Source organism: Pseudomonas sp. AG1028 (assembly GCF_007993955.1).
GTDB lineage: Bacteria > Pseudomonadota > Gammaproteobacteria > Pseudomonadales > Pseudomonadaceae > Aquipseudomonas > Aquipseudomonas straminea.
Window position 1 is genome coordinate 56,107 of sequence record NZ_VIVP01000007.1, and the last position, 57,671, is coordinate 113,777.

Below are 57,671 nucleotides of genomic sequence, written 5' to 3' on the forward strand. Positions count from 1 at the left end.
GGGTGACCAATTCGATGCCGTCCATGCGTGGCATGTCGATGTCAGTTATGAGCAAATCGAAGTGCTCGGCGCGCAGCGCGTTCCAGCCGTCCATGCCATCCACTGCCACCGCCACGTCGTAGCCGCGCGACAGCAAAAGCTTGCGCTCCAGCTCGCGCACGGTCAGCGAGTCGTCGACCACCAGCACGCGCTTGCGCTTGCTGCCGGACAGTTGCCGGGCGTTGCGGTCGACCCGTTCCAGGCGCCCGCTGCCGAGCAGCTTGGCCACCGAATGCAGCATGTCCTCGACATCGAGAATCAACACCGGGGTGCCGTCGTCCAGCAGGGCGCCGGCGGATACGTCCTGCACCTTGCCCAGGCGCGCGTCCAGCGGCATCACCACCAGGGTACGTTCGCCGATGAAGCGCTCGACCACCAGACCGAACAGGCTGTCGCGGTCGCGGATCAGCACCACGGGGATGCCGTTGTCGCTGGGCTTGCCTTCCGGGCGCTGGAGAATCTGGCTGGCGGCGATCAGGCCGACGTGCTGGCCCTCGCTCCAGAAGTGCTGACGACCTTCGAGCTGAACGATGTCCTCGGCCTGCAGACGGGTCATGCGTTCAATATGGGCGAGCGGCAGCGCGTAGGCTTCGCCGCCCACCTCGACCACCAGGCTGCGGACCACCGACAAGGTCAGCGGCACTTCCAGGTGGAAGGTCGAGCCCTCGCCATGGCGCTGCTGCATGCGCACGCCGCCACGCAGCTGCCGCACCATATGCTGCACGGCGTCCAGGCCAACACCACGGCCGGACACCTCGGTAACCTGATCGCGCATGCTGAAGCCAGGCAGGAACAGGAAAGCCAGCAGTTCGTCTTCGGTCAGCTGCTCGCCAGTCTGCTCGGTGGCGAAACCGCGGCTGATCACCGCCTGGCGCAGCTTCTCGAGATCAACGCCGCCGCCGTCGTCGCGCAGCTCGAGCAACAGCATGCCGGCATGGTGTCGGGCGCGGATCAGGATCTGCCCTTCGGCCGGTTTGCCCTGAGCCAGGCGCCGCTCGGGCGTTTCGATACCGTGGTCCAGAGCATTGCGTAGCAGATGGGTGAGCGGCGCTTCGAGGCGTTCAAGCACGTCGCGGTCGACCTGGGTGCTCTCGCCTTCGACCACCAGGCGCACCTGCTTGCCAAGCGAGCGGGATAGGTCACGCAGCATGCGTTCCTGCCCGGCCAGCACATCGGCGAATGGACGCATGCGCGAGGCCAGCGCAGCGTCGTAGAGCGACTGGGCGCGCTGTCCACCCTGCCAGCCGAAGTCGTCCAGGTCGGTCATGTGCTGAACCAGCAGCTGCTGGCACTCGCCAAGCGCCTGGCGGGTTTCCTGCAGCATGGCCTCGGCCTGGGCATCCACAGCGCCCTTGGGCAACGCTTCGCGTGCCACATCCAGTGCGCGGCGGGCTGTGGCCTGCAGACGTTTCAGGCGCTGCAGGCTGTCGCCCAGGGGTTTGATGCGCTGGAATTCCACCAGGGATTTGCTGGAGATATCCAGCAGGTGATCGAGTCGTTCGGCACTGACCCGCAGAATCCGAGCGCGGCCCTCGCCTGCAGGCTCGCTGGGTTCCGGTTTGGCAGGCGGCAGTGCAACGGGCGGCTCGACAACAGGTGCTTTAACTGGCGACTCGGATGGCGCAATGGCGGCAGCAGGCTCCGCAACAGGACTTGGTGCCTGCACCGGCGCCGCAGACGGAGCCGGGAGCCCGCGCGCCAATGCGCCCAGGCGCGCCACCAGGGCGTCGATACCAGGATCGACCGCACCGGGCTGAAGCGGCGTGCCAAGCCCAAGCAGAATATCGGCGCCCTGCAACAAGGCATCGATATGCTCAGGGCTGAGCAGCAGGCGGCCTTCCTGGGCTTCGACCAGGCAATCCTCCATGACGTGGGCGACCTTGACCCCGGCATCCAGGCCGACGATACGTGCCGCCCCCTTGAGCGAGTGGGCCGCGCGCATGCAGGCCTCGAGGCTGCTGGCATGCCGTGGGTCACGCTCGAGCACCATCAGGCCGCTGTTGAGCACCTGGGTCTGGGCCTCGGCTTCAAGCTTGAACAGCTCCAGCAGTGATGCGTCGCGCATCTGATCGGGCGTCATCCGAAACTCCTGGCGATGGTCTGCTGCACGAGCTGTTCGTCGAGCAGGGTCACGCTACGGCCTTTCCATTGCAACACGCCCGCCGCGAACCGGCGGCCCACCGGTACGCTGCCAGCGCCGGACTCGACGATCTGGCCGACGGCGATCGCCTCGATGCCCTCGACCTCGTCGACCGGAATCACCACCGGCCCGTCCGCCAGGTTGAAGATCAGCATACGCGGCACCACGCGGCGCTCGCTTACCGCCTCACCGGGCTCGAGCCCGAGCATTTCGCCCAGGGAAAAGCACGCCACCAAGGCGCCTCGTACGTTGGTCACGCCGATCAGCCCCAGCGAACGCTGGTGCGGCAGGGAATGGATCGGCGTGCTGGCGGCGACTTCGCTGAGCGCCCGGGTCGGCAAGGCCAACCAGGCATCACCCAGACGGAACAGCAGCAGCGAACGGCGCTCGCTGTCGTCCTGTTCGACCCATTCCTCATCGGGCTGGGCGTCGCTGCGCTGCAGCGCGAAGCGGTCCAGCAGTCGAGTAGCCAGTTCGGCGTGCACTTCGCAATTGCGGCAGTGGATATGTTTGACCAGGCGTTCGCAGGACTTGTCGCCCTGCACGCCGATGCGGTTCCAGCAGTCGTCGACGGCATCGCTCAGCGGCAGCAAGTTATCGCTCATCACGGCTCACTCCACGGCCCGCTCGCTGTTGCAGGCGCTTGGCACCGGCCAAGTCGCCACCGGCGGCGAGCAGCGCCGACAGGTGCGCCAGGGCCTCGGCATGGGTCGGCGCCAGGTAAAGGGTTTTGCGGTAATAGGCCTGGGCTTCGCTGCGGCGCCCGGCCACATCGCTGAGCAACCCTAGCCAGTAAAACACCTGGGCGTCTGGCCCGTGGGCGGCGAGGTAGCGCTCACAGGCGGCGCGCGCTTCGTCACTGCGCCCGGCATTGGCGAGGGCGGCAATTTCCTCCAGTGCGCTATCGGCAACGACCGCAGCAGGTGCAGGCGCCGTGACCGGCGTGCGAAGTACCGCAGCAGGCACCCGGGCAGCCGAGCGCGGTAAAGGCGCTGTTCTGGGCGCAGGCTTCGCCGGAACTTGAAGGCTTGGCGCTGGCGACTGCACTGGCCGGGCGGCCTGACGACGAAATACAAACGCCAGCGGAATACTCAAGGCCTGCATGCCGATCTGGCTGAACAGGCTGGCCTCGGCGGGGCCGATGAACATTGCACCATCATCGCGCATTAGTCGCTGCAACACAGCGGCTACCGCATATTGGGTCGGTCGGTCAAAGTAGATCAGCAGGTTGCGGCAGAACACGAAATCATAGGGCGCTTCGCCGGCCAGCAAGCCGGGCGCCAGGAGATTGCCAGCCAACAGGCGCACCTTGCGTCGTACCTCGGTGCGCAGCTCGAAGCCCTCTGGGGTTTCGCTGAAATGACGATCACGAAAGCTCAGGTCGTCGCCACGAAAGGAATTGCGGCCATACCGGGCCCGCTCGGCTCTCTGCAGGTTGACCTCGCTGATGTCCATGGCATCGATGCGAAAGCCGTCGCCTGGCACACCGGCATCAAGCAGTGCCATGGCGATCGAATAGGGCTCCTCGCCGGTTGAGCATGGCAGGCTGAGGATGCGCAGCGGCCGGGCACCAGCCAGTTGCACGCAGCGCTCACGGGCCAGGCTGACCAGCGCGACGAAGGATTCCGGGTAACGGAAGAACCAGGTTTCCGGCACCACCACCGCCTCGACCAGCGCCTGCTGCTCACTGGCCGACCCCTGCACTTTCAACCAGTAGGTATCCTCGTCGCCACAGCTCAGTGCCGCGATACGCTGACGAACCGCACGCTCGATCACCACCTGACCGACTGATTCGGCATCCAGGCCGATAAGGCCGTGCAGGAGCCGTTCAAAACGCGCGCTCATCGACCGCCCTCCGCAAGCGGCGCGTACAGTAACTCGCGGACCGGCTCGTCGAGCAGGTCCGCGACCCGAACCCACTGCACCAGGCCCTGCTCGGACTTGAGGACCGGGCCCAGATACCGGGCGTTCGGCAGGTCGACGCCGCTGTCCACAAAGGACTCGGCAGGGCTGCGCAGGGTGTCACTGGCCTGCTCCAGAATCAGGCCCAGCCAGCGGGTCTGATAATGCACGACGACCAAGCGGGTGCTGGTGCGCACCACTGCAGGCTGCCCTAGCGCCTGGGCAGCCAGGTCGATCACCGGCACGGGTGTGCCGCGAAACACAAACAATCCAGCCACCCACGTTGGTGCGGCGGGAATCTGCTTAAAGCGGCGCAACGGCAACACTTCGACCACCTCGTGAACGTCCAGGGCGTAGCGGTCGCTGCCCATGCTGAACAGCAGGAACAGTTGTCCCGGACTACGCCGCCCCGGCGAAGACCTGCCTGCCTCGGTCATTGATTCAGACCTTGAAGCGGCTGACGCCGGTGCGCAGACCGTTCGCCACGAGATTGAGGTCGTCGATGGAGGCGCTGGCTTGGCGCAGCGACTCGACGGTCTGCGACGAGGCCTCGCTGAGCTGCACCAGCGCCTGGTTGATCTGCTCGGCACCGGTGGACTGCGCCTGCATGCCTTCGTTGACCATCAGCACGCGCGGCGCCAGCGCCTGCACCTGATGAATGATCTGCGCCAACTGCTCACCAACTTGCCCCACCTCGGCGATACCGCGGCGTACCTCCTCGGAGAAGCGGTCCATGCCCATCACACCGGCGGATACTGCCGACTGGATCTCACGCACCATTTGCTCGATGTCGTAGGTGGCCACCGCCGTCTGATCAGCCAGGCGGCGCACTTCGGTAGCGACCACCGCGAACCCCCGCCCGTACTCCCCGGCCTTCTCCGCCTCGATGGCCGCATTGAGCGACAGCAGGTTGGTCTGGTCCGCCACTTTGACGATGGTGGTGACCACATGATTGATGTTGCCAGCCTTCTCGTTGAGGATCGCTAGCTTGGCGTTGACCAGCTCGGCGGCGCTCATGACCTGGTGCATGGTGTCTTCCATGCGCGCCAAGCCGAGCTGGCCGGCACCGGCCAGGGTCGAGGTTTGTTCGGCGGCGCCGGAAACCTCGGTCATGGTGCGCACCAGGTCCCGGGACGTAGCAGCGATTTCCCTAGAGGTGGCACCGATTTCCGTAGTGGTGGCAGCCGTTTCGGTGGCCGTAGCCTGCTGCTGTTTGGAGGTAGCGGCGATCTCGGTCACCGAGGTGGTGACCTGCACGGCCGAGCGCTGCGCCTGGGCGACCAGCGCTTTGATTTCTTCTGCCATACCGTTGAAACCGGTTTCGATAGCGCCGAACTCGTCGCGACGGCCCAGATTCAGCCGCGCGGTCAGATCGCCACTGGCCAATGTCTGCAGGGTGTTGACCACCTGTTGCACCGGGCGGGTAATCGCCTGCATCAGGAAGTAGCCGCACACGAATGCGACGATGATCGCCAACAGCACGGAAATTGCCATGCTCAGCTCGGCGCGGTTGACTGCCGACACGATGTCGCCCGCAGAGGAATAAGCCACATCGCGATTGAGTTCGATCATCGAGGTCAGCTGCGTGCGGCCTTCGTTCCAAGTATTGGTGAGCTGACCGTTGAGCTGTGCCTCGGCGTCGGCCTGACGCCCCAGGTCATAGAGGTCGAGGACTTCAGCCTGCTGCTGAATGAACAGATCTCGGGTCTTTTCGAACGCCTCGAGTGCGCTTCGGTCGGCGTCATCGCGGATGGTGGCGCGGTAGTCAGTGAGGGACGCAGCCAGTTTGTCGTTAGCCCCCTTGATCAGTTGCTTGTCCGCGTCGGTGAGGCTGTGCACTTCACGCAAGCTGACCTGAACGATGGTCTGGTGAAACATGTCCGTCCAGCCGCTGCGCACCTGAGTAATCTGGAACATACCGGGCATGGCGTCGTCCAGCAGGCGAGTAGCGCCTTCCTCGACCTTCAGCAGGCGCTCGAAGGATGACACCGCCATCAGCACCATGATCGCGATGATGACCGCAAAACTTGCCTGGATACGCTGGCGAACAGTCCAGTTCTTCACATTCAACCCCATCTGCCGATATTCGTGATCCGCCGCAGGGCAGCGCCTCCAGCTCATGCTGCCGGACTCTAGGGGCGTTGCGAGTGCAGCGCAAGCGAGACCGGACCTATTCACTGTAGAACAGGCACCCGGACATGAAGAGGGAGAACACGGACAGCTGCCGGGCGGCACGAGGCCACCGGCAGTCATAGTGCGAGGGGATTAATTGAGGTCTTGGCGAACCTGGGCTTCCAGCTCGGCCTTGAGGGCCGGGTCGAGCTTGAGGTGGCGGGCCAGCTCGTCCAGATAGGCGCGCTCCATAAAGTGCTCCTCGTCGACCATCAGCACGCTGGCCACGTACATCTCCGCGGCCATTTCCGGCGTACTGGCGGCGCGCGCCACCTCGGCCGGGTCCAGTGGTTTGTTCAGCTCGGCGTGCAGCCAATGTTGAGTTTCGCTGTCGCTGGCCAGCTTGCTGAACTCGCCCTCGATCAGCTCGCGCTCGCGTTCGTCGACATGACCGTCGGCCTTGGCTGCAGCCACCAGCGCCTTGAGGATGCTCTGGCTGTGCAGCTCCACTTCGGACGCCGGCAGACGATCGATGGTCTGCGGCTCGCCCTTGGGCGCGCCGGCCTGCTTGGCCTGCCAGTTGCCGTAGGCCTTGTAGGCGATCACGCCAAGGGCGGCCAAACCGCCATAGATCGCCACCTTGCCACCGACCTTGCGGACCCGTTTGTTGCCCAGCAGCATAGCCAGCGCAGCGCCGCCACCGGCGCCCTTGAGCATCGACCCCAGATCGCTACCACCGCCAGAGGTTTTACCAGAAGCGCCGCCAAGTAGGCCGCCCAGGGCATCACCCAGGCCGGATGAGGATTTGCCAGCGGTTTTCTGTTGCAGCAATTGCTGCCCGGACTTGAGCAGTTGGTCGAGCAAGCCACGCGTATTCATGGACGTCTCCAGGGATTCGGAACGGATGAATCTACTGCGAAGCCTGGCCGCCGTCGGTTACAGATTGCGTCAGGATATTGCGCGAACGACCGCGGCCCGCAGGTCGATAGACAGACGACCTGCCGGCAACGTTCAGGGCGGCGATAAGGCGCGTGGTGATGCGATCAGCGCGGCGCCAGGTGGGAGATCAGCAACTGCACCGACTCCTGGCCACGAAACTCGTTTACATCGAGTTTGTACGCCAGCTCGACCCAGCGCACGGTCGGGTTAGGCCACACTTCGCGGTCGACGCCAAAGGCAATGCCATCCAGTTGAACGCTGCCGCATTCGCTCTTGAGCACCACCTTGAGGTGGCGCTCGCCGACGATGCGCTGCTGCACCAACTGGAACGCGCCGTGGAACAGCGGCTCGGGGAAATGCTGGCCCCAGGGGCCGGCGTTGCGCAACTCGCGGGCCAGCGGCAGGTTGAATTCGTCGATGCTCAGCACGCCATCGGACAATAGCCGACCGGTCAGGTCGTCCTCGCAGAGCTGGCGGCGGACTTCATCGTCGAAGGCCCTGGCGAAGGTCTCGAAGTGCTCGGCCGGCAACGACAGACCGGCGGCCATGGCGTGGCCGCCGAACTTGCTGATCAGCCCTGGGTGGCGCGAGGCCACGGCGTCCAGTGCGTCGCGGATATGAAAGCCCGGCACCGAGCGGGCCGAACCCTTGAGCATGCCCTCCCCGGCATCGGCGAAAGCGATGGTCGGGCGGTGGTAGCGCTCCTTCAGGCGCGAGGCGAGGATGCCGATCACGCCTTGGTGCCAGTCCGCCTCGAACAGGCACAGGCCGAACGGCAGATTTTCTACCGGCAAATCCTTGAGCTGGGCCAGGGCCTCGCGCTGCATGCCCTGCTCGATGGCCTTGCGGTCCTGATTGAGCTGGTCGAGCTGCACCGCCATGTCACGGGCCAGAGCTTCGTCTTCACAGAGCAGGCATTCGATGCCCAGGCTCATGTCGTCGAGGCGCCCGGCCGCATTCAACCGCGGCCCGAGGATAAAGCCCAGGTCGGTCGACGTGATCCGTGCGTGCTGCTTGCCAGCCACTTCTAGAAGCGCGCGCAGCCCAGGGCGGGCGCGACCAGCACGAATACGCGCCAGGCCCTGATGCACCAGGATGCGGTTATTGGCGTCCAGCGGTACCACGTCAGCCACGCTGCCCAGGGCGACCAGGTCGAGCAGCTCGCCCAGGTTCGGCTCGGGGCGCTCGACGGTGAACCAGCCCAGTTCGCGCAGCCGCGCACGCAGCGCCAGCAGCACGTAGAAGATCACCCCGACGCCAGCCAGGGATTTGCTGGGGAAATTGCAGCCCGGCTGGTTGGGATTGACGATGGCATCGGCCGCCGGCAGCTCGTGGCCCGGCAGGTGATGGTCGGTGACCAGCACCTTCAGCCCGGCCGACTTGGCCGCCGCCACGCCTTCGATACTGGAAATACCGTTGTCGACGGTGATCAGCAGTTCGGGCCCGCGGCTCAGCGCCACGGCGACGATCTCCGGGGTCAGGCCGTAGCCGTACTCGAAGCGGTTCGGCACCAGATAATCGACGTGGGCGGCGCCCAGCATGCGCAGGCCGAGCAGGCCGACGGTACTCGCCGTGGCGCCGTCGGCGTCGAAATCACCGACGATCAGCATGCGCTGGCGTTGCCGCAAGCCCTCGACCAGCAGCTCGACCGCGGCATCGATGCCCTTGAGCTGGCTGAACGGAATCAGCCGCGCCAGGCCCTTTTCCAGCTCCACTGCCGAGCGCACCCCGCGTGCGGCATAAAGGCGGGTCAACAACGGCGGCAGGTTGCCCAGGTCGGGCAGTGAATCGGGAAGCGGGCGGGACTCGATACGCATGGACGGGGTTTTCTACTCGTGCGGTTGAATCGGGGGCCGAAGCCCGGCGGGGCCGGGCCCGGTTTGCATCAGTTGCTCAGTTCACGCTCGCCGGCCAGCCACTCCACCGGGATTTCGTGCTGGCCGCGCTCGTCGGTGACGAACAGTTCGCCGTCGCTGATCATCACGCTCCAGGACAGCGAACGCGGCAGATCCTGGGACAGTTCCGCCAGGGCCTCCTGACCGAGGGCGACGACGTTGATGTTCTTCAGGCTGCGTACCGGGTCCAGGCACTTGGTCTGCCACACGCGCAAATTGCCGTAGGCCACCAGGCTGAATTTCTCGGTACGCCGCGAGCACCAGGTGATGCGCTCGCTATCCGGCTGGCCGACCTCGATCCAGTGCAGCACGCGGCCATCGAGGCTCTTTTCCCACAGCGCCGGCTCGTCGACGTCCGACAGGCCACGGCCAAAAGCGAGGTTTTCCTGATAGAACAGCGCATAGGCGATCAGCCGCGCCGCCAAGCGTTCCTCGGTTTCCGAAGGATGGCGGGCCACGGTGAAGCGCAGGCTTTCATAGATGTTGCGGTCGATATCGGTGAGGTTGAGATCGACCTTGTAGGTCGTGGACGGCAGGGCCATGGCGCACTTCTTGGAATCGGAAAAAGTGCGCCAGTCTATCAGGCCGGCCCGGAGCGTGGGCAGCGCGCCGCCCAAAGGAGGCGACTGCCCTGCTCGCTCGATCAGCTATCCGATTTCCAATCCGGATAACGGCGCTCTGCTGGCGCTGGCGGGAAGTACTGGTACAGCCAGGTTTCGCTCAGCACTTCCTTGTTGTCGACGCGGCGCAGATAGGCGCGCATGTTCACCGGCTCGACGCTGTCGCTGGTGGGGAACCAGTCGAACTGCGCGCGGAAGCCTTCGACTTCCGGGTACAGGGCCAGGATGCTGAAATCCTTGACCTCGCCATGGGAAGCCTCGACCACCACCTCGACCTGGGCCTTGGCGTCCATCTCTGCCAGCGGGCCGCCGGCGAAATCGATGGCGAAACGCCGCGCCCAGACTTTCGGCCAGTGCTCGCCAGGCGCCCAGCCGAGGGTGAAACCGCCCATGCCGGAGCGGGTGCCATGCACCTGGGCCAGCGTCGGTTTGACCGGGGGCAGCGCCGCCCAGTGCAGTTTGTAACCGAAGTTCAGCGAGGTGCCGGGCTCGATGGTCTGCTTGGGGTTCCAGAAGCAGACGATGTTGTCCATGGTTTCGCCGGTGGTGGGAATCTCCAGCAGGTCGATGCTGCCCTCGCCCCACTGGGTGGTCGGTTCGACCCACAAGCTCGGGCGGCGGCTGTACCAGACCACGGTGTCCTGGTAGGACTGGAAGTCGTGGTCGAACTGCACCAGGCCGAAGCCTTTCGGGTTGGTGTCGGCAAAGGCGTTGAACTGCAGTTTTTCCGGGTTATTGAGCGGCCGGCAGACCCACTCGCCGTTACCGCGCCACATGGACAGGCGATCGCTGTCGTGGATTGCGGTGGCGATGAAATCGCACATGCGCCGCTCATGGCCGCCGCAGGAGAACATGCTGGTCATCGGCGTGATGCCCAGCTGCTTGATGGCCTTGCGGGCGTTGATATGGGCGTCGATGTCCATCACCACGCGGTCTTCTAGGCAGTCGATATCGAAGCGGAAAGCGCCGGTGGCACTCGGTGAGTCGAGCAGCGCGTAGAGCACGAAACGGGTGGCGTCCTTGGCTGGCGTCTCGAACCAGAACTCGACGAAGTCGGGGAATTCTTCCGGCTTGTCGCTGAAGGTGTCGATGGCCATGCCACGTGCCGAGAGGCCGTACTGCCCGGTGTTGTCCACCGCACGGAAGTAACTGGCGCCGAGGAACGACACGATGTCGTACTTGGCGATGTTCGGCTGTTTGAACACTTTAAGGCCGGCAAAGCCCAGGTCACCCTTGAGCTGGGATACATCCACGCCGCTCTTGCCGTACTCGAACAGCTCGGGGCGAAAGTGCACCTCGCGGGCCTGACGGGTCTTGGGGTCGACGGCGTGCATGCGCACCGGCTGACGAAAGCCCATGCCAACGTGGAAGAACTGCACATCAAGCTGGCCGCCCAGCTCGTTCCACAGCGAATGGGCCGGGTCGTACTGGATGGCGTTGAACTGCTGGGGCGTCAGCTCGGCGAGGGTCTTGGGCAGCACCTCGGCAGTGCTCTTGTAGGCACTGCCGGCCATTTTCTTGGCTCGCGCCTGCAACTGCTTGAAGTCGAAGGGCTCGGCCTCGCCGTCGGCAGTCTTGGCGAAGCTGTGCAGGCTGAACAGGCTGGCCGGCAAACCGCTGGCGGCGGCCATCATCATCGAGGCTTTGAGAAGGTCACGTCTATGCATGGGCATCCCTGAATCTGTAAGGAGTCTGCATGTAGCGCCAAGCAGGGCGCGCTGAAAAATCCCTACAACAGATAGCCCTGTCGCCACATGGTTCCGCGCCGAATGTGCAACCAGCGCGAAACACCTTGGTCGGCACAAGCGAAACGCTAGCAGGCCATTGAAAAACGTAGGCGAGGCAGCCAGTGCAAGGCAAAAACAGCCGAAAAAGCGGAGTGTACGGTTGTACATGAGCATTTTGAGGCTGTTTTTAACGCAGCAATGGCAACGTAGGCAGTTTTTCAACGGCTTGCTAACGTGCTGCCTTGAGCAGGTTGCGAATGGCCTTGCGATCCCGCTTACCGTCGCGCTTGCCGAGCAGATCAAGAAAGGCGAAGGAGTCGAGGCCATTGAGGGTGGTTTTCGGGTTGACGATCTTGCGCTTGGGATTGGCGCCGTGCTCGAGCAGCAGCTTCACCAGCACCGGTTCGTTATAGAGGATGGCGCCATTGAGCGCCGACAGGCCCATCTGGTCCGGCTCGTCGACCGGGCAACCGGCCTCCAGCGCCTGTTTCATCTGCGCCAGCGCCATGTCCTTGCGCGCTTCGGACTCGCCGTAAGCAGCGGCCATCAGCGTCAGGGTCGGCGCCTGCATGCCGGCATTGCCGAGCACGCAGCCGCGCTCGTCCATCGCCTGCAGGCCGTGATCCTTCTGTACGTCTTCGGCGTGCACAAGGCTGGATGCCAAGAGGCACGCTGCCAGAAATTTAAATCGCATAGCGTTTCTCCAGGGTGCTGTAGCCCATGCCTACACCTTTGTTGACCTTGAGTTGCACGGCAACGCGCTCCTTGAGCGCCTCGACGTGGCTGATCACGCCGATCATCTTGCCGCTGGCGTTGAGATTGTCCAGGGCATCGAGAGCCACCTCCAGGGTTTCGCCATCCAGGGTGCCGAAGCCTTCGTCGAGAAACAGCGAGTCGATGCGCGTCTTGTGGCTGACCAGATCGGACAACGCCAACGCCAGAGCCAGGCTGACCAGGAAGCTCTCGCCGCCGGACAGGGTGCGCGTGTCACGCGCCGCATCGCCCTGCCAGGTGTCAACGACCTCCAGCTCCAGTTCGCCCAGGGATTTGCGCGCCAGTTGATAGCGGCCATGCAGGCGCTGCAGTTGCCCGTTGGCCAGGTGCACCAGATGGCCGAGGGTCAGGCCCTGAGCGAAGCGCCGGTACTTGGCGCCGTCGGCCGAGCCGATAAGGCTGTTGAGCTGCTGCCAGTTGTCGTACTCGATCTGCTGGCGGGCGATGGACTCGAACAGCGCCTGTTGGTTGAGCCGCCGCTGGTCGTCACCCTGCAATTGCCCGCGGATTTCGCCCTGGCGCTGACCGAGCTGCCTCAGGGTCGCCTGCAAGGCCTGCAGCCGATCATCCAGATAGGCGGCGTCGTGTTCGGTCTGTGGCTCGGCTTGCAGCGCGGCCAATTGCGCCTGCGCCGAGGCTTGCAGGGCGCGGGCTTCGGTCTGGGCTTTCTCCAGACGCTGTTTGAGCGCCTGCAGCCGTTCGCGTTGTCCGTCTTCGAGAGAAGCGGCGAGAAACGCCGCCTCATCCGCGAACGGGCTGCCAGCCAGGGCCGCCTGCCACTGCTGCGCTGCCGTCTGTTCGGCCTCGTGCAACGCCAGTTGCTGTTGGGCGACACCGTCCAGAGTGATGCGCAGCTCCAGGCAGCGCCGTTCGGCGCTTTCCCAGTTGGCCTGGGCAGATTCGAGGCGCACCGCAGCCTGCTCCATCAGTGCAGCGGCAAGCGGCTCGCCATCGGCTTGCTGCCAGCGGGCTTGCCACTGCAGGGCCTGCTTGTCGGCCTCGCCGGCTTGGTGCTGCAGCGCCGGCAGTTGCTGGGCCAGCGCTTGGCGCCGCTGCCGAGTTTCCTGCCAGCGGGTGGCCTCGGCCTGGCGAGCGGCCAGCCAGGCGGCGTCATCGTCCGGCAGGTCATGGCCGAAGGCGGTGAGCTGTGTGGCCAGCTCGCTTTCGATTGTGCTCAAGCGCTCGCCCTGAGCGACCAATTGCTCGTCCAGCGCCTGCTGAGCGGCCTGCGCCAGGTCGCGATCGTGCTCGATGGCGGCCTGCTGATGCTGCGCCGCCTGGTGTTTCTGGCTGGCGATGCTGGCGTTCTGGCGCGCGCGCTCCAGTTCGCCCTTGAGGCCATCGAGGGTCTTGAGCGTGGCATTGATTTCCACATGCTCGTTGAGTTGGCGGGTTTGCGCGGCAGCGAGGGCCTGATCGTCCTCGGGCAGCGGGTCGAGGGCTTCGCCCAGACGCTGCCAGGTGGCGGCTAGGGAGTTGAGCTGATGCTGCAGTTCCTGATCCTGCTCCTGGCTCTGGGCGACTTGGGTTTGCAGAGCCGCGACCTGGCTGCTGAGCTGCTGCCCTTGCTCGGTCAGGGCATCGAGGGTTTGCCGCGCCTCATCGCGCTCACGCTGGGTGGCCGACACGTCCAGCGCCTGATAGGCGGCGATGGCCGGGTGTTCGGTGGCGCCGCACAGCGGACAGGGCTCGTCGGCCTGCAACTGTGCGCGGTAGGTTTCCAGGGCGCGGATGCGCTGTTCCTGCTCCAGCAGCTTTTCCTGGTCAGCCAGGCGCTGCTTGACCTCACGGTAGCGCTCGCGCAGGGCCGCACGCTCGGCCTCCTTTTCAGCCAGGCTCTGCTGCTGGCGGGTCAGGTTGCCTGCTGTGCGCTGGCGCTGCTGATTCAACTGGTTGCGCCGCTCAGCCAGCTGCGCCAGTTGCTCCAGGGCGCTACCGCGGGCGTGCACCTGCTGCCAATGCTCACGCCACTGCCCTTCGCTGCGCCCGGCCAAGGCGGCGTGCCAGCGCCCTTCCACCTCGCTGACCACCCGCTCGGCCTCGGCTTTCGCCTGAACGGTAGCCTGCGTCGACTGGGCTAGGCCGTTCAGTTGCCCGACAAATTGCTCCAACTGGGCAGCGCCAGCCTGCTGGCGGGCCTGCAGGCTGGCCAGTGCTTGGCGGGCCTGATCTCGAGCCTGAAAGGCCTGCTGCCAGCCGCTGAGCTGGGCGGCCAGGCGCTCGTGGTCAGCGGTAGCCTGCAGCTGGTCGTCCAGGGCCTGGCATTCAGCCTCGAGACGTTGCACCGCCTGCTGTTTCTCAAGCGCCAGGGCTGCGCTGGCCCGAGTGGCCTGTTCGAGGCTGCTGCGCCACTGCGCCTGGGCCTGGGCAAGTTCCTGTTGATGATTGCGTTGCTGCTCTTCATTGGCTGCCAGTGCGCGGGCAGCATCACGCCGGGCCTGGTAAAGCGGCTGCAGGCGCTGGGCGGGCTCGCTCAGCTGCAGACGCGCCAGCTCGGCGGCGGCATCACGTTCGGCCTGAGCAGCCGCATCCACCTGAGCGGTAGCGGCTGCGGCCTGCTCCTCGGCACGCGCCAGGTCGGTCAGCCACTGCCGCTGGCGGGTGGCTTCGGCGCAGGCCTGCTGAGTTTCGCCCTCCTCGACCGCCAGCTGCGCCGCCTCATCAGCCAGCACCTGGCGTTGCTCGTCAGCCAGCAGCTCAACGCCTTCGGCTCGGGCGCGCAGTTGATCGAGCTGGCTTCTCACCTCACGGGTCTGCTCGAACACGCGCTGGGAAATCTGCCCGTAGATATCGGTGCCGGTCAGCTCCTCGAGCAGCTCGGCGCGCTGGTTGGCGCTGGCTTCTAGAAACGCCGCGAAGCCGCCCTGAGCCAGTAGCATCGACTTGGTGAAGCGGCCGAAATCCAGACCGGTGAGGCGCTCCACCTCCTTGGGCTTTTCGCTGAGCTTGTCGGTGATGATCTCGCCGTCCAGCTTGGCCAACTCGGCCTTGGCGCCCTGCAGCGCGCCATCGGCCTTGTCCCGCGCCCGGCGCTGGCTCCAGAACGCGCGATAACCCTGCCCCTTCACCGAGAATTCGACCTCGGCCAGGCACTCGGCAGTGTGCCGGGTCATCAGCTCGTTCTCGCCACCGACCTTGTCCATACGCGGGGTACGGTGATACAGCGCCAGGCAGATGGCATCGAGCAGCGTGGTCTTGCCCGCGCCGGTCGGCCCGGTGATGGCGAACAGACCATTGCTGGCGAACGGCTCGGCGGTGAAATCGATCTTCCACTCGCCCTTGAGCGAGTTGAGGTTCTTCAGGCGCAGGCTGAGGATTTTCATGGAAAGGCGGTTTGGCTCGAATCAAAGGCAGGCCGCTATTGTGGCACTGTTGCCGGCCGACGTGGCTGAAGCGCGAGGTAACAAAAACGCCCCGTGGCGCCGACAAGGCAGGGGTAACGTGTGAAGCCCGCCTATCAGGAGAGATTCGCCATGGCCCGTCCCGTTCATCTGTTGCTCGGTGGTATCGCACTCGGTCTCGCCAGCTTCACCGCTCATGCCGCCGACGCCCTGCCAGAGGCGCAATGGCCGTTCACCGCCGAGCCGCGCGCCACCCTCGACGAGCCCTGGGCCATGACCTTTCTACCCGACGGCACGCTGCTGGTGACCGAGAAGCGCGGCGTGCTCAAGCACCTCGACCCGAAGACCGGCAAGAGCCACGATATCGCCGGTGTGCCGCAAGTCGCCTACGGCGGCCAGGGCGGCTTTGGCGACGTGATTCTGCATCCGGACTTCGCCAGCAACCGCTATGTGTATATCAGCTACGCCGAAGCCGGTGACGGCGATACCCGCGGCGCCGCGGTGGCGCGCGCCAAGCTGCAGCTCGATGAGGACGGCACAGGCGCGCTGACCGAGCTGAGCGTGATCTGGCGGCAGGTGCCGAAGGTCAGCGGCAGCGGCCATTACGGCCACCGTCTGGCATTCGGCCCGGACGGCAAGCTGTGGATCACCTCCAGCGAGCGACAGAAATTCACCCCGGCCCAGGACATGAAAGCCAACCTCGGCAAGCTGATGCGCCTCAACGATGACGGCAGCCTGCCGGGCGACAATCCCTTCGCCGATCAGGGCGGCGTGGCCGCCCAAGTGTGGTCGCTGGGCCACCGCAACATGCTCGGGCTGGCCTTCGACGCCAACGACAAGCTGTGGGTGCACGAGATGGGCCCGGCCGGTGGTGACGAGCTGAACCTGATCGTGCGCGGCGAAAACTACGGCTACCCGGAGGTTTCCAACGGCGATCACTACGGCGGCAAACCGATTCCCGATCACGACACCCGGCCCGAATTCGAGGCCCCGAAGATCACTTGGAACCCGGTCATTTCCCCGGCTGGTTTCGTGATCTACCAGGGCGAGCGCTTTCCCGGCTGGAACGGCGCCGGGCTGATTGGCGGCCTGTCGTCCCAGGCGCTGGTGCGCGTCGCCTTCGACGGCGACAATGCCCGCGAGGCCGAGCGCTACGACATGGGTGCGCGCATCCGCGAAGTCGAGCAAGGCCCGGATGGCAGCATCTGGCTGCTGGAGGATGGCAGCGGTGGGCGGCTGCTGGAATTGCAGCCCAAATAACCGGTTCCCGAGTATCGCCTCGCTCGACCCGAGCGACGTGCAGGCCATGAAAAACCGCAGCCAGGCTGCGGTTTTTTATGGCCGAAATTCGCCTCAGTAAACGAACGTCAGCAGCACGTTGAACACCAGCGCCGCCACGAAACCGATAGGGGCGGCCTTGAACAGCAACTGCGGGAACAGCGTGGCGCGGCTCTGCTCCGAGGTGCAGGAGCCAAGGATCAGGCTGCCGCCCGAGGAGAATGGCGAGATCGAAGTGGCTTGGGCGCCGACCACGATGGCGATGAACAGCACCATCGGCTCCAGGCCCAGCGACTGCGAGATCGGCAGTACCATGGGGAACAACGCCGGCGTCACCACGCCCAGAGTGCTGGAGAACAGCGACATGAAGGCCGCCACTACGCCGAACACCACCGGCACCAGCATCGGCGGAATGCTGCCGCCGATCCACGAGGCCAGCATGTCGATGGTGCCGGCCTTGATTGCCACCGAGATCAGCATGCCCACGCCACAGATCATGATCAGCGTGCCCCACGGCAACGAGGCCATGGCCTTGCGCTCGTCGCCCAGCTTGAGCAGCAGGGCGATGACCGAGAAGATGCTGGCGATCAGGCCGATGTCCATCTTCGAGTTGATGAAGGTGATGGTGCCATTGGCTGGCAGCAGGATATGGGCAATCGGCGCGGCCAGCACGATGGCCATCATCGCCAGGGTCAGCCACAGGGTAATCTTCTGCTCGCGGTTGAGCGCCGCAGGAGCGCTGGCCTCGAAAACCGATGCTTTCATGGCACGCCCTTCACGGGTCAGGAACACGAACGCGCCGATCACCAGCAGCGGGATCACCAGGGTGCTCAGGAAAATACCCGTGGTGTTGATGAAGGCATCGTTGTCGCTGATACCGGCATTGGTCATCAGGCCACGGAAGATGATGCCACTCTGGCTGGACATGAAGTTGGCGCCGCTCAGCGCGCCGTAGTTCACCGCCATACCGCCGACGATCAGGCTCATGCCGGTGCGCTGGCAAAGCAGCAAGGTAATCGGCGCCATGAATGCCAGCACGGTGTAGTAGCCCGCACCCATCGCGGCGATCACCGTGGCCGTGAAGAACACCGCGAAGGGCAGCAACTGTGGCATCTTGCGGCAGTGATAGATCAGGTGTTCAGCGAGCTTTTCCAGGGTGCCGTTGACCGTGGCGAAGCTGTAGAACAGGCATACCGAGAAGATGATGAAGAAAATCTTCAGCGGCCACATGTTGATGATGTCGGACGGGCTCAGGCCCATGCCGAAACAGCCGATCAGGTAGGCGAAGGCGATGGAGAACAGGCCGATGTTGATCTTGGTCTTGTAACCGAGGGCCACGGAGACAACGATCGCCGTGACAACGAGCAGGCTCATCATGATGAAGGCTTCCTGTGTATGCGGGCGATCAGCGGGTGAAGCCGAACAGGCGGGCGGGGTTGGCAACCAGCACCTGGGCGCGCTTGGCCGGCTCCAGCAGCGCCTCGATCATCGCCAATTGCTCGGCATAGTGTGTCCGATCTTCGAACTGGGTGTTGGGCCAATCGCTGCCCCACAGGAAGCGCTCGAGCCCGCCAGCCGCTTCACGCACCTGCGCCAGCACCCGAGTCGCCTGAGGCAGATCGGACTGGCTGCGGTAGGCCGCCGACAGCTTCAGCCACACCCGTGAATCGCCGAGCAGTTCCAGGAATGCCCGGTGACTGGCGTTCTGCGCATCGATGCCGCCGGTCGGCAGGCCGAAATGATCGATCACAACATCCACGCCAGTGGCCACGATGGTCGGCACGATCTGCGCCAGGTCATCGATGCCGCGCTGGATTTCCACTTGCCAGCCACGACGCGCCAGGCGCTCGAACAGCGAGGTCCAGCCGGGGCCGGTGTAATCCTGCAGCGCCTTGCCGATCAGGTTCAGGCGGATGCCAACCACGCCGGCTGCCGCGAGCGCGTCCAGCTGCGCGTCGTCGATGTCGGCATCGACCACCGCCACACCGCGCAGGCGCTCGGGGAAACGGCTCAGCGCCTCGACCATGAAGCTGTTGTCGGTGCCCAGAAAGCTCGGCTGGATCAGCACGCCATGGGACAAACCATGGTGGTCCAGATGGCCAAGGTACTGCTCCACCAACGCATCGTAAGCGGGGCTGTAGCGACGGTTGGCGACCATCGGCAGATCCTGGCGAAAGATATGCGCGTGGGTGTCGATGCCGGTGATGGCAGGGCCGGAGGTACTCATTGAGGCGTTACCTGATCGATTGTTATGGAGACCGGCATCGGTGCCAGTCGTTGTTATCACGACATGCGGTCATATATATGAATAGTTGACCATATATTTGCTTCAGCCATTCTGTCAATCGATCAGGCGGTGGTAGAGTGGCGCCAGCCTGTTGCAACCGGACACGAAGACGCGATGACTCTCGGATACGACGAACGCCTGCCGCTCTACCAACGGCTGCGCGAAGAGATGCTGGCCAAGATCGCCGCTGGCGAGTGGTCACCCGGCGCACCGATTCCCACCGAAGCGGAGTTGACCAAGCTCTATGGCGTGGCCATCGGCACGGTGCGCAAGGCGGTGGATACGCTGGTCAACGAGGGGTTGCTGCTGCGCAGCCAGGGCCGCGGCACCTTCGTGCGGCGGCCGAACTTCGATGCATCGCTGGCGCGCTTCTTCCGACAGGTGAACGCCAGCGGCGGGCAGGAAATTCCCAGCAGCCGGATCCTTTCCAAGGCCCTGCAAAAGCCTGCCAAGGAAGTCGCCAAGGCCCTCGCGCTGAAAATCACCGAGCAGGTGGTACACATGGAACGCCTGCGTATGGTTGAAGATCGCACACTGTTCCATGAGGAAATCTGGCTGCCCGCCTCGCGTTTCGGCGCGCTGATGGCTATCGACTCAGCCACCTTTGGCGACCTGCTCTACCCCTTCTACGAGAAACAGTGCGGCCAGTGCATTGCCTCGGCCCGGGAAACCCTGACGGTCGGTTGCGCCGACACCGATATGGCCAGCACCCTGGCCATCGGCGAGGGTGACCCCATCGTGGTGATCGAACGTACGGCTCTGGGCTACGACCGCAGCCCCCTGGAATACCGGCTGTCGCGCGCCGCGGCGGCCAACTTCCGCTACCAGATCGATATCTGCTGACCATCCCGCCCTTTACTTCCGACAAAAGACAGTGGCTTTCCAGGCTCACTCTGAGTGGAGGTCCGCCAATCTGAAAGCCCCGTTCTAGGGCGCTCGGATTAGCATTGGGTGTAAATAAACGCAAAGCAGCACTTTTTCATTTACGCCGTACTGACCAAGTGCTATCACGTGCTTACCGATCACTGCCGCCTCGACGTGGCAGCCACTAATAAGAACAACAATTCAGGAATGCGCCCATGAACAGCTTGCGTCGCTTACCGATCAATCGTCGTCTGTGGCTCATCATCGCGATGCCGGTGCTGATGCTGGTCCTGCTTGGCACCTATATGCTCCATCAGATCAATACCGATCTTTATGCGGGTAAGGCCGAGAAGACCCAGCATGTGGTGCAGGCCGCGGTCGGCGTTCTCAAGTACTTCCAGGGCCTGGAAGCGGGCGGCACACTGAGCCGTGAGCAGGCGCAAAAACAGGCGATCGAGGTGATCCGCGGCCTGCGCTACGGCGGCCAGGAGTATTTCTGGATCAACGACCAGACGCCGACCATGGTCATGCACCCCACCAACGCCAAGCTCGAGGGGCAGAACCTGTCAGCCATCAAGGACCCGGATGGCAAGGCGCTATTCAACGACATGGTGGCCATCACCCGAAGCCAGGGCGCCGGGCCGATCAACTACCGCTGGCCGAAGCCGGGCGCCAGCGAGCCAGTGCCGAAGATTTCCTACGTTGAGCTCTTCCAACCCTGGGGGTGGATTATCGGCTCTGGCGTCTACGTCGACGACGTGCAGGCCGAGTTCAAATCCCAGGCGCTCAAGGCGCTGGCCATCGGCGTGCCGGCCACCCTGCTGCTGATCGTCCTGGTGGTGATGATTTCACGCAGCATCGCCGTACCGCTGCAGCAGGCGGTCACCGCCATGGCCAATATCGCCAGCGGCGAAGGCGACCTGACCCACAAGCTCGATGATCAGGGTCGTGACGAGTTGGCCGCGCTGGCCGGCCACTTCAATGCCTTTACCGGCAAGATGCGCCAGGTGATCCGCCAGTTGCTCGATTCCGCGTCCTCGCTCGACCAGGCCGCCCATTCGCTTGGCGACATTTCCACCGCCGCTCAGCAGCACAGCCAACAGCAGGCCCAGCAGATGGAGCTGGTTGCCACCGCGGTCAACGAAGTCACCTACGGCGTGCAGGACGTAGCCAAGAACGCCGAGCACGCCTCCAGCGAAGTGCACACCGCCGAAGAGCAGGCACGCCAGGGCCAGCACAATATCGATGCCAGCCTGAAGCAGATCGACCAGCTATCGGGCACCATCGATAAGGCGGTGGCAGTGATCGAGTCGCTGGCCAGCGAAAGCACGCAGATAGGTGGCGTGCTGGAAGTGATCCGCTCGATTGCCGAGCAGACCAACCTGCTGGCACTCAATGCGGCCATCGAGGCCGCCCGGGCCGGCGAACAGGGCCGCGGCTTCGCCGTGGTCGCCGACGAAGTGCGCCTGCTGGCCCAGCGCACGCAGAAATCCACCGCCGAGATCCAGGGCATGATCGAGCGCCTGCAGACCAACTCGCAGGCCGCCGTGAAAGCCATTGGTGACAGCAGCCACGCTTCGCGCCTGACCGTCGAGCAGGCCAGCCAGGCCGGCGAAAGCCTGGCGCAGATCGCCCAATCACTGCGCAACCTGACCGGCCTCAACGCCTCGATCGCCAGCGCCACGCTGCAGCAGTCCCACGTGGTCGACGACATCAACCAGAACGTCACCCAGACCGCCGCCCTGGCCCACAGCACCGCCGAGTCGGCCGATCAATCCAGCGCCGCCAGCCAGCACCTCAAACAACTGGCCGAGCAACTCGGTAGCCTGCTGGGGCAGTTCCGCGTGTGAATGCGGGCCTCGCCGGCTGGCTCGCCCCGTGAGCCGGCCGATGAAGCAGCAACCCTTGTCCTTGACACCTGCACGCGACAAAACTCGCTCACCATAGGCTATAGAGAAAGGCTATAGCATCAATTCGCCACCATAAAACGCTTGATTTCCGCCGGCAAAACAATAGCCTCACCACTCCTCTGGCCGCCCTCATGGCGCGCATATCGATACGCGCGATCAGCTCGGCCGCTCTCCCTTCATAGGTATGTCGAAGATGTCGCAACCCCTAACGATCGCCCAGCGTCTGGCCATGGGCTTCGGGCTGGTGCTATCGCTGATGATTCTGGTCGCGCTGGTCGGTATCCAGCGTGTACAGGTGATCGACAGCAGCCTCAGCGAAGTCAACGACGGCGCCAGCCTCAAGCAGCGCTACGCGATCAACTTCCGCGGTAGCGTGCATGATCGTGCCATCGCCATCCGTGATCTGGTGCTGGCCCGCGAACCCGCGGCGATGAACGAACAACTGCAGAACATCGAGCGCCTCGATGCCTTCTACCAGCAATCGGCTGCGCCGCTGGACAAGCTGGTCGCTGCCAGCACCGCAAGCGCCGAGGAGCAGCGCCAGCTCAGCCAGATCAAGGCCATCGAGAACTCCGCCCGCCAGCTGACCCAGCAACTGATCAGCCAGCGCCAGAGCGGCGACATCGAAGGCGCTCAGGCGTTGCTCGCCCGTGAGGTGGCCGCCGCGTATACGGAATGGCTCAAGCGCATCAACGCCTTTATCGACCTGCAGGAAAAGGACATCACTGCCAGCCTGGACGGCGTGCGGGCAACAGCGGGCGGCTTCGGCTTGCTGATCGTGACCGTTACCAGCGTGGCGATCCTGCTCAGCGTGGTCGTTTCGCTGCTGATCATCCGTCGCCTGCGCTCGACCCTCGGCGCCGAGCCCCACCAGGTGGCCGAGGTCATCCAGCGCCTGGCCGGCGGCGCACTCGATCAACGCATCGAGACTCGTTATCCGAACAGCGTGATGGGCGCGGTCAAGGACATGAGCGCGCGTATCGGCGATACCATCGCCCAAGTGCGCAACGCCGCCAACGAGCTGAACCTGGCGTCCGATCAGTTGCGCGCCACCTCGGCCAGCAACAACCGCCAGTTGCAGGCGCAATCCGAGGAGGCCGAGCAGATGGCCGCGGCCATCAACCAGATGGCGGCCACCGTCAACGAAGTGGCCGGTTACGCCAGCACCGCCGCCTCGGCGACCCGCAACGCCGACGGCGAAGTGGAAACCGGTAGCCGCCTGGTGACCCAGGGCGGCGAGGCGATTCACGAACTGGCCAAGGTGCTCGACGCGGCCGCCGAACAGGTCGAGCAACTGGCCCGCGACAGCAGCAACATCGAGACCATCATCGCGGTGATCACCTCCATCGCCGACCAGACCAACCTGCTGGCGCTCAACGCCGCCATCGAAGCAGCCCGGGCGGGCGAGCATGGTCGCGGCTTTGCCGTGGTGGCCGATGAAGTCCGCTCGCTGGCCAGCCGCACGCAGACCTCGACCCGGGAAATCAGCGGCATGATCGAGCAGTTGCAAGCCGGCGCCAGCGGCGCCGCGCAGATCATGCAGACCAGCAGCGAGATGGCCCGCAAGACAGTCGCGCAGACCGCCGAAACCGAACAGGCGCTGGGCCGCATTCGCCAGGAAGTCGGCGCAATAAAGGACATGAACGCGCAGATCGCCAGCGCCGCCCAACAGCAGAGCCTGGTGGCCGAAGACGTCAATCAGAACATCAGCCGCATTCACGCCAGCACTGTGGAAACCACCGCCGGCTCCACTCAGGTTTCCGCGGCCAGTGAAGAGTTATCGGCCCTGGCCCGCCGGCTGCTCGAGCGGGTGAGTTTCTTCAAGGCGTGAGAATCTGTTCATGACCGTTATAAGCATGAGGCGGCAGCTACAAAGCAGAAGCAGCCTTTCGCGTAACCCGTAGGAGGGGCCGGGCGGCGATCCGCTTCAGCCCCGAGCTTTTTATCAAGGCAAACAAAGAGCTCGGGGCTGAAGCCCATCCTACAAGTACTCCGTTCACCAGCTGCTACCGCCAATTAGCTGCCAAAATCGACGAACCTGGGCTGCAAGATCATGAACAGGTCTGAATCAGGCCGGCTCGTCGCGCAACTCAGCCAGCACCTGGCTGTAGAGCCCACGCAGGCGCTGCGCCTGCTCGGGCTCCAGGGTTTCGCTGGCCAGGCGCTGGTCGAACACCTGCTCCGGCGTCAGTTCGTCGAGCATGCCCTGCTCGCCCTGCAGGCTGGCGACCGCCGTGCCCCGTGCGCGGCGGATGCGCAGCACCTCCACGGGCAGGCCTTCGCACAGCGCGGCGATGCGTACTTGCAGGTCGCTCAGGTAATCGTCAATTTCGACCTGCACTTCCAGCCACACCGGGCGCTCGCCGCTACCCTCGCGCGCCGCCTCGGCCAGCGCCGCCGCCAGCGTTTTCAGCGAACCGCGCACCGACTGCAGGGCCTGGAAGCGCGGCACCGGCAAGGCGCGCACCTCGCGCAAGCCACTGGCATCCAGGTCGACCAATAGCACTTCCTTCTGCTGGCGGGCTTCGTCGAAGCTCAGCGGGATCGGCGAGCCGCTGTAGCGGATGTGCTCCAGGCCGCCGACCTTCTGCGGCCGGTGGATATGGCCCAGGGCGACGTAATCGACGGTTGGGAAGGACGAGGTGGGGAAAGCCTCCAGCGCGCCGACGTATATCTCGCGCACCGACTCGCTGGCACTGGCGCCCACGGTGGTCAGGTGCCCCGTGGCGATGATCGGTAGCGCTGCACCGAGTTCGCTGCGGCGCGCCAGGGCCAGCTCGTACAGCGCCTGATAATGGGCGTGAATGGCTTGCTGCAGCGACAGTTGCTTGTCCGCCGCGCTCTGCCCCGCTTCGCTGCGCAGCACATCGCGCGGGCGGATGAACGGGATGGCGCATAGCAGCGCCGCCGGCGCGCCATCGGCCCCATCGAGCACCAGCAGTTGTTCGTGCAGGTGGGCGCCAACGCCAGGAATGACCCGAGTGCCGAGTTGCGCCAGCAAGGTGCGGCTCTCGCCGAGCATGGCCACCGAATCATGGTTACCGCCGAGCACCACCAGCTGGCAGCCGGTTTCGCGCAGCGCTACCACGAAATGGTTGTACTGCTCACGGGCGTAGCTGGGCGGCGAGCCGGTATCGAAGATATCCCCGGCGACCAGCACCACCTGCACCTCATGGGCGCACACCTGCTCGATCAGCCAGGCGCAAAAGGCCTGGTGTTCGGCTTGGCGCGTCTTGCCCATGAAGTGCTGGCCCAAGTGCCAGTCGGAGGTGTGCAGAAGGCGCATGCGCGGCGAAATCCAATGGCTGAAAAATGCGGCCACCATGCCTTTTCGGCGCGTTCAAGGCAATGGCCTCACATGAGGTAACACACACGGCAGACGCCAGGGTACGGGGCCTACGGGCTGTTTTTCCGGCAAATCACCGCAAGGCCCGGCTGCACAGGTCGAACCCTGGCGCGAAGGCCCCGGTCGGAAAATCGTTCTCCCTTCCCTTGCCGACCTAGCTGAGAGGTATCCGCCGATGACCACCGCAGCCGTTCGCCCCTTTTCCCTGTGCGCCTCTGCACTGGCCCTGTTCGGCCTGCTGCAATCCACCGCCCAGGCCCAGACCATCGCCCTCGATGTGCCCTACGTGCCGACACCGGAACCGGTGGTGGCACGCATGCTGGAAATGGCCGATGTCGGTCCCGACGACTATGTGGTGGACCTGGGCTCCGGCGACGGACGAATCGCCATCTCGGCGGTCAAGGACCGTGGCGCCAAGGCCGCCTACGGTATCGACCTCAACCCGCAGCGCATCGAGGAAGCCGAGACCAACGCCCAGCAGGCCGGTGTCGCCGACAAGGTGACGTTCGAGCAAGGCGACCTGTTCAAGAAGGACATCGCCGACGCCGACGTGCTGACCATGTACCTGCTGAACACCGTGAACATGCGCCTGCGCCCGGTCATTCTCGACACCCTCGAGCCCGGCACTCGCGTGGTGTCCCACGCCTTCAGCATGGAGGACTGGGAGCCCGATCGCAGCGATATCGTCGAAGGTGCGCGCATCTACCTGTGGATCGTGCCAGCCAAGATCGCCGGCAGTTGGCAGATCGAAACCGAGGGCGAGCGTTTCACCGTCGACCTCGAGCAGCGCTTCCAGGAAATCAGCGGCATCACCCAGCATCAGGAACGCCTGCGCGGACGCCTGAACGGCACCGAGCTGCGCTTCGAAGTCGACGGCAAGCTGTACGTCGGCCAGGTCGAGGGTGATCGCATCGAACCGATTTCCGCCGAAGGCGCGATGACCGGTTGGAGTGCACGACGGAGCTGAGTCATGAGCGCACACGCAGCGGCACGACAATCCGGGCTGTCGGTGATCGACGGCGTCGCCATGCTGGTCGGCGTGGTGATCGGCGTCGGCATCTTCGGCTTTCCGCCCCTGGTGGCCCAGCATGCCGACAACGCCTTCCTGTACATCGGCCTGTGGCTGGCCGGCGGCCTGGTGATGCTGGTCGGCGCGCTGTGTTATGCCGAACTGGGCGCCGGTTACCCGGATCGTGGGGGCGAATACCATTACCTGCACCTGGCCTGGGGCCGGCAGATCAGCCTGCTGTTCGCCTGGGCCAGGGGCACGGTGATCCAGACCGGGGCGATCGCGGTGGTCGCCTTCATCTACGGTGACTACGCCCAGCGCCTGCTGCCGCTCGGTGAATACGGCAGCGCCTGGCACGCCACCCTCGTGGTGCTGGCGCTGACGGCCCTGAATATCCTCGGCACCCACGAATCCAAACGCCTGCAGGTGCTGTTCACCGGCATCACCCTGCTGGCGCTGGTCACGGTGATTCTCGCAGGCCTGCTGCTGGCCGAACCGGTGGCCGACGTGGCGCCAGCCGCTGCCGATGCCGGCGGGAACATGGCCGGTATGCTCGGCATGGGCATGGTATTCGTGCTGCTGACTTACGGCGGCTGGAACGAAGCCGCGTACCTGTCCGGCGAATTGCGCAACCCAGGCCGCAACATGAGCCGCGTGCTGCTGATCGGCACCCTGGTGGTGACCGGCGTCTACCTGCTGGCCAACCTGGTGTTCCTCAACATCTTCAGCCTCGACGGCCTGCGCCAGTCCAGCGCCATCGGCGCCGACCTGATGACCATCGTCGCCGGCCCCTGGGGCGGCGTGCTGCTCAGCGTGCTGATCTGCATCACCGCGATCAGCACCCTGAACGCCACCATCCTTACCGGCTCGCGGGTCTATTACGCCCTGGGCCGCGACGTGCCGCAGCTGTCGATGCTCGGCGCCTGGAACGACCGCGCCGCCACGCCGGTACGAGCGTTGCTGGTGCAATGCCTGATCACCCTGCCGCTGCTGCTGTTCGGCGCCCTGAGCGAAAACGGCGTGCAGAGCATGGTCGCCTACACCGCGCCGGTATTCTGGTTGTTCATGTGCCTGACCGCCCTGTCGCTGTTGCGCCTGCGTCGCCTGAACCCAGATCGCGCCCGACCGTTCAGCGTGCCGCTCTACCCGCTGCTGCCCGTGCTGTTCGCCGCCAGCTGCCTGGGGCTGTTCTGGTCGAGCGCCCTGTATGCCGGGGTTGGCGCTCTGCTCGGCCTGGCGATTCTGGCCGCCGGGCTGCCCTTGCTGCTGCTGCAACGGCCGGCCGAGGCGGTGGCGAGCGATTCGAACTGAACGGATTTCTGTGTTACACAGGCCCTCCCCGCCTTACAGGAGACTGCCTGCCATGCCGCCGAAACCGCCCATCGAACTGCTGATCTGCGACTGCGACGGCGTACTGATCGACAGCGAGATCATCGCCGAGCACCACCTGCACTCGGCGCTGGCCGAGCACTATCCGGCCCATGAGCTGGACGTGGTGCTGGCCGGTACCTTCGGTCTGCAGACCGCCGATATCATCGCCCGGGCCGAGGCGCATTTCGACAAGCCGCTGCCGGATGGTTTCCTGGAGAAGAACCGTGCCATCACCAAGGCGCTGATCCGCGAGAAAGTGCAGCCGATCCCTGGTGTGCACGAAGCGCTGATGCAGATCGACCTGCCGCTCGCCGTGGCCTCCAACAGCCACGCCGATGCCGTGGCCTTCGCCCTGCAGCGCTGCGAGCTAGTCGAGCGCGTCAACGTCGGGGCCTTCAGTGCCGACCAGGTAGAAAGACCAAAACCAGCGCCGGATCTCTACCTGCTGGCCGCCGAACGCGCGGGCGTCGACCCGAGCCGCTGCCTGGTGGTCGAGGACAGCGCCACCGGCGTCACCGCGGCGCTGACCGCCGGCATGCAGGTGATCGGTTTTCTCGGCGCCAGCCACATTCCGCCCGAGCATGGGGAGACCCTGGGCCAACTGGGCGTTCATCACTTGATCGGGCGCATGAGCGAGCTGCCGGCGCTGGTGGAGCGCTTGCGTCACGGCAGCGATTAAAGAACGGTCTCAGGCCTGGGCAGCGGGATTACGTCGCTGCCACTCGTCCACCACATCGCCCATGGTTTGCGGCGTGCCGCTGCGTATCCAGGCCATGAACGGCCGATCGAAGCGAAACGCAGCGCCGCATTGCTGCGTCATGAAGCGCCGCACGTTCTGGGTGTTGCGGTAATCGCGGCTTACCTGTGTGTCGCGGGTGATGGTGCCGCCGTGCCAGTCGAATGCCATGCTGCTTTCCCTGCCGATGGAGTGGGCCGTCACAGTACAAGCCAGCCGATGAGTGCGCCAGTTACGACAACTAGCCAGGGCGGCAGCTTGCCGGCCATCAGCGCCACCAGTGCGAGCAGCACCAGGGCGAAGTCCAGCAGACTGCCGACGGCGCTGGTGCCTACCGGCTGATAGAGCGTGGCCAGCAGCAGGCCGACCACCCCGGCATTCACCCCCGCCAGTGCCGCCTGCAAGTGTGCCCGGGTGCGCAGTCGCGCCCAGAAGGGCAGCACGCCGACCAGCAGCAGAAATGACGGCGCGAAGATCGCCACCAGGCACAGCAGCCCGCCCAGCACACCGGCGATGGCCGTGCCTAGAAAGGCAGCGAAGGTGAACAGCGGCCCCGGCACCGCCTGGGTAGCGCCGTAACCAGCCAGGAACAGGTCGTTGCTCAACCAGCCATCCGGCACCAGCTCGGCCTGCAACAACGGCAGCATCACGTGGCCGCCGCCAAACACCAGGGCGCCGGTTCTGTAGAACACCTCGAACAGGCTCAGTAGCGGGCTGTCGGCAACATGTGCGAGCAGTGGCAAGCCAACCAGCAGCAACGCGAAGAGCGCCAGCCACAGCGCCCCGGCGCGGCGGCTGATGGCAACCGGCAGCGCCTCGGCCTGGGTTTGCGCTTTCGTGTCGAGCACCGCAACGCCCACTAGCCCGGCACCGAGAATCGCCGCCAGTTGCCCGACTGCGCCCGGCACCAGTAGCGCGACGGCAGCGGCCCCCAGCATCAAGACGCGCCGTGGCGTATCCGGGCACAACGAGCGAGCCATGCCCCACACCGCCTGGGCGACGATGGCGGCGGCAACGATCTTCAGGCCATGCAGGGCGCCGGACGCCAGGGCATCGCCCTGCCCCGCCAGGCCCAGGGCAAAGGCCATCAGCAGCAATGCCGACGGCAGCGTGAAGCCAAGCCACGCTGCCAGCGCGCCGCGGTAACCCGCTTGCGACAGGCCGATGGCCATGCCGACCTTGCTGCTGGCAGCCCCCGGCATGAACTGGGCGATGGCGATGAGCTCGGCATAGGCGGCCTCACTCAACCAGCGCCGACAGCTGACGAATTCCTGGCGAAAGTAGCCGAGATGGGCGACTGGCCCACCGAACGAGGTGAGCCCCAAACGCAGGAAGATCAGAAAGATCGACCAGGGCCGACGGTCATCCGGAGGGGTAGCGGGCATGCAGGCTTCTCGACAGGACAGCTGAAAGCAGCGCCGGCACGCAGCCAGCGAGCGCACCAATGTGCCCTGTCGCCATGACTTTTTAAAGACGCTTCGGTATGCAGCTAGCTACCCTTCAGGGATCGGCTCATGGCCTTGGCCATGTCTTGGTCGACCTGATGCTTCCAGTCACGATCCCGATCACTGTCCGGCAGCAAGCGCCGTTCAATGGCGGCCGTGGCGCTGGCCTGGCACTGGCGAAAGCCATCGTCCCAGCCGGTGGCGTACTGCTTGTCGGCCAGGTACACCGGCACGTTCTTGCGAAATGCACCGAGCGCCTTGGCCGCGCTGTCGCCGCTGGTGCAACCATCGGCGTAGCCGGAGGCGAAGGCTGGCGGATATCCCTGGGCCAGCAGGTAGTCGCGGGTACTCTGGCACCCCCCCAGCAGCGGCACCAGCAGCACTGCCATAAGAACCGAAACTCTGCTGACCATGGTGATCACCTCGCTACTCGTTGAGCGCGTCGAGCAGCTTGTCGCGCAACGCGCAGTAGGCCCAGGGGCTGGTGCTGCAGGCGCCGCTGGCCAGGGCCTGACCGAAGCGCGTCAGATCGACCTCGCGCACGTAGCGCTCGGCATCCTCGAAGCGTTCCTGGCCGCCGAAACCGCCACCGCGCATTTCGGCAATCGCCTGCTGCTTGCTCCAGCCCTGATAGACGATGCGGTACATGGCAGCGATCAGTCCGGTGCGGTTCTGCCCGTGCTTGCAGTGGATCAGTACCGGGCCGCGCGCCTGCGCCTCGCGGATACTGCGCAGCGCCTGCAGTACGTCGGCATCGTCGACACGGTCGGCGTGCAATGGCTGCTGGATCAGGCGAATGTTCGGGTCGTTCAGCCACTCGGCATCGCTGCGCTGATAGAAGTTGATCACCGTGGCAATCTTCAGGCGCTGCAGCTCGCCCTGCTGACTCGCCTTGGGCAGCGCACTGCGATACAGGTCGGGCTGCATGCGATAGAGGTTGAAGCTCTTGTCCACAGGCGTCGCCCATTGCAGGTCCGCCGCCGGGCTTTGCATGGCGCTCCAGGCAGGTACGCCAGGCACACACAGGAAGATGGCGAGCAGCAGTGCACGCAGGTTCAGGGTCTTCATCCGTGTAGCTCCCTAGACAGGACCGGTGAGGGCAGCGCCGGCTGCGCCGCCTTGCGATAGAGCAGTACGCGGTAGCCCACCACGGCGATCAGCCAGTCGAGCAGCAACGTCCATAGGTTGTGGGAGAGAAAATGCGCGCCCTGCATCATCCGCCCCAGCGACAGCACGCAGCCCAGGGTCAGGGCAAAGCCCAGCGCCCAACGCGCCAGACGTGGTCGGCGGTCACGCAAGGCGAAGTACAGCGCCAACAGGGAAAAACCGGTGGAGGCATGGCCGCCCGGCCAGCAACGCCCGGGCTTGTCGGTAACCGGGCGCTCACCGATCAGCGGGCTGAACGCCTCGTGGCCGCCGAACTGGGTGAGGCTCCAGGGGCATTGCACGGCGGTCAGGGTCTTGAGCGGCGGCACGATGCTGGTCGACAGCCCCAGCGCCAACACCAGGTAGCCCAGCTCGCGGCGCCAGCTACGCAGGCGCACCGGCAACAGGCTGATGAGAAAGGCGGCGATGCACGCCACGCCCAGGCAGATGACCAGAATCTTGACCTGGTCGTGCAGCACGTTTTCCAACCAGGAACTGCGTCCACCGATAAACCCTGTGACCGGATCATAGAGGATTTCGGCCAGGGCGAAGTCCAGCGGCTTGGGGTCGAGCACCAGCAGCAGAGCCATCAGGCCCAGCGGCAGCACCAGCCACAGGCGAAAGTCGAAGAACCGCGACGGGTGGCGAGCGGATGTCATGGCGTACTCCCGAGCCGGCTTCATGGTTTCACCGCCACAGCGGCCGAATGATCGGGCTGCCAGCTCAGCAGGTCATGGGTGAAGCCGTGGCTGGCGCCCTGGTAGTAGACGATATCGCGCGCCATCAGCGGGTCGGCCTTGGTGGTCGTCTGCTCGCGGCTGATGCCCAGGGCGTCGTCATGGCGGCGCATCGCCCGTTTGGGGCTGAGAATTGCCAAGTTCTGGCCATCGAACAGGCCCAGGTGCTGGTAGTTGCCGATCAGCGCACGACCGGGCGGCGCGTCGTCACGTAGCACGTTGTGGCCGAAGAAGGTCGAGGTGTAATCGAAGCCCAGCAGGCCCAACAGGGTCGGCGCGATGTCGATCTGGCTGGTCAGCTTGCTGACCTCCGCAGGCTCGATGATGCCCGGCGCGTAGATGAACAACGGGATGTGGTAGTTGGCCACAGGCAGGTCTTCCTTACCGGCGCTGCCCGCGGTGTGGTCAGCGACGAACACGAACAGGGTATTGGCGAACCAGGGCTTGCTCTTCGCTTCAGCGAGGAAGCGGCCGATGGCGTAGTCGGTGTACTTCAGCGCACCGTCGCGCCCTTTGCCGGAGGGAATGTCGATGCGTCCTTCCGGGTAGGTGTAAGGGCGGTGGTTGGAGGTGGTCATCAGTTGCAGGAAGAACGGCTTGCCGGCGGCATGCTCGGTATCGGCGACGCGCAGGGTCTGCGCGTAGAGATCTTCGTCGCTCATGCCCCAGGCGTTCTGGAAGACCATCTCATCGCTGGGCACGCTGCTCTGGTCGACGATCCGGTAGCCGTTGCCACCGAAGAAGGCGTTCATGTTGTCGAAGTAGCCGCGCCCGCCGTAGATGAACACGCTGTCGTAGCCCTTGGCGCGGAACTGCTGGCCAAGGCTGGCATAACCGGATTCGCGGCCGATACGCTTGACGATCGAGCGCCCGGGCGTTGGCGGCATTGACAGGGTGATGGCCTCCAGACCGCGGTCGGTGCGGGTGCCGGTGGCGTACAGGTTGCTGAAGAACAGGCTCTGCTTGCTCAGTGCATCGAGATTCGGCGTCAGGCCACGGGGATCGCCGAAGGCGCCCAGGTAGCGCGCACTCAGACTCTCGACGGTGACCAGCACCACGTTATGGCGCTGCTCGGGGCCGGGGTTGTCGATCACCCGGCGGATGTCCTCGGGGTCATCGTTAACGAAGCGGGCGTTGCTTTCGGCCACTTCCTGGCGCAACAGCGAGCCAACCTTCTCATCAGGCAGGGTGGCGTAGAACTTCATGTAGTCCAGCTCGTTGTTGCGAAAAGCCGCGAAGAACTGGAACGGGCCGTTGCTGGCCAGCTCGTTCTGGTAGGCGTTGCCGCCCAGGCCACGGGGCACATTCTGGTTGATCGCCAGGGTCGCCAGCAGCGCCACGGCCAGCAGCAGGCCCCAGGCGCCCAAGGCCTTCTTATGCGGCATCAGCGGCGCATTCAGCGCCCGGCTCACCGGGTTCTTCAAGGCCACAGCCAGGAACACCGCCACCAGGGCGAGCGCGGCGATCAGCGGATACACCGGGTAGGACTCGAGAATGTTGTTGATCACCTCCTCGGAATACACCAGGTAATCCACGGCGATGAAGTTGAAGCGCACGCCGAACTCGTCCCAGAACAGCCATTCGGCGGTGGCGGTGAACAGCATCACGAACAGGCTGATGCCCAGCAGCAGGTGAAGGAACGCGCCGTGGGCGCGACTGCGCCACAGCCGCTGCGGGCAGAGCAGCAGGTACAGCCCAAGGGGCAGCGCGGCATACAACAGGAAGGTCGCGTCATAGACCAATCCCACCGCAAAGATGCGCAGGATCTCCAGGGGGCCGGCGCTGGCGTCGCCCCAGTGGGCGACCAGCAGCGCGCCGCGGGTCAACAGGAAGATGCTTGTCCAGGCCAGCAGGACAATGGTGAGGTAACGTAGTTGGGCGTAGCGAAGCTGTGGCATCGTATGATCCTGGCTGGATGAACGAGCTCAGTTTCGCGATGGCCCCGTGAGGGCTTCGTCATGGCTTTGTGAAAAAAACGTCAATCCCCGTGAAGAGAACGTTGCATGCGCATTCTGGTGATCGAAGACAACCGCGACATCCTGGCCAATATCCTCGACTACCTGCAGCTCAAGGGGTACACGGCCGATTGCGCCCAGGACGGTTTGAGCGGCCTGCACCTGGCCACCCAGGGGCACTACGACCTGATCGTGCTGGACATCATGCTGCCCGGGCTGGACGGCTATCAGCTGTGCCGCCGCCTGCGTGAAGAGGCGCGCAGCAGCATCCCGATCCTCATGCTCACCGCCCGCGATGCCCTAGAGGATCGCCTGCAGGGCCTCAGCGCCGGCGCCGACGACTACCTGATCAAGCCCTTCGCGCTGTCCGAGCTGGTGGCGCGTATCGAAGCCATTCTGCGCCGTTCCCAGGGCAATCGCCGACGTTTACTGGAAGTCGCCGATTTAGCCTACGACCTGGACATGCTCAGCGTGACCCGTGCCGGCCACACCATCAAGCTCAATCCGCTGGGCATGAAGCTGTTGATGATTCTGATGCAGCGCTCCCCCGCCGTGGTGCGCCGCGAAGCGCTGGAAGAAGCCCTATGGGGCGACGACTGCCCCGACAGTGACAGCCTGCGCAGCCATGTGCACCAGTTACGCCAGGCCATCGACAAACCCTTCGCCACCGCCCTGCTGCACACCGTGCATGGCGTGGGCTACCGGCTGGCGGCGATTCCCGATGCAAAGTAAGCAGCCGTTTCGCCGGCGTATCCTTATCGCCTTCGTGACCATGACCATTCTGGTCAGCGGGGTGTTTTCCCTGAGCATCGTGGCGATCGTGCACCTGATCGAGGAGCACCTGGTGTCCGAGGGGCTGTCCCTGGAACTGGATGTGGTGATGCAGCAGGACTTGCAAAGCGGCCAGCAACCCCGTCTGGATTCGCGAACCCGTTTCTTCGCCTCCACCTCTCCGCAGTATTCGATTCCCAAGCGCTACGCCCACAAGCCGGAGGGGTTCAGCGAAAGCTTCGAAGGCGACCAGGCTTACTACGTGTTCACCCGGCTGATCAGGGGTGACCGCTACGTGCTGGTGCAGGATCAGAGCGAGTTCGAACGGCGCGAACGGGTACTGTTCAACGTGGTGCTGGCAGGTTTTCTGCTGTCGGTGCTGTGCGCACTGGTCTTGGGCTGGTTCATTTCGCAGCGGGTCATGCAACCGGTCAGCCGCTTGGCCAACCAGGTACGCCACCGCGATCAGCTATTGCCGCTGGCACCGGCCATGGCGCCGGAATACGCAGACGACGAAGTGGGCCAGCTGGCAGCGGCCTTCGACAGCACCCTGGGCCGCCTGCGCCAGTCGCTGGAGCGCGAGCGGCTGTTCACCAGCGACGTCAGCCACGAGCTGCGCACGCCGCTGATGGTCATCGGCAGCTCCTGCGAATTGCTGCTGCAGGCCGACCTGCAACCCACACAGCGCAAGCAGGTCGAGCGCATCGAGCGCGCCAGCGCGGAGATGCAGGACCTGGTGCAGACCTTCCTGCAACTGGCCCGGGTGAAAGGTAATGAAAGCCTGTTCGCCGGCAGCGCCAGCCTGCAGCAAATTGCCGACGATCAGGTGGACACCTGGGCGCCGCTGATGGCCGAGAAAGGCCTGGATTTCAGCCTCGAGGTACAGGGACATCATGAGGGCATCTACAACCCCACGCTGCTGCGCACGGTAATGGCCAACCTGCTGCGTAATGCCTGGCACTACACCGAAAGCGGCTTCGTGAAACTGACCCTGCAGGCGGACGGTTTCCGCGTCGAGGACAGCGGCGTCGGCATCCCGGAACAGCAGCACGCGCAGATATTCGACCCCTTCGTGCGCGGCGAACAGGCCCGCGGCGAGGGCCTGGGGCTGGGCCTGTCGCTGGTCAAACGTATTTGCGCCCATCAGGGCTGGCAGATCACCGTACGTAGCCTGCCGGTAGCCGGCAGTTGTTTTCAGGTGGTACTGCAGCCGGCCAACTGACATTTTTTTCACTTTTGTTTGACGAGTTCATCAGAACCGCCTGACTAGCATCGAGGCACTTCCCAAGAGGTGCCTCGTCATGTCCAAATCCCGTTCCATCGAACTGGCCTTCTCCGGCAAATACGACCTGCAACACGCCCAGAGCTACCTGCACAAGCACCAGGACGGCCTGGCCCGACGCCTGTCGCACTGGCGTGACGTGCAGGTCGGGCGCAGCGCCCTACGCCTGGCCGGCGAGCCCGATCTGGTGCTGGACCTGCCTTGCGGCGCTGGCCGCTTCTGGCCGCTGCTCGCCGAGCAACCGAACCGGGTGATCCTGGCCGCCGACAACTCGGCCGACATGCTCGCCACGGCGCTGGCCGCCCAACCACCCGAGGTGGTCGGCCGAGTGCAAACCTTCAAGACTTCCGCCTTCGATATCACCCTAGGCGACAACGCGGTGGACTGCGTGTTCTGCATTCGTCTGCTGCATCACTTCCAATCAACGGAACACCGTTTGGCGGCATTACGTGAATTTCACCGCGTGACTCGTGATACGGTGATCGTTTCGCTGTGGGTCGATGGCAACTACAAGGCCTGGCGGCGCAACCGCCTGGAAAAACGCCGCGGCGCGGGCGAGAATCGCTTCGTGGTGCGCCGTGAGCAAATCGAGTCCGAGTTTCGTGAAGCGGGGTTCCAGATTCTGGGGCATCGGGATTTTTTACCCGGCTATGCTATGTGGCGAACCTATATCCTGCGCAAACGTGAGGTACTGTAATGGCGACAGTGATCGGTCAAGAGACCGCAACGGGTGTCAACACAACGTTCGAACGTTGGTGGCAATGCAATGGGCAATGGGTAGAACCTCTGAACCAGCGTCGCTGTGGTGAAAGTGGCGTGCAACTGCTGGAGCCACGCGACCCTCTGCGCCCTGCTCTCTACAGCAAACGCCAGACCGGCCACCTGTATCGCAGCCTGAGCCACCCACTGGGCCGCCCGACCATCATGCGCGAGCTACAGGCTTATCAGGCCTTCGCCAAATTGGGTGTGAGCGTACCAACACTCGTTTATGGCTCGGCCAGAAAGCACCAGGGCCAATGGCAAGCGCTGCTGATCACCCAGGCGCTGACAGGCTTTATCAATCTGGATCAGTGGTATGAACACGAGCACAGCGCCGCGCATTCGGCCTGCATGCTAAATGCCCTGGCCGGTGCTTTGGCGCGCATGCACAAGGGCCGTTGGCAGCATGGCTGCTGCTATGCAAAGCACATCTTCATCAAAATGAACGACCGTGACGGCAGCCCACCCAGCGCCGATATCGCGTTGCTCGACCTGGAAAAAAGCCGCCGCCGCTGGCGCACCGCCGACGCCTCGCGCCATGACATGCGCCAGCTGAAGCGTCATTGCGGGGCGATGCCCGAGAGCGACTGGCAACTGCTGATGCAGGCCTATACGGCGGCGCTGGCCGCTTAAAACCTATTCACGATCTTTCGGCTAGACGCCAGCGCCTTGGCTGCAAAGTGGCGGGAGCAGCCAGCTTTTCCCTCTGGCTGGACTGGTGATTACCGGTAGGAGCGGGCCATGCCCGCGAAAAAATCACGGCCATGGACTAGGCGTCCCCGCCCGTTCCCACAGGCCGTAGGATGGGTCAGGCCGCGTAGGTGAAACCCATCGCAATTTGATGGGTTTCACCCATCCTACAGTCAACCACCGCTTTTGCCTGGTAACAGCCTCTTCGATGCCCCTTTAAACAGGGCGTAAATAGACTCTCAGAGCAAGAACGGAGCTCAGCCGAGGGTTTGCCGGGCGGTTTCTCGCCGGCCCGGCTGCGCCTGATATAGATAGCGGGTAAAGGTATCCTTCGGTCGCTCCAGCCCATTGATCGCCAGCGTCCGCGCGGCCATGCCGCGGTGATTGCTGCCATGGGTCAGCAGGTGCAGCAGCACCTCTTCGACTGATAACTGGCCGAGATCACCATCGGTGAAACGAAAGACGATAACCCGCTGTAGTTCTTCAGCTGTGGCACGTTCTGCGAAGGTGACTAGCCAGGCATCGTTCTGCGCGATGCGTGCCCTGAGCTCGTCAAACGTGGGCGTCTCGCGGGTATTGTCACCGCTGTAGCACTCTGCTTCACCGGACAGGCGACTGATAAACAGGCTGTCGACCACCGTGGTGTGATTGAGGATACGGATAAAGAACTCCGCGTCCTTCTCGGAAAGCTGTTCTAGCTGGCGCTCGCCCAGCGCGAGTAGCTCCTCATTCGCCCATTTCTTGTACTTGAAAGCATCAGCGAACAGCATGTCGCAACTCCAGCGATAGTAAGCAGAACGGACTAGAACCGTCGCCGACGATCTCTTTATCCACAATCGAAACAGTGACCTGCCTGATGACGGCGCCTAATAAGCCGAGGGAGCACTAAATCGTGCCACCCACCACTCATTCACCTTGAATTCAACAGCTCCTAACGAACCCGCTTATCGCTTACAAATTTATAATCAACCTTTTCATCACGCGTTAGGTCATATAGAACTGGCCTTACACTGTACATGCCGCGCACCTGATCATTACGCGGCGTTAAAAATTTAGCATAATACTTATGATTCGGCTCAGCATTAAATTCAACAAGATACTCCCTAATCTCAGCATTCCCATTAAAGTGATGAAAGCTAACACGCTGAACGCCAGCAGGCACTTCCACCTGAAAATTCCCATCAATCGGCAAGCCGGCAAAAGTCTTGGCAAACTGCAGAGAGCCTTTCCCATTGATTGCAGTCGGCGGGTGAGCATCCTTCCAGCCCCAGAAGGAGTCGACAGGTACCCCGAGTTTATTGAGAGTATCTTGCGACACTACTGAAGTGATGATCGAGCTGGGTGCTTTGTCATCAGCGTGTTGCGGATCCATCCTGTAAGTGGGCATGCTGTCAGGATCTCTGACACAACCGCACAATAGAACGGCCGCAATCACCATTATCGCTTGCACACTTCTAAACATGTTTCTGCCCCAATGGTTTCCACAGAGCCTCCGCGCGCGGATAGCATCTGGCTGATCAAATTGAACCGTATCATGCAGCAACAGCTTAACCAACTATTTAACGGGCTCGTTACAATAGGCCTTCAGACTAAGAACCGATGTGGGTGTGTCGCCTATATTCGTCTTGGTGGATACAATCATGTTTGCATTCTGATCTCCCTCCAGCTTATAAGGCTTATCACCGCATACCTTTCTGGCCTTTCTATTGATTTTCATGAGCAATTCTTCACGTGAATTAAATATGCTGCCATGGCTCGAAATTGTATATTCCCCAGGCGCAGTCTCGAATGCACTTGTCCAAGTGCAACCGGAAAGAAACGTGCAGCATACTGAGAAAAGCAAAACCTTCTTCACTTCAATACCTCAATCTACAATACGCACCGAAGAACGATGCTCGCTCAATAAATATATTCGTCGAATAGAACCATCCTGAGAACAAGCGAAACCCTGCGCTTCAGGGTAAAGAGTGGATGACGCTTTTCTACAACCAATTGTTATATAACTTAACGACTGGTGGTTCGTAGACACGTAATCCACGCTTAGAACTAACGAATGAACTGAAACTCGCCATTGGCCTTCTCGACAGCCGAGCGGATTGCATCACTTTTTCCAAGATCACCAGAATAAAGTATCGTCATACCGCTTAGATCCTGCGAGTCCACGGCATTCCTGATCACGGCAACATCCAGCGCCCCATTTTGGCTGCCGATAATCAGAAAGCCTTTATCTCCCGCAGCCCTTGCCGCCGACAGTGCATTTCTGAGCGGCGTGACATTGGCGTCGCCGCCAGCGGCGATGGCCAGGTTATCGGCAAGCAGGCCGTGAGATGGGATTTTTACGCTGGGAAGGCTGACGCTGTTCTGCCCTGCCGGAAGCTGGGTCACGTAGAACGCATTGGCTTCCTGATAGATCTGGCTGTCGGTCTTGTGCTGCGAGGCGCAGCCAGCCAGGGCGATGAACAAAACGGTGCATGCTAGCTTTTTCACTGAAACTCCTTGTGTCGCCCAACTTCCTGGTAGAGCAGCCGGCCGCGCGGCAACTCGGTGAAGCGCAGTATCTTAGTCAGCATGCGAAAGCCAGCCAAGCCCACACTAAGACACCAACCTCACATCATCCAATCCTTCACCACCATATGGGTCTTGACCTTGAACACGCCCGGCAGGTTTTCGATTTCGCCGCGTACTTCGGCCAGCCGTTCCATGGAAGCCGCTTCCAGATAGATCAGCATGTCCGTTTCGCCGCTGATGCCCGAGCAGCGGCGCACTTCCGGGAAGGCGCGCATACGCTCGACGTACTGCTCGCAGCGTCCGCCCTTGTAGAACAGCTCCAGATAGGCCTTGACCACTATCGTCGCTGGCTCGGCAATGCGCGCGTGATAGCCCTGGATGACCCCGGACGCTTCCAGCTGGCGTATCCGCTCGCTCACCGCGGAACGTGACAGGTTGACCTGGCGGGCCACCTCGGTAACGGTCAGGCGCGCGTCGGCGCACAACAGGGCGATGATGCGTTGATCGAACTTGTCCACTGAAGCTCTCTGCAAACAGGATGACGGCCATTGCCGCCGTTTCGTCGGTGATCGGCGACGCTTCGCCAGCAGCCGCGCAAGCGAAGCGGCCTTACCATGGCGATACGGCCGGCAGACGCTCTGCCCGGAGCCGCGTCAGGAGCGAGAGCATACAACATGAGCCGATTGAACAAGGAACTGGGGCTGCTGCAGGGTGTGGGTTTGCTGAGCACCTCACTGCTCGGCACCGGGGTTTTCGTGATTCCCGCGCTGGCCGCCACGGCTGCTGGCGAGATTTCGCTGTGGGCCTGGCTGCTGTTGATGGCGCTGGTGCTGCCGATGGCCTTCACCTTCGCCCAGCTCGGCCGCCATTACCCGCACGCGGGCGGTGCGCCTCATCTGATCGGCCGCGCGTTCGGCGCGCCCATGGAGCGCACCAGCGCCTGGCTGTTTCTCGCCGTGATTCCGGTGGGACTACCGGCGGCGCTGAATATCGCCAGCGGCTTCTGGCACGCCTTGTTCAACCTCAGCGACCTGGCGGTCCTGTCCATCCAGCTCGCCACCCTGGGCATCATTCTGCTGCTCGGCCAGCGCCCGGCCCGTACCTCAGGCGGCGTGCAAATCGTCATCGCCCTGACCATCGTCGCCACCATCGCGCTGATCTGGTTCAAGGGCGACCTGCCCCACGCCAAGCAACCGCTGCTGCCGCCCCTGGCAGGCAACTGGCAGCTGCTGCCGGTGGCCCTGGGCGTGATGTTCTGGTGTTTCGTCGGCATCGAGGCCTTCACCCACCTGGGCGAGGAATTCAAGAACCCGCAGCGCGACTTCCCCCTCGCCTTGCTGCTCGGCGTGCTGCTCGCCGGGCTGGTGTACTGGGCCTGTTCGGTGGCGGTGCTGAGTTTCCATGCCTACGGCGACGCGCGCACCGATGCCGCCTCGCTGCCCCTGATGCTCGACGTGCTGCTCGGCGACCAGGCCCGCTGGCTCAGCGCGAGCATCGGCTACCTGGCCTGTTTCGCCTCGATGAACGTGTATATCCAGGGCTTCTCGCGGCTGATCTGGAGCCTGGCCGACGAGGGCAAGCTGCCGCGGATGCTGGCGGTGCGCAACGCCAATGGCGTACCGGCCAGGGCGCTGCTGCTGGTGGTGCTCAGTTGCGCCCTGAGCGCCACGCTGATCTGGAGCCTGTCGCTGTCGCTCGACCAACTTATCCGCTACGCCAACGGTAACTTCATCGTCATCTACCTGCTCAGCATGGCAGCCGGCTGGCTGTTGCTGCGCGGCCTGTGGCGTTGGCTGGCCGGGCTCAGCACACTGCTGTGCCTGGGCCTGCTGCTGACGTTGGGCTTCGATGCGCTGTACGCCACAGGCCTGCTGGCCGGCTTGCTGATTTTTGATCGCCTGCCACTGCTGCGGCGTACGAACCTCTCAGCTCTGCCACCAGCGCCGTAACTGCCAGCGCCAGCGTGCCGGCGGGAACTCGCCGTGCCAGCCCAGGCGTACGCCGAGGCGCTGGCGCAAACGCCAGAATGCCAGGTGCCTCGAGCCGGCCATGTCCTCGGCCTGGCGCAGGGTCTCACGGGCCCAGGCCGGGTCCTGATTGGCGACAGCCGAGCGGGCAAGCTTGATCAGCGCGCCATAGAAGTCACGGGAGGAGGCGCCCTCCAGGCGTCCCAGCCACTGTTCCAATGCGGCCTGATCGTTGTCCAGGGCCGCATCGACCGCCATCCAGACCATCGAATCGACGTCGTTTGGCTCACGCTCCAGGGCCAGGCACGACACCTCGGCAGCAACGTCATTCAGGCCGCGGATGCGATAGCCCAGCGCCAGGTTGCCCAGGCACCAGGCCTGAGTATCGGGCCGGCGCCAGTCGCTCAGGGTCTCGAACATCAAGCCATAGCGCTTGCTCTCGATCAGCGCATAGCTGGCCGCGCCCCACACGTCGGCGCTTTCGGCCAACGCCTGGCGGCAACGCTTGAGGGTGGACCCCAGCAGGATCCGGTTGGCATGCGGGTGCCGGCCCAGCACCCGGAACATCGCACACTTGGCGGCATGCCTGGAGTCGTTGCGCAGCGCCTTGTTGAAGGCCGCCGACAGGGTCAGGTTGCTGAACATGTCGTGGGTGCGCCAGCCCAGCCAGGTTTCCACCGCCGCGCTGTGCAGCTCGCCGGCCACCACGCCGGCATCCAGCACCCGGCGCAGCACCGGTTCGCGCACAGGGAAGTCGGCGACATCCCGCTCCCAGTTGGCCTCGCCCGCCGGGTCGCTGGCCAGTGCGCTAAGCGCGCGCTGCAGCAGCGCCTTGTCGCCGTTACCCCTGGCAATGGGCAGCACGCGGCGCCAGGCAGTGACCGGATCGCCTGCTTCGAGCAGGGCATCTAGGCGTTCCAGAGCCGCACTCGTACCATGCAGCTCACACAGCAGGTCGAAGGTGTTGAGCGCCGCGAACGGGTAGCGCCCATCCAGCGCCCAGGCCTGCTCGAAGGCCGGTAACGCTTCGGCCCTGTCGCCGTTGAGCAATAGCGCGTGGCCAAGGAAGCCATGGGCCATGGCCAGCCGCGGCTCCAGGCGCACCATCTCACGGGCCGCGGCGATGTAAGCCGGGTAGTGAGCATCCTCGTCATGCCAATCGGCCAGTTGCCGCCAGCCATCGTAGTAGTCCGGATGCTGCGCCAGCAGCGCGCGCAGCGCCTCGATGGCGCCGCTGTCGCCTTCGGCGCGCAGGGCACGCGGGCCATACAGGGCCATTTCCACCGGCGGTTTGCCTCCCCAGCAGGGCGCGGCGAGCAACTCGCGTACTTCGTCGAAGCGCTCGCCTTCCATCAGCAACTGCAGCAAGCGGTCGTTGATGGCACGGTTGCGCGGGCTGTAAGCCAGCGCTGCGCGCAGGGCGTTCTCCCGTGCCTCGCGGTCGGTTTCCAGGTCCGCCAGGGCCAGCCAGGCGTCGACATCGCCAGGACGGTTTTCCACCAGTTGCCTGGCCAGTTGCAGTGGCCGCTCGCCGCTCTGCAGTTGCTCGGCATAGTACTTGAGCTGATTCCACGCCCACTCGTGGCCCGGCTCGGCGCGCAGCACCCGCTCGGTCTGGTCGGCGGCCTCGGCGAACGCCTCGCGGCGCCCCAGCACGTATGCCAGGTAGGCACGCAGCTCGGTGTCTTCCGGTACCTGCGACACCACCTGGCGCAACTGCTGCTCGGCCTCGTCGAGGCGCCCGTCCTGCTCCAGCAGGCAGTCGACGTGCAGGCTCACCGTGGGCGTCCACAGCGGGTTGATGCGAAAGCTTTCCTGCAGGGCCTGGCAGCAGGCGTCCAGCTCGCCCTGCTGCTTGTGCAGCCGCGCCAGCTCCAGCGACAGCCGCGGCAGCAGCGGAAAGCGTTCGATGGCACGGCTCAGGGTGTCGGCGGCTGCCGCGTATTGCTCCATGCGCGCCTGCTGACGGGCGACCACCACCCACAGCTGCCAGAGATCCTCGCGCTGAACGAGCGCTTCACGCAGTTGCTCGAGCAGCGCCTGAGGTTCGAGCAAGCGCTGCGCCTGTTGCTCGTAGGCCAGCCAGCCATCACCGAAGGTCACCTGGCGGACCAGCTCGGCATGGATGGCGCCCAGGGTTTCGACGGCCTGCTGATGGTTTTCGCAGGTATCGAGCAGCATGTTGCTGGCGTACTCGTTGTCAGCGAACAGGCCCAGAGCCCGCTGGAAAGCGTCGCGGGCGGCCTCGCGCTGACCATCCTGCAGCAGCACGAAGCCGTGGGTGGAGTGAAAATAGGTGTTCTGGGCATCGACCAGGCCGGCCTGCCGGCACACATCCAGAGCCTCGGCACGGCGGCCCTGGCGTGCCAGGCAACCGGCCAGCTCGCGCAGCGTCCAGGCGTGTTCCGGATGATTGTCCAGCAGGCGTCGCAGAGCCTGCTCGGTGGCCGGCAGCGAACGTCGCTTGGCCCGCTCGATCTGCAGCTCGGCGATCCCAAGATGGTGCGGATACTCGGCGGCCAGCGCCTCGACATAGGCGTCGGCGGCCTCGCTGCCCTCCCCTTGTTCGAGCAGCGTCACGCAGAGGCGGTGCGCCCCTACTGCCAGCGGCTCGAGCATGGCGGCCTCGCGCGCCCAGGCCAGGGTCTGGCGCGGCTCGTCCATGCGCCGCATGCCAGCCTGCACGGCGGCGCGCAGCCATGTCGCACGGCGGCACAAGGATTCAGCACGACCGAGCAGTACCTGGCAGGCCTGGGCATCGCCGTTACGGCCATGGTGCTCGGCCAGGCCAAGCAGCAACTCACCATCTGCCGGACGCCAGGCCAGTGCCTGCTCCAGCAGCGCCTGCGCCTCGTAGGGGCGCTGCATTTCTTCCAGCGTTTCGCTCAAGGTCAGGCTGGGCGCCGCCGCCAAGCGGCCAAGCCGCGCCTGGCGCCGCTCGAGGAACTGCAGGCCCTCGGCGGTTCTGCCCAGCGCCCGCAGGGCGCGGAAATACTGCACCGCGTAGCCTTCGTGGGACGCATGCAGGCAGGCCGCCAGGCGATACAGTTCGCAGGCTTCTTCGCGGCGATTCTCGCCCCAGCGCAGGCTGGCCAGGCTGTTCCAGGCGCGGGCCTGGGTGGGCGTCTGCAGCAGCACGCGCTGCAGAATGCCGGCCACCTGTTCGTGGCAACGGCCATCCTCGCTGAGTAACTCCGCGTAACGCACGCTGATGGTCGGCTCGTTCCAGCGCGCCTGGCAATGCCCGCCCAGCCACTCGAGCTGCACGCAGCGCGGTTGCAGCTGGGCCAGTGAGGTGGCCTTGGAGAGGATCAGGTTGGCATCGTCGGGGAACTGCGCGAGCAGCGCCTCAGTGCCCTGCAGCACTTCGCGTTCCTGGCCGTCGTACCAGCCCAGCGAACGCTGCGCCTGCCAGGTCAGCCGATGCTCGGGGCTCAGCGCCTGCAGAGCCTGGTAAGCCGCCAGCGCCTCGTCACGCTGGTGTGCTTCCAGGGCACTGGTGAAGCGATAGTAGACATCCCACAGCTCGCGATCCGGCAGGCTCAGACCGTCCAGCAGCACAGCCTGGTCGGGTGGCAACAGCAGCATGCCGCGCGGCCCGGAGGCGCGCTGCGACTCGAACAGCAGCTCGGCCAGGCTCTCGCCATGGTGGGGCTGCGCCGGGTCACGCACCAGCAGGGTGCCACGCGGCTCGTCATAGCCGACCAGCGCTTGCAGGTGCCCGCTGCCGGTGTATTGCAGGGTCAGGGTGAAGGGTATGCCGCGGTCGATCAGCGCCCGACTACTAGCCCAGTCCGCGGTAAACTCCACGGCGAGGTAGCCGTTACGCTCGGCCCAGGCGCGCTCGGCCTGGTGCGTGGTGCCGTCGTAACAGATCTCCTCGGCGACCTCGAGGTGCTCGACGCGCTTGCCCCAGTAATCGGAAATCGCCGTCAGCGTTGCCGGCACGCAGGTCATGTGGTGCTGGCGCACGAAAGGCACGGGCAACAGCACCCGGCGCCCGCTGGGGCTGGCCAGGTGCGCCTGGATCTTCTCGTAGAACCCGCCACCGGCCTTCTCCGCCAACTGCCGGCCGGCGGCGTAGTCACCCTGCAGGCAGGCGATGTCGCAGCGGCGCGCGGCGATCCAGTCGGCAGAGCTACGCTCCTCGATGCACTGCAGCGTCTGCATGTGGTCGAGCCAGGTGCGGGCCTCGTCGAGCTCTTCGCGCTCGATCAGCAGGTTGACCAAGTGGGCACAGATCGTCGTGCTCTCCATCTCCCGGGCGCCGCGACGCAGCAGCTGTAACGCGGCGTCAGTCTGCCCCAACTGCAACTGCAGGCCGGCCGCCTGGGTCAGCGCCGAGCGAAAGTCCGGCTGACGGGCCAGCACCTGTTCGCACAGGGTCAGGGCCTCCTCGCGGCGGTCTTCCAGCTCCAGGCCATGGCTGCGCTCGACCAAGAGCCACGGGTCATCGTCACCGTGCTGGCAGGCCTGCTCGTAGAGCGCCTGGGCCGTTTCGAAGTCGCGCAGCGAGGCGTACAGGTAGGCCTTGAACGACAGCCATTCGGCCCGTTGTGCCCCATCGGCCGGCAGCCAGTCGCCGAAGTTCTGCAGCAGGCGCCAGGCCCGGTAGTGCCCACGCCGGGCCATCTGCATGCGCAGAAAGCGCAGCCGCGCCGGGGCAGACTCCGGGTAGCGGCGGTACGCCAGCCAGGTCAGCGCATCGGCCAGCCGTGGCGCGCCAATGTGCCCAGCCAGGCGCGCCATGCAGCCCATGGCCTCGGCGCCCTGCCAGTAACGCGGGTCGCCCTGCTCGCTGGCCAGGGCATAGGCCTGCAGGTGCAGGCCGCGGTCGACCAGCGCCTCGATTTGCGCCAACAGCGCTGGCGAAGGAAGCTGAGCATTGGGGTTGAAAGCGGACATGGAGCGTCCTTCCCTGGTCATCGGATGTCGGCAAGCACTCTATTGCGAGCCGTTACTCGCGACAAGGCTGGCACGCTGCACCTGTGACGGCCTGCTCGGGTACACTTGGCCGCCGTCTCCAACCCGCTGTCCCGAGGACCTCCCATGCCGATCCGCCACTGCATCGTCCACCTGATCGACAAGAAGCCCGACGGCAGCCCTGCCGTGTTGCACGCCCGCGACACCGAACTGGGCGCCTCCCAGGCCATCGAGAACATGCTGGCCGACCTCAACGACAGCTACAACGCCAAGCAGGGCAAGGCCTGGGGTTTCTTCCACGAGGAGTCCGGTGCCTACCCGTTCAGCGGCTGGCTGAAAACCTACCTGGAAGACGGAGAAGATTTCACCGCCTTCAGCCGCCAGGCCGTCGAGCACCTGCAGAAGCTGATGGAAGAGTCCAACCTGTCCACCGGCGGCCACGTGCTGTTCGCCCACTACCAGCAAGGCATGACCGACTATCTGGCCATCGCCCTGCTGCACCACAGCGAAGGCGTGGCAGTGAACGACGCGCTGGACGTTACCCCGGCCAAGCACCTGGACCTCGGCCAACTGCACCTGGCGGCGCGCATCAACATCAGCGAGTGGCGCAACAACAAGCAGTCCAAGCAGTACATCTCGTTCATCAAGGGCAAGAACGGCAAGAAGGTCTCGGAGTACTTCCGTGACTTCATTGGCTGTCAGGAGGGGGTCGATTCACCCAGCGAAACCCGCACCCTGCTCAAGGCCTTCAGCGACTTCGTCGAGAGCGAGGATTTGCCCGAAGAACAGGCCCGCGCCAAAACCGACACCCTGGTCGACTACGCCACCAGCCAGGCCAAGATGGGCGAACCGATGACCCTGGAAGAACTCTCCGGGCTGATCGACGAGGAGCGCCCAAAGGCCTTCTACGACCATATCCGCAACAAGGATTACGGCCTGTCGCCGGAGATTCCCGCCGATAAACGCACCCTGAGCCAGTTCCGCCGCTTCACCGGCCGCGCCGAGGGCCTGTCGATCAGCTTCGAGGCCCACCTGCTGGGCTCCAAGATCGAGTATGACGAAGCGTCCGACACCCTGACCATCCGCAACCTGCCGACCCAGCTGACCGACCAGTTGAAACGCCGCAAGGATTGAGCGATAACGCCAGGGTCTGGTCCCGTTTCAGCCAAGCGTAAAACGAGAACAGCCCCCAGGCCACCCTGCCGAGACGCCTCTCATGAAACGGATTTTGCTGATAATCGTGGCGCTCGCCGCCTGGCAACACTGGGATCGCCTCGAGCCGATGCTATTCGGCAAACCACAGCAGGTGGCCGGCCATGGTGAAGTCATCCTCTACGCCACCAGCTGGTGCGGCTACTGCGCCCAGACCCGCGAGTTTCTCGGCGAGCGCGGTATCGCCTATACCGAAATGGACATCGAAAAATCCCCCGAAGCCCGCCGCGCCTATGACGCCCTGGGCGGGCGCGGCGTGCCGGTGCTCAAGGTCAACGGCACGGTGATCCACGGCTATAACCCGCAGGGGATTCTGGCGGCGTATTGAGTGGCGCGGGCACCTAGCAGCCTGTGAACTTGTAACGCGAAGCGCTGCGCCACTCACCTGAACGTCACGCCCTACCCTGTAGTCCTAACAAGCACCTCGGCCAAGCCTTTCAAGGTGAGTGATGCGTTTGCTACCCGGACTGAACAGCGATGCACAGGTGCTGATAGCCGGCGCCAGCCGAGGTATCGGCCTGGCGCTATGCACGGCTTTGCTCGAACGCGATGACGTGACTCAGGTCTGGGCCATGGCGCGACAAGCCAGCACTTCTGCAGAGCTGGAAAAGCTTGCCGAGCGCCATGGCCAGCGCCTGAGACGGTTCAACTGCGACGCCCGCGACGAGCACTCCCTCGAAGCCCTGGCGCGGGCAGTGCTCGAGGAATGCGATCACCTGCACCTGGCCATCAGTACCCTGGGCATCCTCCATCAAGACGGCGCCAAAGCCGAAAAGGCTCTGTCACAGCTGACCCTGGCAAGCCTGCAGGCAACCTTCGCGACCAACGCCTTTGCGCCGATCCTGCTGCTCAAACACCTGCTCCCCCTGCTGCGCAAGCAACCCGCGACCTTCGCCGCCCTCTCCGCACGCGTTGGCTCCATCGGCGATAACCGCCTGGGAGGCTGGTACAGCTATCGCGCCAGCAAAGCAGCGCTCAACCAACTGCTGCACACGGCCAGCATCGAACTGAAACGCCTGAACCCCGCCGCCACCATCCTGGCAATCCACCCCGGCACGACGGACACGGAGCTGTCCCAACCCTTCCAGGCCAACGTGCCGGAGGGCCAGCTGTTTGAACCGGCGTTTTCAGCGGATCGCATTCTGGAAGTGATAGGCGCCCACGGGCCGGATAACAGCGGGAGTTTCTGGGCCTGGGATAACCGGCCGATTGTTTGGTGATTGGCTGACACCTCAAAGCGAGAAAAACACGCCCGCCCCGCACATGCCCAGGACAGCAGATTGAGGCCTGTGCAGGACCGGTAAAAGCGGCTTCAACCGGGAATGTGCTTCGCGGCTGAAGCCGCTCCTGCAGGCTGCACCGGTTCCCCCATGGCACGGCCGCGACGCAGGAATACCAGCACCGCCGCAGCGCCGATCACGCCAGGCAGGGCGAAAGCCAGGAAGCTGGCCTGCAACGGCAACCCCGAGGACTGCAAGGCACCACCCAGCAGCGGGCCGATGATCGCCCCCGTGCGACCGATACCCATTGCCCATCCCAGGCCGGTGGAGCGCACCTGCGCCGGGTAGTACTGCACGGCGCAGGCATTGGCGAGAATCTGCGTACCGATGGTGCAGGCCCCTGCCACCGCCACCAGCAGGTACAACACCGCCAGCGGGGCCTTGAAGGCCAGCAGGCTCAGCGCCAGCGCGCCACAACAGAAGAAGCCAAGCAGCACCCGGCCCAGCCCGACCCGGTCGCCCAGCCAGCCACCACCGATGGCCCCGATGATCGCACCGACATTGAGCACCAGCAGGAACATCAGGCTGGAGTTCAGGCCATAGCCGGCACTATGCATGAGCTTCGGCAGCCAGGCGCTCAACGCATAGACCATCAGCAGGCAGCAGAAGAAAGCCAACCATAACATCAGCGTGCTCAATGTTCGGCCCTCGCGGAACAACTCGGCGATGGCCACACTGGCCTTGCAGCCCCCCTCCAGTACCAGCTCATCGTTTGCCGTGGGCTGATAGCCTGGCACCACCTGCGCCAGGGTCTGCCGGGCACGCCGGGTTTGCCCGCTGCGTACCAGATAGGTCATGGACTCGGGCAACTGGCGCAGCAGCAACGGCAGCAGCAACAACGGTACTGCAGCCACGTAGAACACCGACTGCCAGCCCCATTGCGGAATCAGCACGATGCCCAGCCCGGCCGACAGCATGCCGCCCAGCGAGTAGCCACTGAACATCAGCGCCACCAGAGTGCTGCGTGAGCGGCGCGGCGAGTACTCGTTCATCAGCGCCACTACATTGGGCATCACCCCGCCGATGCCCAGCCCGGCGATGAATCGGCACAGGCCGAACGCCTCGGGGCTGCCGGCCAGGCCATTGAGCGCCGTGACGCCACTGAACAGCGTCACGCAGAAGGCGATGGTCTTGCGCCGCCCGATACGGTCGGAGAGCGAACCGAAGAACAAGGCACCGAACATCATTCCGACCAGCGCACAACTGCCCAGGGCGCCGGCCTGCAAGGGGCTGAGGCCCCACTCGCTCATCAACGACGGCAGCACCACACCGTAGATGACCAGGTCATAGCCGTCGAAAATGATGATCAGCGCGCACCACAGCAGCACGCGGGCATGGAAGGCATTGAAGCGCGCCCCGTCCAGCAGGGCAGTGACAGGAGTCTTGTGCATGGCATGGCTCTTTCTTGTTGTTGTGATCAGGCGAGTCAGGCGTCCTGTAAGGCACCGATGGTCTGCCGGGCCCGGCGCAGATCGCCTTGCAGGTCGTGTTCCCACAACCAGGCGAAGCGTTCGGCGAGGGTCTGGCCCAGCAGGGTTTCATCCGCCGCCGTGGCTGGGTCGCGCAGCTCGTAGAGTTCGCCGGCTTCGCGGGAGGTGCGCTGAACCTGGCAGGCGCGTGGGCGGCGCACGGCATCGTAGGCGGCCAGCAGCGCCTGCACATCACCGCCGGCGAGTTGTGCGTCGCCCAGCAGGCGAGCCAGTAGCCAGGCATCTTCCAGACCTTGGCCGGCCCCCGCGCCCTGATGCGGCAACATCGCGTGGGCGGCGTCGCCGACGAGCGCCACTCTGCCATGCACATAGCCCGGCAGCTCGGCGAGATCGTGCAATGCCCACAGGGTCGGCGCGCCGATGCATTGCAGCAGTACCTGTGCGGCATCGCCCCAACCGTCGAAGGCCTGGAGCATCTCCGCCTGGCTGGCATTGCGCACCCAGGGTTGCCCGACCGGCCACTGTGGCTCGGCCTGGCTGCGATCAGAGATAAAGGCAACCACGTTGATGAGCCGGCCCTGCTTGACCGGAAAAGTCAGGATGTGTGCATCAAGGCCCAGGTACATCTGCGGAACATCGATCAGATGTTCATCCAGCCCCCGTTCGCGGTAGGCCGTACGCAGCACCTGACTGTCGATCAGGCCGCGATAGGCCGTTGTGCCGCTGTAGCGCGGCTGGGCCAGCGGCGCCCCCAGCCCTGTCAGGACGTGGTCACGGATCGAGGATTTGATGCCATCGGCACCGATCAGCAAGTCGCAGCTGTGCGAGCTGCCATCAGCAAAACTCACCCGGACCTCGTCCTCGGCCTGCTGCACCTGCACCGCGCGCTTTCCGAAACGGGCGATGCCCTGTGGCAGGCGGCTGGCCAGGGCGTCGAGAAAGTCGGCGCGGTGCACGGAGGACTGCCCTACCCCCGGCGCCACACTGGCACCCAGATAGCCGGCATCGGCACCACGGCGCCACTCGAACCACACATCCTGCCAAGGCGCGGGAGTCTGATCGGCGATCTGTCCATAAGGCTCACCGATCCCCAGACCGTCGATGGCGCGTACGGCATTGGCGCCGAACGATACGCCGGCACCCACCTCGCCGAAGGCCGCGGCGGACTCAAACAGACGAACGTCAAGATGGGGATGACGGCACAGATCCAGTGCCAAGGCGACACCGGCGATGCCACCGCCAACGATGGCGATACGCGAGGGAGAATTCTGCATGAAGGGTACCCATGGGGCTGCTTGTTATTGGAGTGGGCTCATCATGCGGCGGGTTGCGATATTGATAAATGCAGCGAAGAATATAGCCATTATCACAACTGTGAATAATTTCGGTCTTCCTGTGGCAGAGGCCCAGCATGAACCTGCGTGATCTCGACCTGAATCTCCTGCTGGTGCTGCACCAGTTGCTCCTCGACCGCCAGGTCTCGGTCGCCGCCGAGCATCTGGGCCTCACCCAGCCCGCCATGAGCAATGCCCTCAAGCGCCTGCGCTGCGCCCTGCAGGATGACCTGTTCGTGCGGACCGGCCGGGGCATGCAGCCCACGCCCTATGCGCTGAGCCTGGCCGAGCCGGTAGCCCAGGCCATAGCCCTGTTACGCCAGGCGCTGATGCGCACGGCGGCGTTCGACCCGGCCAGCAGCGAGCGCCCGTTCACTCTGGCGATGACCGATATCGGCGAAATCTGGTTCATGCCGCGGCTGATCGAGACCCTGCTGCAACGTGCGCCGGGCATCTCGGTGAGCACCGTACGCAGTGACGCACAACTGTCCGACGATCTGGCCAGTGGCGCCATCGACCTGGCTGTGGGCCTGCAACCCAACCTGCAAAGTGGTTTCTATCAGCGTCGGCTCTTCGTGCATCGCTATGTGGCCCTGTGCCGCCGCGATCACCCGCTGGTGCAGCAAGCCATGAGCATCGAAGCGTTCTGCAGCCATGGCCATGTCCACGTGGCAGCAGCCAGTACCGGCCACGGCGAGGTCGAGCAGTACCTGCGCCGCGCCGGGGTCAGGCGCGATATTCGTCTGCAAGTACCGCACTTCGTTGCGGTGGGGCACATTCTGCAACGCAGCGACCTGGTCGCCACGGTGCCAGAACGCTTCGCCGAGACCTGTCTGGTGCCTTTCGGCCTGGTAGCCCTGCCATTGCCGGTGCCCTTGCCGGAAATCGCCATCAACCTGTTCTGGCATGCACGCTTTCACAAGGAGCCCGCCAACCAGTGGTTTCGTGAACTGATGTTCGAGCTGTTCAGCGACTGAGCCGGGCCGCATGCACCTGCGCAAGAGCGGCCGGCAATTCGCCAGCCGGCGTCACTCCTTGGTCAGGTCAACCAACGGCGTCTGCCGCACCTCGGTCTTGCGCCCATCCTGAATCGTGCTCACCTGCTTCAAGGCCTTGTCCACCGCTGCCTTGTCCGCCAGCAGGCTGTAGCGGATCTGGAACTGTTTATGTTCCTTGGGCGCTATGGTCGGGACCAGGTTCAGCGGGCGCTGATAACGACGGTTGTAGGAGAAGCTGGTGCCGGGTTCCAGCCCGGTGACGTACCCCTGGCCCTGGGTGTCGGTGTTTTTCCACAACGAGAACACGGGCAGTGTCCGGGTGTTGAAGCCCACCGAAACGCCCAGGCTGCCGGCCTTGTTGTGCAGCACGGTCAGGGTGTCGCCCTTGGCATCGGCGTAGGGCACCACGTTGTAGACGGTTTCGTCGTAATCCTTGGTGGGCGCGCGATAGGTTTGCCAATCGGCCAGGTCGCCCTTGGCCTTGTCGTTGAACGGCGACACCTGCTTCACCGGCGCGGCGAACCGCGCGCCCTGCTCAAGGAACGGCGTGCTGAAGTTGCTGTGGTACAGCGCCTGGTATTCCTTCGCATAGTCGCCGTTGTTGGTCAGGGTGTCGTTGAGGGCGAAGGTCACGCTGCCCGGTTCGGTGACCAGTTCGGTGGCCACGGAAAAATCTACCTTCTTGAACGCCTGCTCTTTCAGCTCGCCACGCAGGGTGATCGCGTAGGGCGGCTTTTCATCGATGTGGAGTGTGACCTTGCTGGCCGGAATGTTGGCAGCCCGGCCGTGCAAGGTCAGTAATTCGCCGTTGTCCATGCCGGGGTGGCCGACCCATTCGTAGCCGCAGCGGGTGACCAGCTCGTTGAAGCCTTCCAGCCAGCCCAGGCCACCGCGGCCATTGAGCTCGATGAAGGCCGGGTTGACCACTTCCTTGACCGGGGAATCCCAGCCCATACGCACATCGCCGACCGAAGCCTGCAGGACGTTCATGCCGCGTGTCGGCACCACGGACAGCTTCATGGTGCCGTTATCGATATCGACGATGCTCACGCCTTCCTGCCGCCCGCCGTGCAAGGTGCGCAGGGTGACGCTGAAGGGTTTGTCGGTTTTGGCGCCGAGTTGCTCGCTGGTGATCTGCCAGTTCTGGGCAGCCTTGTCGGAGTCGAGCAAAACGTAATCCCAGGCCATGGCATGGGAGGCAGCGGACAGTGCGCCGAGCGCGACGAAGAGTTTGAGTGGGGTCATGACTACAGCCTTTTTTGGAGTTGTGTCATTTTTTATAAACTTGATGAAACGTTTCAGCAAGCTAAAAAGGATTTAGCTCCGACGAGCCTGATAGCGAGCCCAAGGCAATCGAGGACATTAGCGATATCGCCTGGGCAGCTGCACCAGCAAGGCGACGTTCAACCAGCTGCTGAACTAGGCGTGCTGGAACAGCTCGGTGATAAAGGCCTGGTGATACAAGCGGGTTGCTGCGGTGCGGCAGGTGCCTGGACTTCGAAGCGCCCAGAAGCTCAGAACGTACTGCAGCGCATTCGAGCTGGAGCCTGAGCCCTCAAGAAGTAGGCGATGGTGCTGTGCCAAAGTCGCCGGCATCCACACGCCCCTGCCCAGTGCGAAGCTGGGCTGATTCGAACAGCGCGATGGCAATACCCTCGATCTCAGCGCACAGGTGCAACTTCTCCAGCCATCGCGCCGGAATACCCTGCCTCGCATAGAACGCACCGGCTATCTGGCCAACGATCGCCGAGGTGGTGTCGGCATCGTCACCGAGATTGGCGGCTTGCAGCACTGCTGCCTCGAACGAGTCAGTGGACCAGAAACACCAGAGTGCGGCTTCGAGTGAAGCAATGCAGTATCCGGTCCCTCTGATCTGGTCGCGGTACTTGTTCTTGAAGCTGCCCGAAGCAAGGGCTTTGATTGCCGGTTCACAGTACTGCCCGGGAGAAAGGCTAAGCACATCGTCTTTCTTGTGCCCTGCCAATGCCTTGGAAACCACCTCTGCCAAAAGTTGGCACGATTCGATGGCCTCGGGGGCGCCATGGGTTGTGCGCGAACTCTGCTCAGCGGCCCATTCCATTGAGGTCAGGTCCGGATAGTAGAAGAGGATGACTGGAGCCAAGCGCATGATCGAGCCGTTCCCGGCCGCTTGCGGATCAATGGAACCGGCGAATGGCTCTCCACTTTCCTCAAAGGCCATCAGCGCCTGCCTGACTGTCGTCCCAATATCGAAGCACTGCCCCGTCGCGCTCCAGTAACCCCAATGCCACCAATTGAGATACCGCGTCATCTGGTCCCGGGCATCGAAACCGTTCTTCGAGAGCAGACTTTCTGCCAGGCAGAGCGCCATCGAGGTGTCGTCTGTCCACTGGCCAGGCGCTAGGGCGAAGGGGCCACCGCCGACCATATCCGTGATGGGCCTCAGCGTCTCGCGAGGGCTGAATTCGAGGGTAGTGCCGACAGCATCGCCGCAAGCCAGGCCGAGCAGGCATCCGACATAGCGGTCCTGCAGGTTGATCTCAATGCTCAATGACTACCTCCCGGGCTTTTCCGATATTCGCGAGTGCACATCATAAAACAGGCTCACCTGCTCAAGAGGTTACCCATCTGCAAGCGGTAGGCCAGCGACCCATCCATATCATGGATACCCGATATCAATCCCAGTTACCTACCTGGATACCACTCGCCCCTCTACGCTGATGCCTCACATTCAGGAGACATCACCATGCGCAAACCTAACAAAGCATTCGCTGCCGTTCTACTCGCGGCCACCTTGTGGCAATTCCCTTTGGCACACGCCCAGCCCGATCCCCTACCCGCGCACGTCGTGCAGCAGCAGGTTGGCGGTTACAAGATGCGGGTTGGCGATGTGCACGTGACGGCGCTGAGCGACGGGACCATCCCCATCGACGTGCATGCCCTGCTCAAGGGCGCCAAACCCGAGGACATCGACAGGCTGTTGATGAAGAGCTTCCAGCGCAACCCGCTGGAAACCTCGATCAACAGCTTTCTCGTAACCTTGCCAGGCCACCAGGTGCTCGTCGATACGGGCGCCGGCCAGCTGTTCGGCCCCGGCAACGGTGGGCGTTTGCTCGAGAACCTGGCCGGCCAGGGCCTCAAGCCTGAAGACATCACCGACGTGCTGCTCACCCATGCCCACTCGGATCACTCCGGCGGGCTGGTCAGGGACGGGCAACGGGTGTTCCCCAATGCCACGGTGTATGTCGGCAAACCCGACGTGGATTTCTTCTTCGATGAAATCAACCAGAAACGCACCGGCTACGAGCAGAAGTATTTCGACATCGCCCGCCTGACCCTGCAGCCCTACCTGGACGCCGGCAAGCTGCGCACCTTCTCGCAAAGCGAAGAGGTGCTGCCAGGTATCACCGCCACGCTGCATCCCGGGCATACGCCGGGCTCGGCCTTCTACAAGCTGACCAGCGCCGACGAGAGCCTGACCTTCGTGGGCGATCTCATTCACGTGGCAGCAGTACAATTTCCCATGCCCGGCGTGACGATCACCTTCGACCAGAACCAGGCCAAGGCCGCCGCCGTGCGCAAGGCGCAGTTCGCCGCCTTCGCCAAGCAGCGCGCCCTGATCGCCGCGCCCCACCTGCCCTACCCCGGCATGGGCCACCTGCGTGGCAATGCCCGCGGCGGCTATGATTGGGTTCCCCTGACCTATGTCGATCGCAAAGAGCCCTAGGAGATTGCCTGCATGAAGTTGCCCTCGGGTATCGACATGGATCTGCTGCTGACCCTGGATGCCCTGCTGGACGAGCAGAACATCACCCACGCGGCTCTGCGCCTGGACATCAGCCAGCCAGCGATGTCTGCCCGTCTGACACGCCTGCGCCGGGTGTTCGGTGAACGACTGTTCATCGCGGCGCCCAACGGGCGCGGTGTGCTGCCGACACCCAGGGCATTGGCCCTGCGCCTGACCTTGCAGCAGGTGCTCAACGGCATGTCCGCCCTGCTGGAGCCTGTGGTGTTCGATCCCGCCACCAGCCAGCGCATCTTTGTGGTGGCCTCGCATGAGAACCCGGCGCTGATGGTGGGCGCCGATCTGTTCAACCGCATCCGTGAACAGGCGCCGCTGGCGCGTCTGCGTTTCGTCCAGCCCGATCTCGATACCCTTTCCCAGCAGATGGAGCACGGTGAAATCGACCTGTTCATTGGTATTGGCGAGACGGTCAACGAAGGCTGGGTGGGCCGTCAGCTGTTCACCGATCACTTCGTCAGCGCGCAGCGCAAAGGTCATCCGCGCGGGGCGCGAGAGCTGGATCTGGAAACGTTCTGCAGCGCAGCGCATCTGCTGGTGTCATCGGCGGGCGATCCCTTTGTCGGCATCGTCGATCGGGTTCTGGCCAAGCTGGGCAGCAGCCGCCAGGTGCTGATGTCGACGCAGAGCTACGCCACCGCGCCAGCGCTGGTGGCGGGCACCGATCTGCTGTGCACGCTGCCACGCCGTCTGCTGAAGCAGTTCGCCAGCTCGCTGGATCTGTTCGAACCGCCGATCGATCTGCCATCGCTGTCGCTCAACGCCTACTGGCACCCGCGCAACCATGAGGATGCCGCCAGCATCTGGCTGCGCGAGCAGGTTCTGCAGGTTGCCGGTGGGCTGGAGCGAAACGAGGGCTGACCTCACGCAGGCCTTGGCCCTGTGTGAGGTCAGCGCTGCTGTGCCCTTAACGGCTATCGAGCGCTCTCGCTCAATCTGCAGCCAGAAGTGCCAGGCCATCATCAAAGCGTGACACCGCGACCAGCAACGCCTGGATCGAGGCAACGACGATACTGGCGTGGCTGCCGGCACCGAAGCGCGAGCCGGCCACACCCGGCCAGGCCACCTCGACCAGCGCCAGGGCATCGGCGGCAGCGCCACCACCCAGGCTGCGCTCCTCGTAACTGTCGATGCGAATCGGCAAGCCCAGCGCCGCTACCGCC

The 57,671-nt window shown here is 64.1% G+C and carries 47 protein-coding genes and 3 pseudogenes (2 of these 50 only partly in view); 20 read left to right on the forward strand and 30 right to left on the reverse strand.

Translation table 11 applies throughout. From position 1 onward, the window contains the following. The 11 genes from FB481_RS12925 to FB481_RS12975 form a co-directional block, all read right to left on the reverse strand. Positions 1-2,119 carry the 5' portion of a hybrid sensor histidine kinase/response regulator gene (locus tag FB481_RS12925; RefSeq protein WP_147176656.1) on the reverse strand. It extends 182 nt beyond the left edge of the window, so only the first 2,119 of its 2,301 coding nucleotides appear in the window; it begins with the start codon at positions 2,117-2,119; its stop codon lies off the left edge, out of view. Next, entirely contained in the window at positions 2,116-2,784 is a 669-nt protein-coding gene (locus FB481_RS12930; RefSeq protein WP_147176657.1) for a chemotaxis protein CheW, read from the reverse strand. The genes FB481_RS12925 and FB481_RS12930 overlap by 4 nt, the downstream gene beginning before the upstream one ends. Then, on the reverse strand, positions 2,774-4,024 hold the full coding sequence (locus FB481_RS12935; protein ID WP_147176658.1) for a protein-glutamate O-methyltransferase CheR: 1,251 nt from the start codon (positions 4,022-4,024) through the stop codon (positions 2,774-2,776). The genes FB481_RS12930 and FB481_RS12935 overlap by 11 nt, the downstream gene beginning before the upstream one ends. After that, positions 4,021-4,518 (reverse strand): chemotaxis protein CheW, encoded by a 498-nt coding sequence (locus tag FB481_RS12940; RefSeq protein WP_147176659.1) that lies wholly within the window; start codon positions 4,516-4,518, stop codon positions 4,021-4,023. The genes FB481_RS12935 and FB481_RS12940 overlap by 4 nt, the downstream gene beginning before the upstream one ends. A 4-nt stretch (positions 4,519-4,522) precedes the next feature. Then, complete coding sequence (locus tag FB481_RS12945) at positions 4,523-6,145, reverse strand: methyl-accepting chemotaxis protein (RefSeq protein WP_147176660.1); 1,623 nt, start codon at positions 6,143-6,145, stop codon at positions 4,523-4,525. A gap of 201 nt (positions 6,146-6,346) precedes the next feature. Next, entirely contained in the window at positions 6,347-7,072 is a 726-nt protein-coding gene (locus tag FB481_RS12950; RefSeq protein ID WP_147176661.1) for a tellurite resistance TerB family protein, read from the reverse strand. Positions 7,073-7,236: 164 nt separating this feature from the next. Beyond that, the gene (gene recJ / locus FB481_RS12955) at positions 7,237-8,949 is read right to left on the reverse strand and encodes a single-stranded-DNA-specific exonuclease RecJ (protein ID WP_147176662.1); all 1,713 of its coding nucleotides are present in this window, start codon (positions 8,947-8,949) and stop codon (positions 7,237-7,239) included. Positions 8,950-9,017: 68 nt separating this feature from the next. Beyond that, a complete protein-coding gene (locus FB481_RS12960) occupies positions 9,018-9,569 on the reverse strand; it encodes a YaeQ family protein (RefSeq protein WP_147176663.1) in 552 nt (183 codons plus the stop codon). 101 nt (positions 9,570-9,670) lie between these two features. Continuing rightward, positions 9,671-11,314 carry a glucan biosynthesis protein D gene (locus tag FB481_RS12965; RefSeq protein WP_147176664.1) on the reverse strand — a complete coding sequence of 548 codons (1,644 nt, stop codon included), beginning with the start codon at positions 11,312-11,314 and terminating at the stop codon, positions 9,671-9,673. Positions 11,315-11,603: 289 nt separating this feature from the next. Next, on the reverse strand, positions 11,604-12,038 hold the full coding sequence (locus FB481_RS12970) for a hypothetical protein (protein ID WP_147176665.1): 435 nt from the start codon (positions 12,036-12,038) through the stop codon (positions 11,604-11,606). 19 nt (positions 12,039-12,057) lie between these two features. Continuing rightward, positions 12,058-15,471 (reverse strand): AAA family ATPase, encoded by a 3,414-nt coding sequence (locus FB481_RS12975; protein ID WP_147176666.1) that lies wholly within the window; start codon positions 15,469-15,471, stop codon positions 12,058-12,060. A 150-nt stretch (positions 15,472-15,621) separates the two neighbouring features. Between FB481_RS12975 and FB481_RS12980 the strand changes: the two genes are divergently transcribed. Continuing rightward, the gene (locus tag FB481_RS12980) at positions 15,622-16,749 is read left to right on the forward strand and encodes a PQQ-dependent sugar dehydrogenase (RefSeq protein WP_147176667.1); all 1,128 of its coding nucleotides are present in this window, start codon (positions 15,622-15,624) and stop codon (positions 16,747-16,749) included. A 93-nt stretch (positions 16,750-16,842) separates the two neighbouring features. On the opposite strand, the gene FB481_RS12985 is transcribed toward FB481_RS12980, so the two are convergent. Beyond that, the gene (locus FB481_RS12985; protein ID WP_147176668.1) at positions 16,843-18,144 is read right to left on the reverse strand and encodes an SLC13 family permease; all 1,302 of its coding nucleotides are present in this window, start codon (positions 18,142-18,144) and stop codon (positions 16,843-16,845) included. A gap of 28 nt (positions 18,145-18,172) precedes the next feature. Continuing rightward, positions 18,173-18,994, reverse strand: a complete 822-nt coding sequence (locus FB481_RS12990; protein WP_147176669.1) for an amidohydrolase — start codon at positions 18,992-18,994, stop codon at positions 18,173-18,175. A 174-nt stretch (positions 18,995-19,168) separates the two neighbouring features. On the opposite strand from FB481_RS12990, the gene FB481_RS12995 reads away from it, so the two are divergent. The 5 genes and pseudogenes from FB481_RS12995 to FB481_RS23615 form a co-directional block, all read left to right on the forward strand. Further along, positions 19,169-19,897, forward strand: coding sequence for a GntR family transcriptional regulator (locus tag FB481_RS12995; protein WP_147176670.1), 729 nt, complete (start codon positions 19,169-19,171; stop codon positions 19,895-19,897). A 326-nt stretch (positions 19,898-20,223) separates the two neighbouring features. Next, positions 20,224-20,910: pseudogene (locus FB481_RS23600) on the forward strand (cache domain-containing protein); the annotation flags it as partial. A gap of 123 nt (positions 20,911-21,033) precedes the next feature. Next, positions 21,034-21,768: a methyl-accepting chemotaxis protein gene (locus FB481_RS23605; protein WP_372239570.1), complete on the forward strand. Its 735-nt coding sequence runs from the start codon at positions 21,034-21,036 to the stop codon at positions 21,766-21,768. A gap of 253 nt (positions 21,769-22,021) precedes the next feature. Beyond that, positions 22,022-22,534, forward strand: a pseudogene (locus tag FB481_RS23610) (MCP four helix bundle domain-containing protein); the annotation flags it as partial. Positions 22,535-23,143: 609 nt separating this feature from the next. Next, positions 23,144-23,659: pseudogene (locus tag FB481_RS23615) on the forward strand (methyl-accepting chemotaxis protein); the annotation flags it as partial. 237 nt (positions 23,660-23,896) lie between these two features. On the opposite strand, the gene sbcD reads toward FB481_RS23615, so the two are convergent. Beyond that, positions 23,897-25,114: an exonuclease subunit SbcD gene (sbcD, locus tag FB481_RS13010; RefSeq protein ID WP_147176673.1), complete on the reverse strand. Its 1,218-nt coding sequence runs from the start codon at positions 25,112-25,114 to the stop codon at positions 23,897-23,899. 235 nt (positions 25,115-25,349) lie between these two features. On the opposite strand from sbcD, the gene FB481_RS13015 reads away from it, so the two are divergent. The 3 genes from FB481_RS13015 to FB481_RS13025 are packed head-to-tail and all read left to right on the forward strand — an operon-like array spanning position 25,350 to position 28,233. Then, positions 25,350-26,141: a methyltransferase domain-containing protein gene (locus tag FB481_RS13015; RefSeq protein ID WP_147176674.1), complete on the forward strand. Its 792-nt coding sequence runs from the start codon at positions 25,350-25,352 to the stop codon at positions 26,139-26,141. Positions 26,142-26,144: 3 nt separating this feature from the next. Then, positions 26,145-27,494 (forward strand): APC family permease, encoded by a 1,350-nt coding sequence (locus FB481_RS13020; RefSeq protein WP_147176675.1) that lies wholly within the window; start codon positions 26,145-26,147, stop codon positions 27,492-27,494. Positions 27,495-27,546: 52 nt separating this feature from the next. Next, positions 27,547-28,233: an HAD family phosphatase gene (locus FB481_RS13025; protein WP_147176676.1), complete on the forward strand. Its 687-nt coding sequence runs from the start codon at positions 27,547-27,549 to the stop codon at positions 28,231-28,233. Between the two features lie 9 nt (positions 28,234-28,242). On the opposite strand, the gene FB481_RS13030 is transcribed toward FB481_RS13025, so the two are convergent. From FB481_RS13030 to FB481_RS13055, 6 genes are all read right to left on the reverse strand, one after another. Continuing rightward, on the reverse strand, positions 28,243-28,461 hold the full coding sequence (locus FB481_RS13030; protein ID WP_093506183.1) for a DUF6434 domain-containing protein: 219 nt from the start codon (positions 28,459-28,461) through the stop codon (positions 28,243-28,245). 29 nt (positions 28,462-28,490) lie between these two features. Continuing rightward, positions 28,491-29,675, reverse strand: coding sequence for a chromate efflux transporter (gene chrA, locus FB481_RS13035; RefSeq protein WP_147176677.1), 1,185 nt, complete (start codon positions 29,673-29,675; stop codon positions 28,491-28,493). A 104-nt stretch (positions 29,676-29,779) separates the two neighbouring features. After that, the gene (locus tag FB481_RS13040) at positions 29,780-30,148 is read right to left on the reverse strand and encodes a hypothetical protein (protein WP_093506255.1); all 369 of its coding nucleotides are present in this window, start codon (positions 30,146-30,148) and stop codon (positions 29,780-29,782) included. Positions 30,149-30,161: 13 nt separating this feature from the next. After that, positions 30,162-30,803 carry a dual specificity protein phosphatase family protein gene (locus tag FB481_RS13045; protein ID WP_147176678.1) on the reverse strand — a complete coding sequence of 214 codons (642 nt, stop codon included), beginning with the start codon at positions 30,801-30,803 and terminating at the stop codon, positions 30,162-30,164. Beyond that, on the reverse strand, positions 30,800-31,540 hold the full coding sequence (locus FB481_RS13050) for a phosphatase PAP2 family protein (RefSeq protein ID WP_147176679.1): 741 nt from the start codon (positions 31,538-31,540) through the stop codon (positions 30,800-30,802). Before FB481_RS13050 ends, FB481_RS13045 begins: the two co-directional genes overlap by 4 nt. A gap of 20 nt (positions 31,541-31,560) precedes the next feature. Then, positions 31,561-33,516, reverse strand: a complete 1,956-nt coding sequence (locus FB481_RS13055) for an LTA synthase family protein (RefSeq protein ID WP_147176680.1) — start codon at positions 33,514-33,516, stop codon at positions 31,561-31,563. Positions 33,517-33,621: 105 nt separating this feature from the next. Between FB481_RS13055 and FB481_RS13060 the strand changes: the two genes are divergently transcribed. The 4 genes from FB481_RS13060 (at position 33,622) to FB481_RS13075 (ending at position 37,018) form a co-directional block, all read left to right on the forward strand. After that, positions 33,622-34,305 carry a response regulator transcription factor gene (locus FB481_RS13060; protein ID WP_147176681.1) on the forward strand — a complete coding sequence of 228 codons (684 nt, stop codon included), beginning with the start codon at positions 33,622-33,624 and terminating at the stop codon, positions 34,303-34,305. Continuing rightward, a complete protein-coding gene (locus FB481_RS13065) occupies positions 34,295-35,566 on the forward strand; it encodes a HAMP domain-containing sensor histidine kinase (RefSeq protein ID WP_093506193.1) in 1,272 nt (423 codons plus the stop codon). The genes FB481_RS13060 and FB481_RS13065 overlap by 11 nt, the downstream gene beginning before the upstream one ends. A 79-nt stretch (positions 35,567-35,645) precedes the next feature. Beyond that, positions 35,646-36,323 (forward strand): class I SAM-dependent methyltransferase, encoded by a 678-nt coding sequence (locus FB481_RS13070; RefSeq protein ID WP_147176682.1) that lies wholly within the window; start codon positions 35,646-35,648, stop codon positions 36,321-36,323. After that, entirely contained in the window at positions 36,323-37,018 is a 696-nt protein-coding gene (locus FB481_RS13075) for a lipopolysaccharide kinase InaA family protein (RefSeq protein WP_147176683.1), read from the forward strand. Before FB481_RS13070 ends, FB481_RS13075 begins: the two co-directional genes overlap by 1 nt. A gap of 314 nt (positions 37,019-37,332) precedes the next feature. On the opposite strand, the gene FB481_RS13080 is transcribed toward FB481_RS13075, so the two are convergent. The 4 genes from FB481_RS13080 to FB481_RS13100 form a co-directional block, all read right to left on the reverse strand. Continuing rightward, positions 37,333-37,845, reverse strand: a complete 513-nt coding sequence (locus FB481_RS13080) for a DinB family protein (protein ID WP_147176684.1) — start codon at positions 37,843-37,845, stop codon at positions 37,333-37,335. A 161-nt stretch (positions 37,846-38,006) separates the two neighbouring features. Further along, a complete protein-coding gene (locus FB481_RS13085; protein WP_147176685.1) occupies positions 38,007-38,462 on the reverse strand; it encodes a hypothetical protein in 456 nt (151 codons plus the stop codon). 659 nt (positions 38,463-39,121) lie between these two features. Further along, positions 39,122-39,562, reverse strand: coding sequence for a hypothetical protein (locus FB481_RS13095; protein WP_147176687.1), 441 nt, complete (start codon positions 39,560-39,562; stop codon positions 39,122-39,124). A gap of 119 nt (positions 39,563-39,681) precedes the next feature. Next, a complete protein-coding gene (locus FB481_RS13100; RefSeq protein WP_147176688.1) occupies positions 39,682-40,101 on the reverse strand; it encodes an Lrp/AsnC family transcriptional regulator in 420 nt (139 codons plus the stop codon). A 156-nt stretch (positions 40,102-40,257) separates the two neighbouring features. Here FB481_RS13100 and yjeH point away from each other — a divergent pair, with 156 nt between their 5' ends. Then, positions 40,258-41,532, forward strand: coding sequence for an L-methionine/branched-chain amino acid transporter (gene yjeH, locus FB481_RS13105; RefSeq protein WP_147176689.1), 1,275 nt, complete (start codon positions 40,258-40,260; stop codon positions 41,530-41,532). Here yjeH and FB481_RS13110 read toward each other — a convergent pair. Continuing rightward, a complete protein-coding gene (locus tag FB481_RS13110; RefSeq protein ID WP_147176690.1) occupies positions 41,509-46,455 on the reverse strand; it encodes a tetratricopeptide repeat protein in 4,947 nt (1,648 codons plus the stop codon). The two genes, yjeH and FB481_RS13110, sit on opposite strands and share 24 nt — an antisense overlap. A gap of 144 nt (positions 46,456-46,599) precedes the next feature. Between FB481_RS13110 and yejK the strand changes: the two genes are divergently transcribed. The 3 genes from yejK to FB481_RS13125 all read left to right on the forward strand — a co-directional run bounded on the left by yejK (position 46,600) and on the right by FB481_RS13125 (position 48,905). Further along, a complete protein-coding gene (gene yejK, locus FB481_RS13115; protein WP_147176691.1) occupies positions 46,600-47,607 on the forward strand; it encodes a nucleoid-associated protein YejK in 1,008 nt (335 codons plus the stop codon). A gap of 82 nt (positions 47,608-47,689) precedes the next feature. After that, positions 47,690-48,013: a glutaredoxin family protein gene (locus FB481_RS13120; protein WP_147176692.1), complete on the forward strand. Its 324-nt coding sequence runs from the start codon at positions 47,690-47,692 to the stop codon at positions 48,011-48,013. A 121-nt stretch (positions 48,014-48,134) separates the two neighbouring features. Then, positions 48,135-48,905 (forward strand): SDR family NAD(P)-dependent oxidoreductase, encoded by a 771-nt coding sequence (locus FB481_RS13125; RefSeq protein WP_147176693.1) that lies wholly within the window; start codon positions 48,135-48,137, stop codon positions 48,903-48,905. Between the two features lie 92 nt (positions 48,906-48,997). On the opposite strand, the gene FB481_RS13130 is transcribed toward FB481_RS13125, so the two are convergent. Then, the gene (locus FB481_RS13130) at positions 48,998-50,356 is read right to left on the reverse strand and encodes an aromatic acid/H+ symport family MFS transporter (protein WP_147176694.1); all 1,359 of its coding nucleotides are present in this window, start codon (positions 50,354-50,356) and stop codon (positions 48,998-49,000) included. A 35-nt stretch (positions 50,357-50,391) separates the two neighbouring features. Further along, positions 50,392-51,669, reverse strand: a complete 1,278-nt coding sequence (salA, locus tag FB481_RS13135; protein ID WP_147176695.1) for a salicylate 1-monooxygenase — start codon at positions 51,667-51,669, stop codon at positions 50,392-50,394. Positions 51,670-51,806: 137 nt separating this feature from the next. Between salA and FB481_RS13140 the strand changes: the two genes are divergently transcribed. Next, positions 51,807-52,706, forward strand: a complete 900-nt coding sequence (locus tag FB481_RS13140) for a LysR family transcriptional regulator (protein WP_147176696.1) — start codon at positions 51,807-51,809, stop codon at positions 52,704-52,706. 51 nt (positions 52,707-52,757) lie between these two features. Here the strand turns inward: FB481_RS13140 and FB481_RS13145 are convergent, their stop codons facing one another. Both FB481_RS13145 and FB481_RS13150 read right to left on the reverse strand, forming a co-directional pair. Further along, a complete protein-coding gene (locus tag FB481_RS13145) occupies positions 52,758-53,972 on the reverse strand; it encodes an aldose 1-epimerase family protein (RefSeq protein WP_093506222.1) in 1,215 nt (404 codons plus the stop codon). A 310-nt stretch (positions 53,973-54,282) separates the two neighbouring features. Further along, entirely contained in the window at positions 54,283-55,251 is a 969-nt protein-coding gene (locus FB481_RS13150) for an ADP-ribosylglycohydrolase family protein (RefSeq protein WP_167363171.1), read from the reverse strand. Between the two features lie 201 nt (positions 55,252-55,452). Here FB481_RS13150 and FB481_RS13155 point away from each other — a divergent pair, with 201 nt between their 5' ends. Next, positions 55,453-56,433 carry an MBL fold metallo-hydrolase gene (locus FB481_RS13155; RefSeq protein ID WP_147176697.1) on the forward strand — a complete coding sequence of 327 codons (981 nt, stop codon included), beginning with the start codon at positions 55,453-55,455 and terminating at the stop codon, positions 56,431-56,433. Between the two features lie 12 nt (positions 56,434-56,445). Then, the gene (locus FB481_RS13160; protein ID WP_147176698.1) at positions 56,446-57,369 is read left to right on the forward strand and encodes a LysR family transcriptional regulator; all 924 of its coding nucleotides are present in this window, start codon (positions 56,446-56,448) and stop codon (positions 57,367-57,369) included. Between the two features lie 70 nt (positions 57,370-57,439). Here FB481_RS13160 and FB481_RS13165 read toward each other — a convergent pair whose 3' ends face one another. Beyond that, on the reverse strand, positions 57,440-57,671 hold the 3' portion of the coding sequence (locus FB481_RS13165) for a 2-isopropylmalate synthase (protein ID WP_147176699.1). The gene runs 1,451 nt beyond the window's last position; the window shows 232 of its 1,683 coding nt (coding positions 1,452-1,683); the start codon falls outside the window, past its right edge — the gene reads right to left on this strand; it ends in the stop codon at positions 57,440-57,442.

Coding starts and splice junctions, on each gene's coding strand:
- FB481_RS12930 (WP_147176657.1), bottom strand. CDS start 2,784: ATGAGCGATAACTTGCTGCCGCTGAGCGATGCCGTCGACGACTGCTGG.
- FB481_RS12935 (WP_147176658.1), bottom strand. CDS start 4,024: ATGAGCGCGCGTTTTGAACGGCTCCTGCACGGCCTTATCGGCCTGGAT.
- FB481_RS12940 (WP_147176659.1), bottom strand. CDS start 4,518: ATGACCGAGGCAGGCAGGTCTTCGCCGGGGCGGCGTAGTCCGGGACAA.
- FB481_RS12950 (WP_147176661.1), bottom strand. CDS start 7,072: ATGAATACGCGTGGCTTGCTCGACCAACTGCTCAAGTCCGGGCAGCAA.
- recJ (WP_147176662.1), bottom strand. CDS start 8,949: ATGCGTATCGAGTCCCGCCCGCTTCCCGATTCACTGCCCGACCTGGGC.
- FB481_RS12960 (WP_147176663.1), bottom strand. CDS start 9,569: ATGGCCCTGCCGTCCACGACCTACAAGGTCGATCTCAACCTCACCGAT.
- FB481_RS12965 (WP_147176664.1), bottom strand. CDS start 11,314: ATGCATAGACGTGACCTTCTCAAAGCCTCGATGATGATGGCCGCCGCC.
- FB481_RS12975 (WP_147176666.1), bottom strand. CDS start 15,471: ATGAAAATCCTCAGCCTGCGCCTGAAGAACCTCAACTCGCTCAAGGGC.
- FB481_RS12980 (WP_147176667.1), top strand. CDS start 15,622: ATGGCCCGTCCCGTTCATCTGTTGCTCGGTGGTATCGCACTCGGTCTC.
- FB481_RS12985 (WP_147176668.1), bottom strand. CDS start 18,144: ATGATGAGCCTGCTCGTTGTCACGGCGATCGTTGTCTCCGTGGCCCTC.
- FB481_RS12990 (WP_147176669.1), bottom strand. CDS start 18,994: ATGAGTACCTCCGGCCCTGCCATCACCGGCATCGACACCCACGCGCAT.
- FB481_RS12995 (WP_147176670.1), top strand. CDS start 19,169: ATGACTCTCGGATACGACGAACGCCTGCCGCTCTACCAACGGCTGCGC.
- FB481_RS23605 (WP_372239570.1), top strand. CDS start 21,034: ATGGAGCTGGTTGCCACCGCGGTCAACGAAGTCACCTACGGCGTGCAG.
- sbcD (WP_147176673.1), bottom strand. CDS start 25,114: ATGCGCCTTCTGCACACCTCCGACTGGCACTTGGGCCAGCACTTCATG.
- FB481_RS13015 (WP_147176674.1), top strand. CDS start 25,350: ATGACCACCGCAGCCGTTCGCCCCTTTTCCCTGTGCGCCTCTGCACTG.
- FB481_RS13020 (WP_147176675.1), top strand. CDS start 26,145: ATGAGCGCACACGCAGCGGCACGACAATCCGGGCTGTCGGTGATCGAC.
- FB481_RS13025 (WP_147176676.1), top strand. CDS start 27,547: ATGCCGCCGAAACCGCCCATCGAACTGCTGATCTGCGACTGCGACGGC.
- FB481_RS13030 (WP_093506183.1), bottom strand. CDS start 28,461: ATGGCATTCGACTGGCACGGCGGCACCATCACCCGCGACACACAGGTA.
- chrA (WP_147176677.1), bottom strand. CDS start 29,675: ATGCCCGCTACCCCTCCGGATGACCGTCGGCCCTGGTCGATCTTTCTG.
- FB481_RS13040 (WP_093506255.1), bottom strand. CDS start 30,148: ATGGTCAGCAGAGTTTCGGTTCTTATGGCAGTGCTGCTGGTGCCGCTG.
- FB481_RS13045 (WP_147176678.1), bottom strand. CDS start 30,803: ATGAAGACCCTGAACCTGCGTGCACTGCTGCTCGCCATCTTCCTGTGT.
- FB481_RS13050 (WP_147176679.1), bottom strand. CDS start 31,540: ATGACATCCGCTCGCCACCCGTCGCGGTTCTTCGACTTTCGCCTGTGG.
- FB481_RS13055 (WP_147176680.1), bottom strand. CDS start 33,516: ATGCCACAGCTTCGCTACGCCCAACTACGTTACCTCACCATTGTCCTG.
- FB481_RS13060 (WP_147176681.1), top strand. CDS start 33,622: ATGCGCATTCTGGTGATCGAAGACAACCGCGACATCCTGGCCAATATC.
- FB481_RS13065 (WP_093506193.1), top strand. CDS start 34,295: ATGCAAAGTAAGCAGCCGTTTCGCCGGCGTATCCTTATCGCCTTCGTG.
- FB481_RS13070 (WP_147176682.1), top strand. CDS start 35,646: ATGTCCAAATCCCGTTCCATCGAACTGGCCTTCTCCGGCAAATACGAC.
- FB481_RS13075 (WP_147176683.1), top strand. CDS start 36,323: ATGGCGACAGTGATCGGTCAAGAGACCGCAACGGGTGTCAACACAACG.
- FB481_RS13080 (WP_147176684.1), bottom strand. CDS start 37,845: ATGCTGTTCGCTGATGCTTTCAAGTACAAGAAATGGGCGAATGAGGAG.
- FB481_RS13085 (WP_147176685.1), bottom strand. CDS start 38,462: ATGCCCACTTACAGGATGGATCCGCAACACGCTGATGACAAAGCACCC.
- yjeH (WP_147176689.1), top strand. CDS start 40,258: ATGAGCCGATTGAACAAGGAACTGGGGCTGCTGCAGGGTGTGGGTTTG.
- FB481_RS13110 (WP_147176690.1), bottom strand. CDS start 46,455: ATGTCCGCTTTCAACCCCAATGCTCAGCTTCCTTCGCCAGCGCTGTTG.
- yejK (WP_147176691.1), top strand. CDS start 46,600: ATGCCGATCCGCCACTGCATCGTCCACCTGATCGACAAGAAGCCCGAC.
- FB481_RS13120 (WP_147176692.1), top strand. CDS start 47,690: ATGAAACGGATTTTGCTGATAATCGTGGCGCTCGCCGCCTGGCAACAC.
- FB481_RS13125 (WP_147176693.1), top strand. CDS start 48,135: ATGCGTTTGCTACCCGGACTGAACAGCGATGCACAGGTGCTGATAGCC.
- FB481_RS13130 (WP_147176694.1), bottom strand. CDS start 50,356: ATGCACAAGACTCCTGTCACTGCCCTGCTGGACGGGGCGCGCTTCAAT.
- salA (WP_147176695.1), bottom strand. CDS start 51,669: ATGCAGAATTCTCCCTCGCGTATCGCCATCGTTGGCGGTGGCATCGCC.
- FB481_RS13140 (WP_147176696.1), top strand. CDS start 51,807: ATGAACCTGCGTGATCTCGACCTGAATCTCCTGCTGGTGCTGCACCAG.
- FB481_RS13145 (WP_093506222.1), bottom strand. CDS start 53,972: ATGACCCCACTCAAACTCTTCGTCGCGCTCGGCGCACTGTCCGCTGCC.
- FB481_RS13155 (WP_147176697.1), top strand. CDS start 55,453: ATGCGCAAACCTAACAAAGCATTCGCTGCCGTTCTACTCGCGGCCACC.
- FB481_RS13160 (WP_147176698.1), top strand. CDS start 56,446: ATGAAGTTGCCCTCGGGTATCGACATGGATCTGCTGCTGACCCTGGAT.